Origin of the sequence: Bacillus sp. GC_Bacil_1 (assembly GCF_026540675.1) — a bacterium.
GTDB lineage: Bacteria > Bacillota > Bacilli > Bacillales > Bacillaceae_G > Bacillus_A > Bacillus_A cereus.
In genome coordinates, this window is record NZ_JALNUG010000008.1 from 115343 (window position 1) to 173013 (window position 57671).

Genomic DNA, 57671 nt, shown 5'->3' on the forward strand with positions numbered 1-57671 from the left:
ATTTAATTGTCTATATGTCAAAGATTCCGTTACAGTCGCTATAGCAATCCGTTCGGGTTGTCTATCTACTTGCATATAGAATTGCTCCTGTATATTTTGAAAATAAGGATATGGTCTTTCTGTATGATTTACCTTTTTATATAAAGATTCTTCTTCCTGTGATAGGAATGAAAGATTTTCATATGTTACTGTTCGTTGATGAATAAAGGCGTCCAGTATATTAAGTAAGTTTTGAGTAAACCTGTTAATTGACTCTTCCTTGAAAAGATTAATATCATACTCAAATGAAATCCCTACATAATCCAATCCTTCTTCAACAGCTAAAGAAATGTCAAACTTACTAATATCTTGTTTATTAGGTAACAACTGAAGCTTATACGCATCATGTTGCTGCAGAATATCTTTCTGATAACTAAACATAGTAGAAAAGATCGGGTTATTCCCAAAGCTTCTATCAGGATTTATTTGCTCAATTACTTTATCAAATGGGTACGATTGGTTTTGGAATGAATTCAAACATTTCTCTCTCACTACTTGTAATAGCTGTGTTAAATTTTTCACATCATTCAATTGTGTTCTGATCGCTAAGGTATTTACAAAAAATCCTTGTATTTTTTCAAATTCTTGATGATTCCTTCCAACAACCGGTGTACCTACAATAATATCTTTTTGATCCGTTAGATAATGTAACAATTGAATATACGCTGCTAAAAATAGCATATACATAGAAATATTCTCTTGTTCACATACTTGTTTCAAAGACTCTTTCATTTCATTATCTAACTTCATTTCAAATACTGTACCTTTATTTGTACTTTGACGATTCCTACTAAAATCTAAAGGAAGATTTAATATAGGAAGAGGTGCTGCAAGTTCGGCCATCCAATAAGATTTTTCTGTATCCCATCGACCTAAATTTAACTGCACCTGTTCCCACTCTGCATAATCTACATATCGATTAGAAATAGTTGGCAACTCAGGATTCCTACGTTTAGCAAAGGCACTATATACCTTCATTAATTCATCTAATAAATTCCTTACACTCCACTCATCTGTAATAATGTGATGTAAATTAATATATAAATAAGACTTTTTCTTATTCAGATTAAAAATTCTAATCCTAAAAACAGGGCCCTTTTCTAAATCAAATGGTGTATGATCCGTTTGATTTATTGTTGTACGTATATATTCTTGTTGTTCTTTTTTAGACATATGTTCAATCTCATCGTGAATCAGGTCAATCGCTATTGAGTTTAAAATGACTTGTCTAGGCTCTCCATTTCTTTCAATAAACACTGTTCGTAGCATCTCGTGTCGTTCAACTAAAAATCTTATGGAGTCTTGTAAAATATCCTTATTTAAACTCGGCTCAATATATATGTGTAGTGGTGTATCATATACTCTATTAATGGCGTTATACTTATTTAAAAACCAGATTCTTTTTTGAGCACTTGATAACTGATAACTTTCCTTATCTTCAACTTTTAATACTTGCATCTCCTGTTCTTCCCTATCATGATTTACTGCCATTAATTTATCGATGTAAGCAGATAGACTAGCAATCGTTGTATGCTCAAAAATATCTCTAATTTCAATTTTTAGATGAAACTCTTTTTGAATTTGATTTAACACTTGCACAGCAATCAATGAATGTCCCCCAAGTTTAAAAAAGTCATCATCTCTGCCGATTCTATATTTCCCTAAATTTAAAATCTCTGCCCATGTTTTTGCCAATCTTTTTTCTGTTTCACTTATCGGTGGAACATATTGCTTCTGCATGTTTTCAAGTAAAGATGGGATTTGTAATTCTAATTTTTTTCTATCTAGTTTCCCGCTTGGTGATACAGGAAAACTTTCAAGGTGAAATATATAATTTGGCATCATAAAATCTGGTAAACTTTCACTTAAGAATGTTTTTAATGCCTCTTGTTTTAATTCTGTATTGTCTTTAGATAAATAAAAACAAACGATTTTGTCGTTTTGATAAGTGACTACTACAGCATCCCTCACTTCTGGATGTTTAAATAATGTTCCTTCGATTTCATCAGGCTCAATTCGGTACCCACGTATTTTTACTTGGTTATCTTTCCTTCCGATAAATTCTAAATTTCCATTTGCTAAAAGACGGACTAAATCCCCAGTACAATACATCTTTTTATAACGATTATAGGATTTATCGAGAGAAATAAACGCCCCTTCTGTTTTTTCCTTTTGATTTAAATATCCGTTTGCAACTCCATCACCGCCAATAAATAACTCACCTACTACACCTGACGGACATAATGTATTGAACGGACTAACCACGAAAACTTCACTATTAGCAATTGGCTTACCTATTGGGATATTAGAAATTTCTTTTTGTATCTCACCATTTACTTCATACATGGTTGCACATACAGTAGTTTCAGTAGGACCATATGCATTAAGAACTGGAATCTTTAACCCTAATTTACTTTGCCATTTACGAACTGATTCAGCAGGTAAGGTTTCCCCTCCCACAAATAAACGCTTTACAGAATTTAATTTAAGTAACATTTCTTTTGGCATATCAGCTATTAATTTAAAAAACGCAGTTGGTAAAACCACATTTGTAATACCATACTTTTGACTTACATTTATAAATTCCTCTGCTGAACGTTTTTCGATTTCAGAAATTAAATGCATTCTTCCTCCACATAGCAAAATCGGAAATATTTCCATAATGGAGGCGTCAAAAATGATCGTTGCAAATTGTAAAAACACATCTTCTTTTCCTAAATGAAATGTATTGATTACTGAATATGATAAATTAACTACACCTTTATGTGGTACAACGACTCCTTTTGGCAAACCTGTTGAACCTGACGTGTAGATAATATAAGCTGCATCTTCTATGGTATGTGTAGACGCAATATTTTCTATAGAATTAGCGTAATGAAAATCTTCTAGATAAATTGTATGAATCGAAAACCGTTCAACCAATCCCCTATATTCTTTCTTCGTAATAATCATTTGACTTTCGCTATCTTTTAAGATGTATTCTATTCTTTTTTCAGGAAACTTTGGATCAATTGGTACATAAACTCCACCTGATTTTAAGATGCCTAGAATCCATACAATGGTATCAATCTCTCTCTCCATTGTAATACTTACACGTTGTCCTTTTTTCAAATCATTTTCACGTAAATAATTCACAATTTGATTGGACCTTTGCTGTAATTCATAATAGGTAATGGATTTGTCACCCATTGAAATCGCTATTTGATTTGGCGATTTTAATGCTTGTAGATCGATTAATTGATCTAATGTTTTTAAATTAGGATATGTAAGAGCATTTGAGTTCATCTCTTTGTATAGACAATGATCTTTTTCTAAAAGCAAATCCAATGAATGAATAGGTTCATTCACATTCTTCATTAATTTTTGTAACAAATATATATACCTTTCGACTAAATCACTAATACTCTCTGGTTTATATAATGCTGAGTTATAGTCAACCTCAATTTTATTCTCTGTTTCCCCTTCATATCGCATTATTCTCCAAGTCATATTAAAAGGATTTACTCTTTTACAATCTGTTAAAACTGTTGACTCAATATCAGGAATTTTTAATTCCGGTATCTTCATCGTATTAAATGATGTGGAATATACCATATTATGATTTGTATTTAGATTTAAATCTTTTACTATATGTGAGTAAGAATTATGTTTATACGTAATAGCTAGATGAATAGATTTATTAACTTTATTAAGTATCCCCTTAAATGTCTCTCCCTTTTCTATTGTTATACGTATAGGTAATGTATTAACAAAGTAACCAAAAGTATTTCGTTCTTCTGTATATGGTCTAGTATTAATTGGAATACCAACGATTATCTCTTCAGCATTTGTCATTTGATGAAGTAAGGTACAATAAGTACTTAACATTACTCGATAAATACTTATATTATTTTTTTTAGCAAAACATTGTATTTGATAAAATAAATCCGAATTAATATTCTTACTTATATTTTTATCTGTATATCTTTTTTCATTCATTTTATCAAAATCAATAGGAAACTCTGTAGGAGTTAATTCACCTTGTAAATAATCTTTCCAATACGATGATCCCTCTTTATATATTGCACTATCAATAAAACTCTCCTCATGCTTTACGAGGTTCTTATAAGGAGATTCAAATTCTACATTCGACTTCCCTTGAAGTAATTCACCATACGTATTGGATAATTGTCGGATGAAAACTCCTAAACTCCATCCATCGTAAATAATGTGATGAAACATTAAATATAAAATAAATGTATCTTCACTGAGTTTAATTATGTGGAATTTAAACAAAGGCCCCTCTTCTAAACTAAATTTCTCATTCACTATAGATTCTAAGAAATTTTTTAAAATAGATTTTTGTTCTGTGTTTTTAAAAGCTGTTAAATCCTTAATTGGTATATCAAATTCTACATTCTTTTGAATTAATTGTTTTATTTTTTCATCCCTCTTCTTAAATATTGTACGTAGCGCAGGATGTGATTGCACTATCGTAGTAAGCGTTTTCTTTAAAACCTCTATTTGAAGATTTCCTTTTAACTTTATTATAATCGGTTCATTGTTCATTCCTTTTTCTATTTCCATTTGATGAGCTATCCATAATGCTTCTTGGCCTACTGTTACATCCAATTCCTCTACAATTTCATATTTCTTTTGTATTTCTTTCATATGAATTTCTCCTTTTATAAATATTTAAAAACGGATAATATTTACAGTTACAACTATATGTACATATTCTGCAATTTGTAAATCTATATTTTACGACTAAATTCAACATTTATTTCACTTATTGCATAGTTATTAAAATTATGAATAAAACTCATATTTATACTGTATCAATTCATACTTTTATTCAATTTAAGCATAAAAAACCATTTCACTAATAATTCTAATTTCTTTTTATACAGTATTCTTGCATATATTTATTAAAGTAAATTGCCTAATTTATTCTCCGAAAACAAATTCAAGAATATTCCAACTGGTCACTATATATACTTCTAATAACATAAACTGTAAAGGAGGAGTCCGTACATAATGGAATATAGATTATTAGGTAACACGGGATTAATAGTTTCAGAGATAGGATTCGGTTCTTGGGCAATTGGTGGAGATGAATGGGGTGCAGTAAAAGATAATGAATCCATTGATGCAATTGAGAAAGCAATTGACCTAGGGGTCAATTTTATTGACACTGCTGATGTTTATGGATTAGGTCATAGTGAAACACTAGTTGCAAAAGCTATAAATAATCGCAGACAGGATATCATTCTTTCTACAAAAGGTGGATTAATTGGTCATCATTATGACCCAAATCAACCAGCTGTTTATGGAGATCCTCAAAAGATCATTGATGCATTTGAGGCTAGTTTACTACGGCTAAAAACGGATTATATAGATGTTTACTTTTGTCATATTTGGTGGGATAAACCTGAAGAAACAGAAGCCTTTCTACAAGCTTTCCAAACCTTAAAAAAATCTGGAAAAGTGAGAGCCGTTGGTGTTTCTACTAATGATTTAGATTATATCAAACATTTTAATCAAGATAATGATTTAGATGTTGTGCAATTTGATTATAGTATTTTAAATAAAGAACCTGAAAAAGACATCCTTCCTTATATTGAAAAACATAATTTAGGTGCTGTGATAAGAGGTCCACTTAAGATGGGAATTTTAACTGGGAAATTTAATCATGAAACTCAATTTCCAGACGATGATTTAAGAAAAGATTGGCCAAAAGAACAGTGGTTTAAAGATAGCTTAAACAAAGTAGAGAAATTATGTTCACTTGTACGATCAAATCGAAGTTTAGCGCAAGTTGCTTTACGTTATGTTTTAAGTCACCCTGCTGTTTCAGTTGCTATTCCTGGTGCAAAAAATTCTACTCAGGTTGAAGAAAACTCTTCCCACTTAACTCGTCCATTATTATTAGATAATGAAATTGAATTCATTAAAAAGCTTTGATCAGCTCGTTATTCTCCCATAAAAATCAAACTGATTTAGCTACCAAATCCATACCATTACTTCTTCTCCACTAGAACATATCTTTAACACTTACACCTTATTTTTGGTTCTGGTGCAAATAAAGGATACATTCCAAAAAACATTGATGAATGAATTGTTTTTGATTTTGAACAGACTGATCCCGTAAATCAATCTGTTCTTTTTGTATCATATGCATGGCTTCTATTCCTGCAAGAATAAATGTAACTGTGCGAAAAGATTTAAGTCCTAACATAGAGCGTATACGTTTTTTAATGAAACGATGGTCTTGCTCTACGATGTTATTTAGATATTTTATCTGCCTGATTTGAATGCCTAACGGCATTTTTTTCTCTTTCTTCAACCCGCTGATAGCAATGGGATAGGCGGGATTTTTATCAACTGTAATTGCACGAGGTTTTGAAACATGAAAAGACCGCAAAGCCTTCTTGAAGAATCGCTTTGCAGCCTTATGATTTCTAGATTTACTGAGATAAAAATCAATCGTGTTCCCTTCAGAATCAACGGCACGATATAGGTACATCCATTGTCCTTTTACTTTTATGTACGTTTCATCTACTCTCCAGGAGTCATTCGTTTGTTTGAGATGACGTCGAATTCGCTTATCTAACTCCGGCCCATATTGATGGACCCACCGCATAATCGTTGTATGAGCCAAGGATAGTCCTCTTTCCTCCATCATTTCTACCAAATCACGAAAACTAAGATTGTACCGTAGGTACCAACGTACAGTTAATAGAATAATATCTGGCTGATAGTGCTTCCATTTAAACAAAGTTTCCTTTTTCATACTGATCACACACCCTTTTGTAGAGTAATAGTATCAGTATGTCCAAGATTTACAGATTCATTGCACAAGTGTTATATTTTTTGCACCAGAACCCTTGATAGCGATGTGGCTGTACCCCTTGTATAAGAGTTTGTTTTTAAACAAACTCTGTCTCAATAGTATCCTGACATTACAAAAAAGAACTAAGATGTTTCATCCTAGCTCTTTTTTAGCAATATCAACTTATTATATACATTCATCAATCGTTATTTTACTTCATTGGCAACAAAGAAATGCTCACATACACTTGAAATACGTTTTAAATCCACATTGCCACCTGAAATAACCGCTACTACTTTTTTACCCTGTACATATTTATCAACTTTGCCTGCAAGAAGAGCGGCTGTTGCTAATGCTCCCGCACCTTCTACGACAGCCTTTCCGCGTTGCAATAAGTCTTTCATCGCTACTTCTAATTCTTCTTCCGATACAGTTACAATTTCATCTACTAGGTTTTTTACAATTTCAAAGGTTAAATTTCCAGGTATTTTAACTGCACAACCATCCGCTATTGTTGGAGCTTTATAATGTGATACAATTTCTCCAGCATCATAAGAAGCTTTCATACCGTGTACGTTTTCAGCTTGAACTCCAATAATATTAATGGAGGGATTAAATGATTTCAGTGCTACAGCAATCCCTGAAATAATTCCTCCTCCACCAATCGGAACAATAACAGTATCAACATCCCACATATCATCCAGAATATCTAACCCAATTGTCCCTTGGCCAGCCATTACTTCTACATCATCATATGGATGTAGGTATGTTTCGCCTGTTTCTTTTATAATTTCTTCACATTTCGCTTTTGCATCATCAAATGTATCACCGTATAAAATAACTTCAGAACCATATCCTCTCGTCGCATCCACTTTAGCTTGCGGTGCAGAGGTTGGCATCACAATTTTGCTTTGAATTTTAAGTAAATGAGAAGATAATGCAACACCCTGTGCATGATTTCCAGCTGAACAAGCGATTACACCACGTTCTTTTTCTTCATTTGTTAGTTGGGAAATTTTATTAAATGCACCACGAAACTTGAATGAACCCGTTAACTGCATATTTTCTAACTTCAAATAAATTTCTCCACCGGTTTTACTGGTTAAATAGAAAGATTTAACCAAAGGCGTTTTTCTAGCATTTCCATCTAAAATTTTTTGTGCCTTTTTTATATTCCCAATGTTGAGTGGTAAAATCTCATTACTCATATTAACACTTCTTTCAATGGCTTATAATCTAACTCTAGTGTTGCACCTAAATTCTCATAAGTTATAGTACCCTTGTAAATATTTATCCCCGTCGCTAAAGCCGGTTTATTTTGGATTGCATTCTCTAATCCATTTTTAGCTATTTCTAGTAAATACTCAATATTTCCATTTGCCAACGCCATAGTTGAAGTACGTGGAGTAGCACCAGGCATATTTGGTACTGCATAATGGACTACATCATGTTTAATAAATATAGGATTATCATGAGTTGTATAATGATCGACTGTCTCTACCGTACCACCTTGATCTATTGCAATATCCACAATGACACTTCCTGGCTTCATAGATTGAACCATATACTCTTTAACAATTTTAGGAGGGCGAGATCCTGGTATTAAAATTGTTGAAATAAATAAATCTGCTTCTTTAATCGTTCGCTCTAGATTTTCAGTATTAGATTCAATTATATTTACTTCTTCTGTTACGTATTGCTTTCTTAAATATGCAATTCTTTCTTGATTAACCTCTAGGATTGTAACACTACATCCAATTCCAATTGCCATATCACAGGCATTAGTTGCAGCATTTCCTCCACCTAAAATAACTACATTTCCGGCAGGAATTCCCTCAATACCTGATAATAAAATCCCTTCTCCTTGATGTTGTTTTTCTAAATAATATGCTCCCATGAATACAGCACGACGCCCAGCAATTGCACTCATTGGCTTTAATAATGTCAAAACACCATCTTCGCTAATTGTTTCTCCTGCAATTGCAGTAGTACCAGCATTTATCAGTGCTTCGACACACTCTTTCGACGCAGCCAGATGTAAAAAACCCCAGATTATAAGATCTTTTTTAAAGTAACGATATTCTTCAGGTAATGGTTCTTTTACTTTAACTACCATATCGACTTCCCAAGCTTCTCCTTGTGCTACTAAATTTGCACCTGCGCCTGTATATTCATCATTTGTATATCCTGATCCAATACCTGCATCTTTTTCTACTAAGATTTGATGCCCTTCTTCAACTAACTTCCGAACATTTTCAGGGGTCATTCCTACACGTGCTTCTCCCTTTTTTATCTCTTTAACTACTCCAATTCTCACTTCTAACACATCCTTTTATAAGCAATATAATACCTAGGATTAAAAAAGTAATACATGAATTTACCAAACTTATTATGTCCATTCATGTTATTTTTATCGCCTAACTAGCTTTTAAGGTAGAAAACATCCAATATCAATTATTGTTATAAGGATATGTAAACATTTTTCGAAATCCCAGGTAATATTCCTTCTACCAAAAGTATGTGGAATTGATTCGGTAACTAAAGAGACGATGCGCTGAAAGTAACTATGTTCCCGGAAGGTTAACAAACACTACTTAAGAACGCCTAATCAAACGATTGTATCAAATAAAAGATACTGATTAATATCAATTATCATATGTTATTGATGAGAGACGAATCGTTAAGAAATAGATTCCGAAAAATACTTCTATTACTACAAAAGATTTTTAACCATTTAGTGTTATAGAAATACCACTAAGGAGTGTATATACTGAAATTGTTGCGATAACAGCATTGCTACTTGTATTAATAACAGAAACTGTATTAGAATTCACATTGGCAAAATAATATATGAACTAATTCAGTCAATGATGACCTAATAAACGTAGATGTAAATTAAGAAACCTCTTTAGAGAGAAAAACCTAATTAGGGACTGTTACTGTGCTTTTACAGCAAGGCTATTCAAGAAATTACTAATTGAAGAAGCTTGAAAAATACGTAGGCTAAAAGAGCTGATATTATAATACTTTTCAGTAATTATAAGTATTGATGGAAAGAATTTAGATTCTTTTGGCTGCCAAGATTCGTTATGCCATTCCTGACTGTGGAAGTATAATTCATACCTATTTATTTTATCTTGCATAACTTTTTTGCTGTAAACTGACTTCTGGACTTCAATGAAAAATGGAGATCTACGCCAAATTGTAAATGCATCAGGTTCCATGAATTCTTTACCGTACTTTGGCTCCACTTTAAACAGTTTAGGTTTTTCATAATAGATAAGCTGTTTATACACATCTAATATGCCTAGAAAGTGGGGAATCTTTTGGCTAGTTTTGCGAAGTGTGCTGGATTGAGGGAAGTAAATGTATGGCTGTTGCGAGATATTGGCATTCACATGACCATCTCTTCTTAATCGCTTCATCACCGTATTACAGCATGTAACCGCGTTCTTTAATCCTTGAAAATGCAAATCAATAATGTCATCACGAGACATACATCTAAAACGCTTCAAATTGTTTAGTATGGCTTTGTCTCTATTCCTCATAATCTAACACCCCGAATAATTGATTTTCTTCTTGTGGTAGGTTTTGCAACTTTATATTCTCTTTCGGAACGCGATAAGGTTCAACTATCTTCTTGGCTTTACTTAATTCTAAATAAGGAGATTGTACTTTCTTTAATCCATTTAACTTTAATATCATTTGGCCAGATTGCTCCAAGCGTTCTGAACCAGGAGTACCCATAATATTACTATTAATTGTACTATCACATTTAAAGCCCATTCTAACCGTCATATTGAGCTTTAGCTTACCATCCAACACTTTTGCATCAGGTCGTTGCATACTTAGCATTAAAAAAACTCCAAGTGCCCTTCCGACTGCCGATATTTTTTCAACTATAGACATACATTCCTTTTCATCTTGCAACATAACCACTTCGTCGATAGCAAGTAAGATATATGGTTTCTGATTATCAGGATTTAATTTGTTGTATTCGTCAATATGATCTACTTCATACTCTTCCATCAATTTTCTACGTTCGCGTATTTCCTTCCACACTTTCTGCAGCATAATCTTCATTTCTATTTCTTCCATGCAAACCTCTTTTACGTGTTTCACCCTTCGCAAGAAATGAAATTCGGAATTCTTCAAATCGCCCAGGTACAAATGTAATTTATCAGGAGACATATATTGAATAAGTGTAGACAGTACAACGCGTACCATACTACTTTTCCCGCTCCCCGTCTCTCCTGCAATTAGAAGATGCGGCGTGTTTGAAGCAATCATGTCATACGTAATCATATTTCCAAATTGGTCACGCCCCACAATTACAGGAAGATGATGTTGTATAAGTAATGGCTGCCACTTCTTATAACTGTAATTGTATGCTTGTAGCCCAGCATCCGAAAGAAACACATTAAGTACAAACCTTTTAATATCACCTTCAATTGCTACATTACGCCCTAATATTTGTTGAAAGCAAAACCACTTCTTTTCAATATTTTTCGGATCTAATCCGTTTGGAATGGTAAATATGTATCGAACCTTTTCTTTCGAGGAAAAAATGTCATGTATCTTCGGATAAATGGGTACTTTTCCACCTCTTATTTGATGGTCTACATATAAACCTGCCTTTGTAAATACCTCTATAAGTCGATTCTTCAAACTTTGTTTATGAAGCCAATCCTTTAAAATCCCCATGTAATTTCCTCCTTAAAACATCTCCACAATTTGAATGAATACATAACCAATGAAACAAACTCCACCTATCCTCATTCCATGATATATTCCATCACTTACAAGTTTCGCTGCTGCAACATGATCATTTTTCACAAGATGCTTTTCTAACAACGCCCCTCCAATTGTCGTTACTCCTAAAGCTCCTAAAGAGATAAATGTAGTTAACATATAAATTTCCCCTTTATAAACAGAATTTTGAATGTTGATGATACATGGGCTTACAAACTTAGAAATTTGGTAGAGTTACCTTGATAGCTAATTTGGTAGCAACCTTGATACATCTTATTGTGAATAGCTTGTACAATATGCAAATTTTTCTTTGCAATTGCGTATAGTTTTTTGCATTTTGGACAAGGATGATTAAAAAAGATTATGGAGGAGATTAGCGTGTGGGGTAGAGGTATTGGAAGACATAGAACAAAGCTAGCTAAATTTTTAGCTAGCTACGATTACTCAATTCAGGATTTTTCTAAAGCTAGTAAAGTAAACAGAAATACATTAGGCCAACTGTGTAATGACAAGGATTATGTACCATCACCAAATACAATGCAAAAAATAATGAAGATTGTTAGAAAACATGATTCTCGAAAACAAGTAACTGACTTTTGGCATATATAAAGAGAATAAACTCTTTATATATCATTCCTTATGCAAGCTTGATATTAATTTTTATAGGGATACGGTAACGATTCCTTATAGGCATTGCCTTACTGCCCTCTCGTTCTCGCACTAAGCCTTAATTAATTTTTTAGTAGTGGAAGATTGTTTTCTTTTATTAAATCATAAATGAATTTTTCTAACACACTTTCAGCTGCTTCTCGCATTTGATCCGGTGTTGAATCATTAAACACCTTTTCTATCTCCCTAAGTAGTTGTTTTAAAGAATGGGTTTCCTTGCTATTTTCCAGGAATTCCTCACCTAACCCTTGAACAAATGTACTAATAACAATTACCTTTTCCAATTTAGTTAGTTCCATCTCTATGCCTCCTAATCAGATTATCATTCTCATCAAACACGACCTCTCCCCTAATTAATAAAGAGTTACCAAAAGTCTTGGTGTTATGACAAGATATGCATAGATATTGTCGATTCTCATGATTTAAGTATTATATTTATCCTGTGGTCTAATCTTAACGATATGCTCAGAAACTTCCCTAAATCGTGTAATTTTCATAATAGACAAGTAAAAGTCTCTAAAGGTATTACTTTAAATTCAAATCACACGTTTGTTAGGATCTATAAATCCACACTAGAGATAAAAAGTGGATTTATAGACCCGTATTTTTGGACAAATTTACCGGCTGAATTAACAGAAACTTTGTGTTACTCTGAACTTATTGAATATCCCAATACATTCAACAATGCTCAAAATTGCATATTTACTATGCAACCATCCACCCAGATACCTTAGTTAATACTTCTCCCTAATTGTCGTTATTGCTAAGGTATCTTTTTAGATGCCCTGTGTACAGTTTTTTTCTCTCAGTGATAAAGCTATTTCCCATTTGATATAATCAATTTTTTCAGTACATTTTCTTAACAAAATTCAGATTTGGTATTTTTACTACCATTTACTTTATATACAGTTTTTAAGTTTTTCCCTTACAATTTTGAAATCTTCTGCTAAAATCTAAACATATTTTTGCGAACACTTAACTAATATATAAAATTTAAGTAAAAGACTTTTATATTAGTTTAAATGGTTGCCATAAAGACAAGGCAAATATCCAAGTAGGATCCCCATTTCCTTGATAGCTTTGAACCGCTTCATAAAATTTCCCTTGATACTCTACTTTATCTCCTTTTGTATATGCCTTTTTAGGATCCCATTTTTCATACATTACATTTTGACTCTTTGTTGTTACTGTAAGGATGTTGCTTTGAACCGAGATATTTCCAGCCGTATCTACAGCCTTTACAGTATATTTATATTCTTTATTAACTGTAAGGTTTTGATCAGTAAACTTTGTTTCTTGTACTGTTTGAATTAATTGTCCATCACGTAACACTTGATATTCTTTTACACCCACATTGTCTGTAGAAGGATTCCATTTTAGCTCTACACTGTCTGATGCAACATTGCTTGCATATAATCCTTGTGGCTGTGTTGGAGCTTCTGTGTCCGGTTTCGGATTAACAATTTGATTTACTTTCTTCAGGCCATCCTTTGTAACTTCATATATTACTTTTTTATCAAAGCTTTCGCATTTATTATTATCCAGATTTGTTAATGTCGCTCTCTCTCCACCTTCTAGGTGTGTAAGCTCAATAAAATTGCCTACTTTTACTGGGACTGTTTTTGATTCAGCATTTTGTTTGTTATTCCCATAAATCTCTTTGTTATATACCACTTTACCTGATGTATCCTGTACTTTAATACTTGCATACGTGCTATCAAAATAATTGTGTGGTGTACCTGCTATTAAACTAACTTGCAATTCTTCTGTTGATTTATTTAAATCAAGTTTTGCAAATTCAAAATCTCCTATACCCTTCATCGACCATGCAAACCGATCCCCTTCTAAAATGTTTGGAGATTCATTTTTGATTTTCACCTTTTTTTCCACAGTTTGATCAAATATATCTGTTAATACAATTTTTGCATAAGTATTTGTTGGTAATGATATAGATTGACTGATTCCATTTTGGTAAGATTTAATATCATTAATTACGTTAATCGGTTGGCCCGTCATATTTTCATTATTATAAATTTCAATTTTCCCCTTAAATTGAGGTGTACTACTATCTTTTAATTGCCAAGTTATATTTAATTTTTCATTTTCATAATACATAGACTTTACATCATAATCTAGTTTTCCTATTTCAGGTTGGCTAGGTTGATTTAACGTAAATGTTTTTCCTGTTCCAATAGTTGATCGAGAGTCTCCCCCAGCCTTAAACCAAAGATATTCTGAAGTAGCTCCCCCATCCCAATTATTATTCAATGGCTCTTGCCCCTCTATTGATTGAGTATTCCAAGATGTCCATTTTTTATCTGAGATATTTCTTCCATATCCATTTTTTACACGTGCCTCTCTTACATCTTGTCCATTACCAAGCCAGTCTTCTTGAAACAGCGTTTGTCCATAGTTAAATGTAACGTTAGGAACTGGAAAGTCCATAATCCCAATAAGCTTCCATTGGTTTTTTGAAACATCTTTTAACCACTGTCCAAATTTTGTGTGTCCATTCTCTTGCCAAGAACGCATTGTCATGCGATACCAATTATAATTCTTCCAATCATATGTCGTCTGAATTTTAAGACCTGTTCCTTCTCCACCAAAATTACTTGCAACTGATGTAGGGGATACATATTCTGCTTTTATTGCTTCCTTAGAAGAAATAGGATCCCAAACTGCAAAGTGCAAAGTACGCTTTCCATTTTCATCAAAACCGCTTTGTTGTTGGAATCCAGCATACCCACCAGCTTCTCCCCCCTGGTTCCAGTTATGTACAGCCCAATATGTATAAGGTGCTGTTTGAACAGGAGACCAGTCTATACTAATAATATCTGAAGAAACACTATTTTTAGGTGTAACATAAACTCCTGGAGCAGACGCCGCCTCTATGATAGAAATTGATGATCCAAACATCGAAAACACCGTACTAGCTGCTGTAATTGCTAGGATTTTTTTGACGCCATTTCTTGTTCTTTGATTGAACATAATTTTCCCTCTCCTCTTTCGTTATTAATAACTATTTAAAATAATATCTCTCTATATACAATTGAACAAATTCCCTATGAATGTAGTACTATTTTAATAAAATGGATATATTTGATGTTATTTTCACTGTTATTCAATAAGCATTTATAGTATTTCGTTATAAATTTAAGTTATATATCGCTGAATTTATCCTATTAACAATAGAAAAATTCATAAAAATAAAAATATTTTAGAATTTTTTAAGCACTTATTAATTAAAAACCCCCATTTTTATACAAATGAGGGCGTAATGCGTTGAAAATCTTATAGTTTACTTTCTACATCTTACTTGTCTAAAAAATATTGAATTCATTTTTAAGTATTTGATGATATTGTTTCTCTGTTATTTCTTTTTTAATTTTCTTTCCATGCCGGGTTTCTGTAAAACTTTGCTTAGTAAGTGCAATATGCCCGTGTTCAATTAATTTACAAATAATATTCGCCTTATTTACTGGTGATTCTGGATGCTCTATAACCATGTTTTGTATAGCATTCACTTTCTTTTCATTAATTGCATTTAAATAAAAAGCATAACCGATAGACCAGGTATCACTAAGATCCGAATCAAAAAAATGTGAAGTTTCTCCATTTTTTCCTTTTTTCATTTCTAATACATGGGTTCCTTTCTCCGTATTTTGTTTACGAACACGATATTCACCCGTTACAGAAGTCACGCTGTCACCGTGAAAAGGAACAGGATGTAAAGGGAGATAGGATGCAAAACCGGCGTCTATAATATAGTTTTCATATTTGTGTTGTAAAACGATTAGTGCATGGCCATCATCAGGGTTCCACTTTCTTGTTTTTGAATCATATAGAGTTCCAGCTATTCGATACACATTAAATCCACAATCACACAAAAAATAATATAATAAAGAATTAATTTCATAGCATAATCCACCACGATTCTTTAAAAGCAGCTTTTCTTCAATATTTTCTCTAGAAAATTCTTTCGTATTTCCTTCCATGATGTCTAAGTTTTCATAAGGTAATAAGTGCCCCATCTGCAAAAGAATTCTATGTAAATCTTCAAATTTCACATTTTCTCTTGGGGGAATTTTTAATTTTGAGAAAAACTTTTTTTGTAATTCAGTTAACATTATATATCTCCTCCATTTGCAGAAATCATATATATTTACCTATATATTAAGACTATTAATTATATATGGTGTACAGCTTGATTAATACATTTCATAAGAGTGTGTAGCACTAACCATATTAGCGACAATTAAGGAGCAAGTGCTCAAAAATTCCTTAATATTTATTCAAATGTATGTTTTTGATATTTTGATATCTTTGCTAATTCCCCAAAACTGAGTTGATAAGAATTTAAATGTAACGTCTAAAAGTGTACTTTATGAAAAATTAAAAATAGAGAATCTAAGATGCAGTTATTATTCAGATACATAACTATATAACCTTTAATCCTTCTACTTATACATATAATACTCTTTATATCGTTCAAACTTAGATTTTTTTGTTTTTGCTGGTATTATGGGTGACCTTAATGTTTTAGAGGGTGCCGCTTGCTTTGGCATTTCTAATACTCCACGTTTCTTGAGCTCTCTATACAAACTACTCACTTTGCACCCTACTATTTTCGCAATGTCTGGATATTCGGTCCCTTGATTAAATAATTGAACTGCTTGTTTGCATCTTTCATCCCATTTTTCTTCTGTCGTTCGATTTTTAACTGATTTTTTTTCTAGCTTGATATACTCTCTTTCTATATTACACTTCTCCGCATTATACTGTTCTGCGTCCGCTTGAAGATTACAAAACTCCTCCCCCTCTAAGGGTATCACTTGTGCTTTTTTCGTAATTACTTTCATGTTTCATTCACCTCATTTTATTTGATAAATTCTCGCATCCTACTACGTTATCTACAATTCTTGCTAGTTTCTCAGATAATACTTATAATAAGGCCATTAATACTTCTATCCTTATCACTTCTATTACAACTTTTAATTAATTATTTACAAGCCACATTGATTTTGCTGTTTACGTAAACTACTTATTTGACATTCAAATTGATGTACATTTCTTATACATATCCATTCCTTCTTAACACCAGCGCTTGCTAGCAAATGTAATCCCACTTCAATTTTATTTTTCTTTTAGCGGCCTTTTCATCAAAAATCAATTCCGTTCCTATTTGACATGCTGCTTTTCCAATTTTTCAATCATCAATACAATATTTATGTACACAACTAGTATGATGATCTTGCAAATCTAAAATACAAATTCTCATTTCTCTATTATTCATAATTCCAATCTCTGCGGTATAATAGTTGCCAATATTACACCACTAATGACAACGCTTTCTAATTCTAATAGATTTGATTCATCCCATTTGAACAAGTCTATTCATTTTTGAACCCAACTCCAAACAATCCTACAATTCCATTCATAACAACGGGTGTTTTAGTCTGAATTTTTAAATTATTTTTCTATACAAATTTTGATGATGTGGTAAAATTATAAATGAAAAAGAGTATGGATTTAAAAGAAGCCAATGAATATAAAAATTGGCTTTTTTCTTGATGGAAAATGAAACAAAAACTTCTTTAAATCTTTATTAGTGATAAGTTTTAAAGAAAATCCATCCTGGTTATAGTTTTACATAATTGTAAACTATAGTAAATTGATATTATTAATATTGAATATTCTTAACATTAATCCCACCTATACACATCAACAAACAAAACATTACTATTAATTTCTACTAATTTTTTGTAAACATACTAAATTATCACCTTTTAATGGATTTATTTACCTTAAAATTATCTTTAAATTTATATATTCTATTTTTGTAGTTTTAATACCTCTTTGTATTTAATATTTCTTTTACAAATACAGGTAATCTATCAAATATAGTGAATCCGAATTAGGGATATGAAGTCTATACATCTTCTTTAATTTCTAAAATTACTAATTCAGGAAATTTATAAGTAACCTACTATTTATCAATGTGTAGCATAACAATTGCCCTCGAATCTTCAAGTAACCCACCAAAATTAATTTGTCTTTCAATAATTCCCTTTAGGTGTCCACCTACTTTTTCAAAAAGCTTCTTTATCTTGAATAAACCCTTTTTACGTTCAAATAAATATTTTTTCAAACTTGTGCGTGCCCTAAAAAAATACAAGTGATTTTATTCTAGTCACCTTGAATTTCTTGCACACCTAGTGAAAAGAATCCGTTTTTTACTAACGGGTTCTTTTCTTTATTCGTCATACTATAACTAGATTGTTACATTTTTTCACAGCTCACCTTTACTTGCATAAATATTCCGTTCTTATAAATCCGTAAATCCTCTTTCCTTTAATGCTTTTATGTTATTTGAGTCTATTCATGTAAATTCATTATTTCTCCCTTATTCAATAGCCTCTGAACCTGTAGGTATAAGGTTTATCTAGAAATATAGTCTAGGACACATAGGATTTTTGTGTACGAAAGAAAGAATCGTAATTTCAACCAAAAACCATTTATTTACCTATTTTAAGTTTCTAAATTTGTATTGATAATTCTTGGCTTTAGAAGTATCCTATACATATTCAAACATTTGAAGATGTATAGGATACTTCTGAAATGTTAAATGTAAATATATACTTGAGGTGTTTTAATGGGAACCGAAATGCAACAATTTAAAGCAGATTTCTTTAAAGCTTTATCGCATCCTTTACGAATAGGTATTTTGGAACTTCTATCAGAAGGTGAAAAAAGTGTAAATGAAATTCAAAGCATTCTTAAAAAAGAAGGTTCTGCAGTTTCTCAACAATTAAGTGTATTACGCGCGAAAAATATTGTTGTTGGCACTAAAGATGGAAAACGAGTATTATACTCCCTTCGAGATCCTATGATTATGAATTTATTAGTGGTTGCGCGGAAAATTTTTAACAATCATTTAATTGATACAATTTCTATGTTAGAAGAGCTAGATGAAGCAGAAAACGAAATGGTAAAGGAGGAATAAATTGAGCAATGAGGCTAAAAGAGAAGATATCATCCAACATGGAATTGAGATATTTCACTCTATAGGAGCTCATCACGTTTGTAATGTTTGCATTAAAAGTGGATATTCTTGTTGCTTTTCATGTCAACATTTACAAGATGGTATTGGATGTCAAAAAAGGAATACAGCTTGTACAGCATGGTTATGCGGCATTCAGAACTTTTTGTTTGATCAAATAGGATTATTAGAAGAATGGAATCGTTTTTGGACTGAAATTCCAGGACAGATGTTTCGTAGAGATATTACTCCAGATAAAGTAAAAGTCACTACGTTTATTGATACGAAGAAGCTAGATAGTCGAGCTGGAGAACTTCTAGCGGAAAGATTACAATTCCATGTACAACAAGGTGGAGATATAGGAAAATTAGAACGTCATTTAAGCAAAACTTATAGTAAGTATTAGGATGTCGTTTTCTTTGATAAAAATTAAATCCTCCTGTATAAAACGAATGCGACACATAGTTGTAATCCGAGTTTATTAAAAAGAGAAAAGAAGGGTTTGTAATGAGAGGTTTATTTACGGGAAGGTTTGAAGGATATTCATTAGGGCATTTTCAAAAAGATCTTCTTTCAGGACTGATTGTTGGAGTTGTTGCGATTCCTCTTGCTATGTCTTTTGCCATAGCTTCTGGTGTAAAACCAGAGTATGGAATTTATACAACGTGTATTGCCGGGATACTTATTTCTCTATTTGGTGGTTCAAAGTATCAAATTGGAGGGCCTACAGGGGCTTTTGTTCCCATTCTTTTAGGGATTGTCATTACTTATGGGTATGAAAATTTACTACTCGCTGGTTTGATGGCTGGAATTATCTTATGCCTTATGGGAATTTTTAAATTAGGTTCGTTAATTAAGTTCATACCACGTCCTGTAACAATTGGTTTTACTTCAGGTATTGCTGTTATTATATTCACTGGACAAATTGCTAGTTTTTTAGGTTTAACAGGCATAAAAAAACATGAGGACTTTATAGCAAACTTGAAAGAAATATTTACTCATATCGGTACCACTAATTTTTATAATGTAGTAACTGCTTTGATTTGCTTTTTCGTTATACTCGTAACACCAAAAATTTTGCCAAAAGTACCGGGTTCATTAGTAGGTGTTTTGATTTCAACTATAATTGCAACTATATTTTTCTCAGGTCATGTACCTACTATTGGTACAGCATATGGTACGATTCCAAATACACTACCTCAGTTTGATATACCAGAGATCACAATAGAGCGTATCCAACATTTAATTGGCCCTGCGTTTGTTATTGCTATGTTGGGCGGTATTGAGTCCCTTTTATCTGCTGTCGTCGCAGATGGGATGACAAATAGTAAACATAACAGTAATAAAGAACTTATTGGTCAAGGAATTGCTAATATTGTTACCCCATTATTTGGAGGAATTCCGGCGACTGGAGCAATTGCTCGAACAGCAACGAATATTAAAAGTGGCGCTGTTTCACCCATGTCCGGTGTGATTCACGGAGTATTTGTGTTATTTACGCTTCTACTGCTAGCTCCATACGCCTCCCACATCCCACTTGCTAGTATGGCTCCTATTTTAATGGTTGTAGCGTGGAATATGAGTGAGCAACAGCATTTTGTTCATATACTTAAAATGAAGACCGGAGATTCTCTTGTATTACTAGTAACATTTTCCCTTACTGTATTTACAAGTTTGACAACAGCTGTGGAAATCGGTCTTATTTTAGCTATTATTTTGTTTACAAAACGTATGAGTAATATGCTTGTGATGTCAAAAGTGCTTCCTGATCATACAACAAAGAATGAAAAATTATTACCGCATGTGGTAAATAATGCTCATGATTGCCCTCAAATTAGTATTTACACAATAGAAGGTCCATTATTTTTTGGAGCTGCGCAAACATTTGAACAAAACATTTTAGCGACAATTCATTATAGACCCAAAATTCTAATCTTACGTATGGGCAAGGTTCCTTTTATTGACACAACAGGCGAAGCCTACTTTAGGAATATTGTCCAACATTTTAAAAAACAAGGTGGCGTACTTCTCATCTCAGGGGCTCAATCAGAGTTGAAAACAACTCTAATTAAGAATGGATTATATGCTGAGATTGGAAAAGAGAACTTTTTTTATCATACAGGAGAAGCAATTAACTGTGCTTTAAGACATTTGAATAAAGCGAAATGTGTAGGATGTAAACATTTTGCTTTTCATGAATGTGCCCAGCTCTCCCAACAATGCCAGGATATTAATACAATAAAAAATAAATCAAAAGCATTAGAATTTTAAAAAATATATTTCCTATACAAAGTTTACTTGTTTTGATTTACTCTTTTAAATATTTTGCTACAAAGCAGAAAAGGAGAATGTTTAATTTGGCGAATGCGAAGAAGATTTTTATAAAGCTTCAACAAGAAGGATTTTCATACATTCAAAAAATGCTCATTACACAACAAGAAGAGAATATATTCCTTACATTTCAATGCAAAAAAAATTGTACAACTAGTACCCTTTCAATAGATGATAAAAAGAATTACGAAAAAGCTATATCGTTTTTTTCTCATGCTTCTGGTGGTGTAATTTTATGGGGAATAGATTCAAATAAAAATAATAATGGTGTTCACATAGCTAAAAAAATTCAACCTATCTCTAATGGAAAAGAATTTTTTAGTAATCTAAATGATTTATTATTTAAAAATCCCAACAATACAAACCAGGATGTTAAAAATATATATATTCCTTTGCCTAAAGAAGTAAACCGTGGATTTGTAATCACCTATGTCCCCAGGAAAGACTATCTATTAAAACTTAATGACTACTATACAAAAACCAGGGATAACTTTGTAATGATGATGGGACAGATTCTATTAAATGATATGTTAGAAAATAGAAAATTGTTAAGGGAATCACTATAAATCATGCATATAAAGGAACCCTCTTGCTTTTACAAGAGGGTCTCACTTTACATTATTTTATTTCGGTATAAAGATAAATAAAAAACTGTCATTTGAATAAAGAAAACACTAAATACAATGTATAAGGGATATCCTGGAATATACATATTAAAAATAGGAGAAAGCACTAAAAATCCAATTGCGATGATTAACACATACCACAGTGAAACAAATGCTGTACGACAAGCTCTTTCAGTAATTAACTTTTCACGTTCGTCTTCTAGGGGAAACAATAGTGGATACATCAGATATGAAAGAGCGTTATATTTCTTCCTCTGTATTTTATAAAAAATTGTTATTACAATACCTATAACTAATAAGAATAAGACTGGTGTAATATTTAATGATACTTCAAAGGCTACTTTCTTAGCTTTAATAATATTGGCAAGTTCTATAATGCCGTAATAAAGTTCAATGAATACCCAACATGCTAATGCCATAATAAGTACATTAATCACATAAGAAATCATCAATCTATTCATCCTCTTCTTCCTCCTTATTTAATACAAACACTTCTTCCATCTTCAAATCAAACACATCACAAATTGACAATGCTAGTAATAATGAAGGGATGTAATCCCCTTTTTCAATTGCTGCGATCGTTTGCCTCGTCACTCCAACTTTTTCAGCTAATACACTTTGTGTGAAATTAAAACGAGCTCTAATTTCCTTTACTTTGTTAAAAATAGTCAAGTTCGCCACCTCTTACCTCAATGTATACCATAATTAACAAAATGTAAAGTTAACTTAACATTTATTCCGCTTAAAAGCCAATTTTATAAAAAGCGGTACCACCACATATTCATTAATTTAAAAATTGTATAGTGGCCCTAAAACAAAACGCTGGTTGCGTGCTCTAGGCTGAATTATTTGATATAGCAGTAAACTTCAAATACTCCTCACCTTCCAATAGAATCAATTAATAACGTGGAAAAATCAAGTGAACTCTTGCTATTCAAGTCGTTGAAGTACCCGAAGCTCACAAGAAAAAGAAGGACCATATTTAAGTCTTAGGAAAGAGATAAACATTAGAAAAACTGTCATTAAAAATTCAAGTAGACTCTCTAAAAAAGTTTTACAATCAAAGCAGAGAGACTTTGAAACAGGAGGCGCCAATTTATGAATCGAATTGAACGTGAAGAGAAAACAATTAGCATTATGATTGATATGTATTGTAAAAACGAACATCAACAAAATACTCTATGTGAAGAATGTCAAAAATTAAAAGATTATGCTTATTTTCGTTTATCCAAATGTCCATTTCAAGAAAAGAAACCAGCATGTCAAAATTGCAAAATTCATTGTTATAAACCAGATATGAAAGGTTTAGTTAAGGAAGTTATGAAAAAGAGCGGACCGAAAATGATTTTAAAACATCCATATTTCACGCTCATGCATGCTGTTGACACAATGAAGAAGTTTCCTGACTTACCAAAAAGAAAAAAGTGTAAAAAGAAAAAGCGGTTTGTCTAACAAACTAGTTTTTTATTCCTTTTCGACTAAAGAATTATATGTGAGTTTTAAATCCTAATTGCTTCTGGATCATCTTTAAAATAAAAGTATTTTGAAAATGTTATGCAGAGATCCCTTTCCTCAAATTTGCCCGCTTTATCTCCAAACTAATCATTTTTTTGAATAGAGATTCCCGTGAGAAATCTTGGTACATCTTCATCATAACTCCAAAGATAGATTCCGAACCTAAAGTGTCAAAAAACAAAGAGTGAATTATCGCTGTGATATATTGGGTCACTAGTTCAGGAATAGATAATGTATAGTTCTAAAAATGCAAATGTTTCATTCGTAAAGCAACAAGCTCATTTAGAGATAATCTGTAGTCTATATGTTAGAAGTTTTTTGAGGAGGGGTTTCCTATAGTAGTATAGGTTAGCTTTTATTTGCTACTTTCTCCTCGACAACTTTATCAATAAAATCATCAATAACTTCCGTGCATCTTATAATAAAATCAGCATCCTCACGAGTAGTATCACTATTGCTAATACGTTCAATAACTTCTGTTCCATATTCCCTATCTTCATCTGTTTTTGCTAAATACCTTTTGTAAGCCCTTACAACTAGTATTGCTTCTTTTTGATCCATATCAATTTGGCGTAGCTCATCATCAAATCCTTCCAATGAAATCCCTCCTGTTTGTATATAACGAATTCTATTCAATTATATTACAATATAAAAATTTATTGTTGTATTATTTTTGTGAACTTGTGTAAAAGTGTAAATGTCCACGTTTATACTTTTACACATTAAGAACGAAATTACATGGAAGAATATGAAGTTGGATATGAAAAGCGATATTCATTTGACTCTAGTGAAGAAGGATTTATAAAAGGTGACTATAACAGTGACTTTTAGATTAAACAATATTTATTATATATCTAGTCGATACTATAACTCGATGCTGCTGAAAACGGGATATAATATTTAAATCAAAGGAGTGGGGAAATGAGTACACAATATAAATTAAGGAAACTAAAATATCTAATGGATTTCAAAAATAGTATAGGTAATGTATATAAAAAAATCACTTGTCTTGGAAACAAGTGATCTTCTCATTAGATAAATTGCTACTTGCCAACAGCAGGTAGTTGTTATCCTATTCATATGTTCAATAGATATTATATCACATTTTTTGGTTATATAGCCGTAAGTGTTTCTAATGAAATGAAACCAATAATATTTCAAAAGGTACCATTAATTATTTAGCACTTTAAAAATGCAATTTTGAACCTTTCGAAGCACTAATTTAGCTAGATTTTAATAAACTTCAAAAGGTGTACCTTTTGGAGCATTAGAATACTCCTGAAGAAATAAATAATTCTAATCATAAAGGGTAGTTAATATTAATTTGTTTTTGGCAGAGGTTTTGATAATTATAAATTCAACTTTTCTATTTTTGGGACGTTTCATTTACAGAAGATAGATAATAACATGATTTTCTCAATAAGGAATTTTCTGCTTTTAATATAATTTTTTAACAATTCATGGTATATCTGTATTAAGGGGACCTTTTCGGTTGATTAGGGAGAAAGATTATAAAAATAATATGGGAGGAACAAAAAATGTCATTGAAAAAGAAATTAGGTGTTGGAGTGGTTTCAGCCGCTCTTGGCTTATCTTTAATTGGTGGGGGAACATATGCATATTTTAGCGATCAAGTAGTGACAAATAATTCATTTGCTGCAGGTACATTGGATTTAGCTATGCAACCAACTACTTCACTTAACTTAGAAAATTTAAAACCTGGGGACAAAATATTAAAGAAATTCAATTTAAAAAATAGTGGTACATTAGATATTAAAGATATCATGATGAAAATCGACTATACTGTAAACGACTTAAAACAAAATAATACTACAGAAGATTTCGGTAAACATATTAAAGTACAATTTCTTTGGGATTGGGATCCTGCAAAAAGCCCTGTATACGAGACAACACTTGCAGAACTAAAATCACAAAGTTCAGAGATTGTCTCCAAAAAAGTATTTCATTCTAAGTGGACTGAAACAGGGGGATTAAAACCTGGGAAAATGGATTGGTTTTGGATAAAGTTTATATTTGAGGATAACGGAACAGATCAAAACGTTTTCCAAGGGGATAGTATTGCGCTAAAAATGGAGTTCCAAGCCAATCAAACAGAGGGAAAAGAAAGATAATATTACAAAAATATTGTTGTGAAAATGTAAAACTTAGCTTGTAATTTTTTATAATTTGTAAAATTGGCCATCAAATATCCATATAAAAAACCAGTTATATCAGTACATGTGTATAATATCGCTGGTTTTTTTGAGTTTAATATTTTGTATGTTTTGTAAAATTCATTTTTCTTTGTAATCTTTAAATATGTTCGAAAGGTATATCTTTCTAGATGTATTGTTACAAGTGAATTATTTTTGTACTTAAATCACTTAATCTCTAAAATCATTGCTAGATCGATTGCATAATTCGTGCGAGTTCTTTTTCTAAAGCAGCGGGCTCGTTTGCATAATTGTAAATCCCTAAAAACTTCTCTATAGCCTCTGGATGGGAACTGATTAGCTTGTTGACAGCATCCTGTTGTTCAGATATGCGTTCATTCTTCGAAATTTGGCATCCCATGTGAAACCGAACCATAAACTCATCTTCTATTGCCTTTTGATATTCTTCAGACATTTGATTTGATTGATCGGATTGTCCCTTATATTTTGATAGAATATTGGATAATATACGTGCTCCACATATAGCATCATGGATACCCTGCGCCATGCCAGGATCTTTAAAACAAACTGCATCTCCAACCAACGCCCATCCTTTTCCCATTCCTTTATACCAGTAATTATCATATCCGAGAATGCCTTTGACCGGTTCTACTAGTTCTGCATTTTTCAAGCGCGCCCCAATTGTTGTATTCGGAAAGTTATCTGTAAAGAAATTGCGTAGACAGCTTTCCGGATTTAATTTCAACCGTTCTATCAATTCCTTATTTTCTAATGGGAAAATGCCGACAATTACATATAAATCATCATTCGTTGGAAAGAGAATGGCTGTGTTATCTTTTATCTTGTATACTTCAAATTTAGGGACATTATCGTGGCGAAATCCAGAGAAATACCCGAAATAGATGCCGACTGTTGCCGGAATACTTATTTTCAGTTCACTTTTTACCAGCTTGCGAATAATAGAGGATCGGCCGTCTGCCCCGACTACCAGGCGAGCTAAAAATTCTTGTTTCTCGTTGTCGCCGTCTAAACCTTTCACGCCTATCACTGTTTCGTCATCACGGATGACATCCGTCACACGAAATCCTTCTAAAACAGTTACATTCATTTGGGATTTGGCTTGTTCAAGTAGAATATGATCGAGATAAGTTCTTCTAATACAATAACAACTTTCCTCTCCGTAAACCTCAGGAATGAGACCTTCTATCACGGTATCCTCAAATTGAAATTTAATATCCCGTACCGGCGGTGCTTTTGTTTCCAATAACTTGTCCAGGACACCGGTTTCTCGAAGAAGAGCGACAGTATTATTGAAAAAGGTATGGGTTGATAATGTGTCCCTTGGAAAATTCGCTCGGTCCACTAACAACACATGGAAACCTGCCTTAGCAAGATAAATTGCCAGGGTAGAGCCGGCACATCTAGCACCGGTAATGATGACATCATACGTCTTATTCATCGTATCACTCCATTTTCAAGTATAATTATTAACTTGCTTATCCATTAGCAGAGTTCTAAAGTTAATGCCCCTACGAGTTAAAGTAATGGGGAAAATTGATAAGAATGCACTACATACATAAAGTATGGAAGCTAAAACGAAATAAGTACAGAAAATTCTCACCTACTATACAATTAAAAAGAATTTGTGGTAAAAATCGGAATGATAATTTAAGTATTAAATAAAGGTCCGTTTACTTGTCTCGTGAAGAGTTAATAGATGTATATTCACAAAAATGGTTGTTAAAACATCGACTCCAAACTCCTTGTATAAAGTTTTGGAAATCAAGTCCATTTGTTATGTTAAATGCGCTATAATTTTGGGGTAGTCGTCCTTATCATATGTTGAATGAATTATATCCAAATCGTTTTAAAGAGTGGGAATTAAAAAAAACGCCTACAGGATTCTGGACAAAAGAGAAGGGACTCCATTTAGCAGATGAGTTCAACATAAAATTCAATGTAGACTATTGATTATGTATCTTGTTTTTTATTAAATATTACGGTACGTGAAATTTTAAATATCTTTACTAAAAAAGCCCTTTGAAAGGAGCACTTATTTTACAAGATACTGTTCTATTTCTTTTATTAATAGTTCTGCACCTTCTGGACTTAATGTGATCTTACCATTTGCTAATGCCTTGTTACGATTTGACACTTCTCCTGTTAATGCACAAACACCACCAGGCTGATACTTCTGTAAAATAATATCTTCCCCTTCTACAAAAATCTCTAATGGTGATTTTTCTTTAATACCAAGTGTATTTCTAAGTTCCTTTGGAAGTACTACACGTCCTAATTCATCTACTTTTCTAGTCATTCCGGTTGCTTTCATCTATTATCTTTCCCCATTTCATTATTAATTTGTACCCAAGTTATTCTTGACTATTGTAACAGGCTTTCACCATACATGAGAAACATAATGAACCAAAAATAGACAATCATAATAAGAAACTCTTTAAACCCTTGCTGAAAGGAAATACGCCCTTCTTCCATTCTACATCCCCCTTTTCTCTACAACTTTTAATATGTTAAAATATAGAGGAAAGAAATCTGCCAATTTCTTTCCTCGACGGTCACTCATGACTTTGCTCTTTGTTTGCTTTTTGCAAATGAAGAGCTTTTATTTTGCATACTTATACTTGCTTTCTAACATCGCATAACGCAATAGCTTTAACTTTGTCTCTTTTTTCAACGCTTTCCACTCAGATACAGCAATCTTCATTCTTCATTCCTCCATTACTTTGTTATTTATTTAGACTTATAAGTTCCATTTGTAAATTTTTTAATTTCTTTATCACTAAACCCTTTATGGATAGCGAAAATTTCTGGAAAATCCGAGAGACACAAATCAATAATTGGTTGTTTTTTCCCATCCCCCGAAAAGAAGGTATAATACATAAAATACCAATTTATAAACAATCAACGTAACAAAAAGGTAGAAGTTTTATATTGTGACAAACGTTAACTTAGCATAAAGAGGCACTTACAGCAAAATGAATAATTGATTAAAAGAAGGGATACCTTTGTATTTTAAAGAATTTTATACTTTATTAAATATTTGATAAGTAAGGGGCTTACTGCCAGTTAATATAAGTTATGCTACTAAAAAAGGAGGTAAATTAGATTCGATAATGAAGAAAGAAACAAACTTTAACTCATCGTTGAAACCGAATGCACAAAGCAGAAATCTAGTTTCAAAAACTACACATTTTCCTAGTACCTACGTGATTTTTATTTTTGGTTTACTGATTTCCAGGATAGGTGATTCCCTTTATACGTTTGCTCTTCCTTGGATTGCCTATAAGTTAACTGGATCAGCAATAATTATGAGTTCACTTTTTGCTATCGGTGTGTTACCTATTGTTTTATTTGGTCCAATCGTAGGAGTAGTAGTGGATCGTTTTGATCGGCGGAAATTAATGTGGGTTGCTGATGCAGGATGTATTATTTTAGTATCCTTAATTCCTCTCCTGTATAACTTGAGCGTACTTCAACTATGGCATCTATATACTATTTCTTTTATTTTAGCTGTACTATCGATGTTATTTGACGTAGCGACTATTACAGTAATTCCACAAATTGCAGGTCCATCGTTAACACGAGCCAATTCCGCATACCAAATGGTTAATCAAATTGCTAGTTTAGCAGGGCCCACATTAGCCGGTATTATAATTGCTTTAATGGGTGGGATTAATGCCCTCTGGATAAATGCTATCTCTTTTATGGCTACTCTAGTTGCTGTATTACTATTGCCAAAATTAGAAAAGAAGAAACCTACAGATAGAGCAAAAAAGCCATTGCAAACTATAAGGAATGATATGAGAGAAGGGCTAAAATGGTTAATGAATGATCGCCTTAACCTTGCTTTATCTCTTCAAGCAATGGTGGGAAACTTTGGCGCTAGCGCTGTATTAGGTGGGCTTATGTATTATTTACTTTCTACATTAAATCTATCTGCTGAAGAAAGTGGGATTAATTATACTTTAATTGGGGTAGGTGGTCTTTTAGGAAGTATCATTGTTATTCCACTTGAACAACGCTTTCGAAGGGGAATCCTTATTCCAACCCTTCTTGCTGTGGGAGCAATTGGATTGACCTATGCAATATGGAGTGAATATTGGCTTGCGCCGGGCATTTCATTTGGTCTTGCTATGATTTGTAATATAGCCTGGAATACTATTGTAGCATCCGTCCGACAGGAAACAGTCCCCACCAATATGCAGGGAAGAGTTTTAGGATTTTCACGTGTGCTTACTCGTTTGGCTATGCCATTAGGAGCACTAGTAGGTGGATTAATTTCCGATTTTAATCCGGTTGCAATATTTATTTTGGCATCAACTACAAAGGTCATTGAAGTTATTATCTCTCTTACTAGTCCTATTCGTAAATTATGAGCAAAAAGCCAATTTCCCTCACATGCAGGAAATTGGCTTTTTGTTTATCGTGATGTAAGCATTTTCACTTGAAAAACTACTGAAGAAACTATAATCCGTTTTTACACGTATCTCGGCTGAATCCCAATCTATCCAGTGTTCAATTGGTATATTTTGTATTATTCTCCTTTTTCGGGGGATGGGCAAAAACACCCTAATTGTATTATCAGTTGTACTTATATAGTAATATTGAACAGCTCCCTGATAATCTGAATATAAATAGTACTTATGAATCTTATAATCTAATCCATTTTTCTCTAATACCTCATAAAGCTTATTTTTAGTTTCATCCATTACGTCAAAAATCGTTAACTGCTCCATTATTAACAGCCCCTCATTGTGTAAATTTACTAAACTAACTCTAAGAACAAGGTTGTTTCATTATGTTCATTGGTATGCACATTAAACCTTTTCCGATAGCTTCTAATGCACTAAAAAGCATTCTTTTATATCCTTGATCTATAAAATCTACACTGATTTGACCATGATTCATAATAAATTGAAGATCAGCCATCATCTTTTTAACTTTCCGTTCCATGTAATAACCTCCTCAATAAAGTTATATAACTTATAATATTTTTTATAGAGGAGGTTGCTATATGGCTGTTAATAAAGACAAGTACACTCAAATTTTAGTTACTTTTACAAAAGAACAAGTAGAATAAATAGAAAATTACTGGCATGAAAATAAGCTGAAGAATCGAAATGAAGCAATTCGTCAGGTCGTAGACAAAGGGTTAAGTCGTAAATAATGGCTACCCTTTTTATTTTTCTTTAAAAACCTAAAAACGCATTTAAATCCTCTCTCTCCCTTTACATGCGTTTTTATAACAAACACGACTTATTGCATTGATAAACATATCAAAACCTCATACAACTAAATTTGAAGGTTCATTTTTTAGTTAAACTGATTTTTTTCATGCATTCTTTAAACAAATAAAAAAAGAGCCGGATTTTCATCACAGCTCATGTATGAATTGGTTCTGTATGTGTACATGTTGGATAGTAAGAACAACCAAGAAACTTATTTCCTGTTTTATTTGAATTCCAAAAGTCTGCTACTCTGCCTATTGATAAAGAAAATGAGTTGTAAACTCACTTTCTTTCTTTTTTTGTTTGAAATCGATAACTTTTACCCCACTTGGACTAACATTATAAGTTATTGTTACAACATGAGTAGGTGGATTGTGAGCGTTAGTATACGTTCTATATTTAGCTACTACAATAAAGGTGAAGGTATATTTTTGAGAACGCTCAATTTTTATAATCTTTGTATCCGTTAAACTATACTGGTGTTCTGGTCCAAGTTTACTTCGGATAATCTCACTTGCGTAAGGAGCTAATAAAGTATTATAAGAATCATAAAAATCTTTATTAGATATATTTTCTGCCTTTCCTTCTATTGGAGATGTAAATAAAACCATCATTATAACTCCGCAAAATGTCATTAACAGTTTCCATTTAAACATATAATTAACTCCAAACTTACTGCATAATATGGATTAGATTGCGTAAATAATAGAGGATTATTCATTTGCAGTATTTTTAACAGCGCCTAAATAAAAAGAAAAAGAGCTGGATTTTCATCACAGCTCATGTATTGATTGGTTCTGTATGTGTACATGTCGGATATTGTGAACAGCCAAAAAACGTATTTCCTGTTTGATTTGAATTACGAACGACTAAACCATGTTTACATGTTGGACATTTCCGTGCTGCAGGTGTTACCCCTTGATACACATCTTCAGCCGAATATTCGGGATTGATTTTATTAATCAATTTCTGAAGTTCTACACGATCTATTAGTTTTACATTACAAGCTTCCGCTAATTCTTTCGCCTGCCTTGTATACACACTGTTCGTTACAACCCAGCCCTCTTGTGCCTTGTAATAGGCTTGTGCTGCATATATCTCCTGTACGGCACTGATGCCTACTCTATTTTTCATTCCGTAGCGTTTCGCCTGGATTACAATACGATTTTTTCCCTTCAATACCAGATCTGCTCCGAAATCATTTGACTGCTTTGTGACTGTTGGAGAATAACCCAACTCTCGAAAGAGAGCTTTTAGATATACTTCAAATTGATGTCCGTCCATTTTATCTATATAACGAATACCGGACTTAGCCATTCGCTTTAATATTCTTCGCTCCTGGAACTTCCGGTACATAAATTTACAAATATGAAAAAGAACATAAAGGATAAAACCATACATCAAAATTTGTAATATGTTTGGCATTTCTGGTAGATTAGACACTTCGCTCCACCTCTTTAATTGGTTTCATTTTCTTTGGTTGGGCTGTTTCTTTTGCCTGTTTTTCACTCACTTGTTTCTTCCGGACATCGTTCCAATCCTTTTCATTCGTTGGAATATCCTCTTTAAGATCTACAAAGCATTTCATTGTCTGAATGAAGTCTTTCCCAGCTTTATCATTATCAACTGCCATAATGACTTCTTTAATATCGTGCCCTTCTTTTTTCGCATCCATTAAAGATTGAATTACTGTTTTTGACTTCAATCCATGCATAGAAACCAGGCGAGCGTTTTGTATCTTATTTTGTTTGATACTCCAATGAGATAACATGTCGATAGGATCTTCATAAAAATAAATCTTATCCGGTTTACCTACATCAACCGTAAAACCGGCATTGATTTTTTCATAATTCGGGACAATTTGCTTAAAGCTTCCTCTTTTATTCTCCATTTTGACCGTACCTTGACGGTTCATACCAATGACTTGCCCTTTGCCCCCTTCTTCTCTCCATTTGAACACCACGTTATTTTTCTTATCCTGGGCGATGAGATCCTTTTTAATCAGCCAATTCACCAAGCGAGGATCTATTTTTCGTTCATGAATTAGATATTCTTTTATCTCTGTTTTCTTATTTACTTCCAGGTGTTTGGGATAACTAAATGGCTGCTGCTCTTTTTTGCGCTCCTCTTCAGCTTTTGAACAATCAAACTCTTTGTAGTCTCCCTTCTGAATGTCCATCACGGCTTGTAGAAATGTCATGTCATAGTACATCATGGCAAAGCTAATCGCCCCATACCCTTTTTCCGCTCGGCTATTCCAGGCGTACTGATTTTCTTTAATGATGAGACTATCATGCTCCGTATGACGATAATAATTTCCTTCTTTCTTAAACGTTTCTCCTTTTGCTTCCAGATATGAAATCAAGTCAACTTTTCTTGCTTTCATCGCATCCTCCGCACTGACATATGCCATTACGGAATCCCCCCTTTACTCTATAAAATGAAATAAAAAAGAGGACTATTCCGTTTCCTAGTCCTCTTTTGCTACTTATTGTCTTGATATAAAAAAAGAGCTTTACTAACAAAATACTTAAACACCGCATTTTTGAATCAGTAAAATTCTTTTTTGTTTTTTACTTTATAACTACCTTCGTCCTCAAATTTAAATTTTTCATAAGGTTTTACAATACTATAAAAGGAAATGAATTTTTAATATTAATACCTTTGCTTCCCTACCATTGTCTCTATAAAATCATTAATAAAGTATTTTTGATTTAATTTTAAACCAATGCGAACTCCTGTAGATTCTGCATCTGAACGAAAATCAGCAACGGTTTGTCCTCTAAAAGATTTTAAATCAACTTCTACTTTACGATACATATATTGAAAAAAACTAGGGTTAGCTATTGCGCTCATTGCAACTACATCATGTAAAGGAGCGCCTTTAATACTTTTATTCAATTTTTTATAGGCACCGTAATAATAATCATAGATTGGTTTGATTAATGATTTGAATGGACTATTTGTATGTTCCACAATATAATTCACTTCGTTTGGGAGTAATACAGCTGAATTTGTTACATTTAAAGGAATCATTGTTAAATTTTTCGACTGGTTAATTACAAACTGTGTTGAAACAGGATCACCATATGCATTTGCCTCTGCTACAGATGTGACATTTCCGGGTTGTAAGAACACTCCAGACATGATATATACTTCCTTTACACTTTGCATTAGTTCTTTCCAAATATTTAATACCATCGCAAGGGACGTAGATCTTCCTACATCTATAATTGTTAACTCTCCCTTGTACTTTTCAATAATTTTAGGAATTAAACTAAAATCATGAACAGGACTAGTTGTTACACTTTCAGGAGGCCGAATAAGACCAAGTCCCTCTGCACCATGAATTTCTGGATAATAAGTAGTAAATCCATTGAAAAATGGTAAAGTTGCACCACTTATAACAGGGATATCTTGTCTTCCAGCCAATTGCAAAAGATACAAGGCATTTCGAGTTGTTTGTTCTTTGGTAACATTACCGTAACTCGTAACAATTCCAACAATTTCAATCTTAGGATTTAGTAGACCATATATGATAGCTAAAGAATCATCAATACCTGGATCGCCAAATAACAATACTTTCTTCAAGGTATATCTCCTTTCTTGCAAAAACTAATTTTATAAGACAAGCCTTATACCATTTATATGTAAGAAATTAGTGTATTTATGACGCATGTTTTGAGATACTCCCTCTATAAGTAATTTTCTACTTAACCTCACATAATACGGCTTGCTCCCTAGATACCTCTGTAAGTTTCTAAATCTAGGTGATTTTAATAATTCAACAGCTACATTCGGCTTTTCAGCAATAAGTAATGTTTTCCCAATACGTAATGCCTCCTATTAATCTTTAATTTCAGTTTCACGCTTCCATTTCTTATTTCTTCGCTTTTTCACTATTATCTGACCAAATAATAGCAACATATTCAAAAAGACTGCTACAAGGAACATACAGCCCGCAAACAGCCATACATTCACGGCATTCTCTCCTTTCTTTCTATAAATAAGAAAGAGGGCTTTTCCTTTCACCCTCTTTCATTTTTAGATATAAAAAAATCACTTTTCGTTTTCTCAATTGAGTAACAAAAAATGATTTAATCTGGTGTTCCTGCTATACAATTTTTCATCGTTCCATTTCCATTGTTTCTACTCGATTTCTTTGTAGACTTCGACTGATCTACATTACCTGGCTCTGGCTCTTTGTCTTTTTCTTTATGATTCGTTTGTTTTCCGTTCAATGGCTGAAATTTTTTATCCATATCCATTACCTTTGAGGTTGTAGACTGATTCACTGTTATTCCTTCTTTCCCAAGCTTCTCATCCACCTGATTTTCTAATTTTACTACGTGTTCCTGGCTTACCAGCTCATTATCAATCGAAACATATTTCGTTGTATAATACCGCTCTTCAGCTTTTACACGAGTGACAATACTATCAATATTATCTGGTGTTTCTTCATATTGTGAACGTCTGTATGCTTCGAATTTTCGGCTTAAGTCATTATCTAGTGTAGTTGATTCTTTTTCTTTTGAAAGTTGAATTTGTTGATCTAAAGAGACAATAGGTGCATATCCTTCCTTTTTCATTTCTTTATATAATTCCACTTCTTTTTCATTAAATGAGTAATCTTTTTGTGCCTCCGCTTTATCAACTAAGTTTCCATACCGTTCATCCTTTACCAATTCATCTAGACTCATATTTGCATCCTTTTCATAAACAACAAATGACAAATTTCCTCTCCCATCAAAGATAGAACTTTGAACCTTTTCATATAAATCTGGTTTCAAAATGTTATCTAAGGGGTAATCTTCTCGTTTCCCGTTCTTTTCCATTAGGAAAACAGATAAATCTTCCCGATTTGTTGAATCTTGATTCCATACAGATAAATAATCAATATCTTTTGTAACAGCATCCATCATGTGGATTTTTGCAACTTCTTCTTCATCGTGTATACCGTTTGCCAATACTTCAATTGTTACTAAGTGGTTGGGTGTCTCTTTTGATTTTTCTAATGGATTTTCTTGTACTTTTTCCATCGGTATTTCTTTGTTATTTCTATGATTCACTACCTCATCTCGTAACGCTTGTTTTACTTCATCCGATAAATGCCTTTTCTCGTTTAATACTTGTTCATACGGTGTCTTGTAGTCCCCATCCCCCATATTCATACGATCCATACTCACAAGCTCCATTCTTCCAAACTCCCTATCGACTTCTTTTGGAATGGCAATATGATAACGAGCTTGATCGTAAGGGATGGTTTCACCTCTTTCTCTAGCTTCTTCCCTTGCTTTTTCAATACTTGAAATAACTTCAGCCATTTTTTCATTGGCTTCTCCAAATGGGATCAGTTGATTATTCTTAAAAGTTTCGTTGTCGCTCCATTGAACTAGCATAGTTGGACGATTAATTTCGTCCTGATTTAATGCTGCATACTTTTCTTGATTCGCCTCATTAAATGCTTCAATAAATTCTTTATCACTCAATTTCTCTGCACCTTCTACAGGTTCAAACGCACGGTTCCTATCTGCTTGTTCCCTTAACTCTGTAACGGAAACAAGCTCTTGCGTCGTATTACTTAAGCTCATGTATTCCACTAGTAAAATATTTTTTTCACTTTCATTCTGTTCTCTATTTTCATTCTGTCTTTCATTTTCTTTTATTTTAGCCGCTTCATATTTTTCTGTATTAAATAAAATAGCGTATCGATCATCTTGTTCTAACTCAATTAAAGGAATAAGCATATCTTCTTCACGTACAGTAAATGATTGACTTTCGTTTCTATCAAGGAGAGTATCTTTTACTTTTTCATAAACATCTCCTTTAAAAATATCTTCAATATTAGAAACATCCCTTTCGCCATTATAAAATTCATCACGGTCTAATACGCCCGGATCATAAATTGCCATATGATATACTTCTTTGGTTTCTGCATCCACCATGTGTAATTTTGCAATCTCACCGTCTTTGATATCCTTATCCAATATTTCAACTGTTACTACATGCTCTTTTCCATTATCAGACACTTGTTTTGACATATTATCTACTCCTTTTTCATTCGTTTTTTCTTTTTCCTTTTCTAACGTATTTTCAATTGTTTCAATAAATTCAATCGAAGTTTCATGTACTTCTTTCAGCAACTTCGTTTTATCTTTCATTTCTTTTCCTTGTGTCCAGCTCACTAAATATCCTAACGAATATTCGCTTGTATCAATCCCAAAATAAGAAGAAACGGCATAAGCGGTCATTTCTGCTTGAAACTCTTTTTCTGGTGCTGTGTAATGCATATGTGTCTCTGCTGTATGAAGTTTGGCATGTGCTAATTCGTGAAGAAGTGTTTTTACATTTTGTAATTCACTGTTTCGTGGATTCAAAGCAACTTCTTTTGTTAAGGTGTAACTAACCCCCTTTGCAACCCCAAGTTCTTGCTTCGGCTCAATAATTTTCACACCGTTTTTTTCCGCAATGGCTTCCATTCCCTTGTACAAACTCTTGTAATCTGTTACGCTCCCGTCTAGCCAACGATTCGGAAAAATACGAGGAAGATCTTCCGCTTTTGCGTGTGTTTGGGACACATCAAACACATGACCGACAGCAAAATATAAGCGACCTGGTTTCACTTCTACGCTTTTAGATTCAATTTGTTTTTTCTCTTGCTCACTCGCCTTTGTAACGGATTTCCATGTCCCATCTTTGTCTTTAAATCTTACTACAGTTCGGTTTGGAACAAGAATTTTGATTCCTTTCTCACCCTTCTTAACCGGAAATCCTTTTTCTTTCCAAAAAGAAAAGGAACCAACTGCACTGGCTCCCTGGAATTGACTCTGTATTAATAAAATATTAGATGGTGAATAGTGATAAAACTTTGCCATAAACGTTAGATACTCTTTTAAATCTCCCGGTGTACGAAAATAACCTTCAACGCTTTTTTTCCATCTTTTTTGTTAAAGCTTGCACCGCTTCTTTCTTTTCTTCTGGTGATTTTGTTTGATACTTTTTCTTATAACTTTTACTCATGATCTTCTCCTACTCTTTCACTCGCTTTTTGTAATTCCTCCATTTCTTCTTCATTCCATCTCTCAGCTGTATCAAAGAAAAGCTCATGAGTTTTTACATTAACCGGAACTAACATATTTTCCTGATTCATGACATGAACTGCAAGTTCTTCCTCTTGTTCTCGGGTAATTTTGATTGTTAGTTCTTCCTCTTTTACAAGTAAAACAAGTTCACCTTCTCCAACCTCTTTAATGATTCCTAATGCGATATCTTCACGAAATAATAACATCCTAATGACCTCCTGTTTTTTTATAAAAAGAAACAATGTAGCTTACGTTACATTGTTCTTTGCTGCTTCATGATCTATACGTTTTTGTCTTGCGTTACTAATGCGCTCCGCTACGACTTCTTTGGCTATCTTCACACTTCCCATCTCTTGTTTATCAGTCGTAATAAGGCTATCTACGCCCTCTAAAAAGAAATAACCATTTAATAACTCAATTAAAATTTGCGTATTTCTATCCGCACTATTTGCACCAAGACGAATTTTTGTTAGTTCACTTTTTAACACATCGTGTAAATTCTTTGATACAATTTCGGAAATATAATTCAATGACCATTCTGAACTTTTTGATGCTTGATGCTCCATACAAATTTTCGATATAGCATCTCCTGGATGTGTAATATTATTTTCATCCATGTAGTCTTGAATGTATTGATGGACATTTTCATTTAATGATAACTTCATTCGTATTTTTTTATTCTCCATGATCTAACCCCTTTCATTTTCATATGCATTTTCCCTTTGCATACGCTCATAATACTTTTGATTTTTCCAACTTTCATATTCACTTTTAAAAGCGCCTTCCACTTTTCTCATAGAATACTGAATAGATACATTCTGCTGAAATTTTCGAAATGACTTTGATTTTTTCATGTGATGGATTCTTTTTTGTTCTTTATCATATGCCTTCATTTCTTGTAAAAAGGCGTTACCCATTCTTTTATATAGGTCATTAATTTTATTCGTTTTATAATTTTCATATTGCTTCTTATCATACTTTCCTTCCCCATAAGCTTCTTTAAAAACTTGCACCTCTTTATCTAACTTTTTGAGAAACTGATCGTAATCTTTTTTATGATGATGTTGAATATACCGACTGCTTAATTCATCAATTTGCGGCTTTAATGGTTGAATCGTATTGTAGCTATATTGCCACTGTCTTTTATCACTTGGTAACTGTTTATAGATTTGTAAAAACAATGGTTTCAAATGTTGATTACGCCAATCAAAAACGGAATCTTCTTTTTTCCTTCCCACCATATTGTTTCGAATCAGATCATTAATTTGTTTTTGTTCCTGCTTACGATCTAACAAATTATTTACGACTTTCCCCTTCATCGCATCTAATGTTTTTGGTTTTCTTTTACCACGTTCTCTCGTTGGAAATGGTTCAACAGTTGCGACATGAATATGAATATTATCCGTATTAAAGTGAATGGCTGCCGACCAGATAGAGCCTTTTTCCAACCCCTCTCTTTTTTGCATTTCCTTCATCGCAAGCCGTGTTACATCCATTAACTTTTTTTCATCCAATGTTTTTGTTTTCTCATCATAAATTCCTTGTTTCTCTAACCAGGGATTATGAAAAGAAATGACATCTTGCCACATGATACTTCCATTCTCATGAGCGGTTTTAAACATTTCCTTTAAGGACTTTTTTTCACTTTCTGTTAAACGATTTGCATGTTCCGTAAATAGTGCCGATTTCTTTTCTGAATTTCCCATATAGTCTTGATACGTTTCGAACATTTTCGGATTCAGCTTCACTTCACTTTTCGCTTCCTCCCGATTTACATAATCAATATAGTTTTGAAACGCATCGGAACTTGGTAACACAAATTTCGTTTTTAAAACAACACCCGGTGTGACGGAAGACTGAACAGGAACCGCATTACTCATTTTCAACATCCTGCATCATCATTTGAATAAACTCATTCATTTTTTCCATTACGCTATAACAATCACTCATCATATGGATGTTCTTTTCAATGAGATTTTCCAATTCCATTTCCCTTTTATTTTGTTGCTGAAAAAAAGCCAGCATTTCAATTTGAGCTTTCAAAAATTTTTGCCGGGATATTCCCTTTCTCTTTGCCATTTCATCTATTTTCTTTAAGGCAACTGGATCTATATCTCTTATTTTTAGATTCACAATTTCCGCTCCTTTCTGCAATTCTGGGTAGAGATCAAAAAATAGTGAGAAGAGCATAAGGGGTTTCTGCCCCCACCGAGGGTGTGGGGCTAGGCGGCGCCTAGCGAAACGATGGGGGCAAGAAAAGAAGTTGAATGTCCCCATTACGTCCCTACCTTTTTTATTAATGTCTCCACCATGTCCCGTTATTTTCTCTTAATGTCCCTTTCATGTCCCCTTATTTCACCTCAATGTCTCCATCGTGTCCCCATATCTTTTTTCACTTTTTATTAATTTCTTGTGCCTTTTGCCCTAATTTTTTGATCTTATCTCGTGCAATTTTTTGTTCTCCTTTAAACAATTCCACGTTCTTTTCTGATGATTTTATTTTAGATTCTAAGGATGCTATTTTTGATTGCGTTTCTGTTTTTTCTGCTTCCGTTTGATACTTCATTTCATCTTGTAATTCTTTTACTTTTTCATAAACTGTCTTCGCATTTTCTTCTTCCATTTTGATTGCTTTCCCATAATTTTTTATCTTTGTTTCGATATCCTTTTTGTCTCTTTCTATAAAATCTAGCTCATATGTTTCCTTATCTTCAGCTAACAATTCGTCATTTGCTTTTGTTTTTCTTTGATTGGTAAAAATCGTTTGAACTAATTTGTTTGGACTTTTTGTTGCTGTATTTTCTTCTTCATATTCGTTCACATCTTGTGTAAATTTACGAATATCCATTTGTTCTTTCTCACCATTTTTATTGTAAATATCGAAAGCTAACGCTCCCCAATTCGTAGATAAGTCTTTTACTTCTACTACGTATTTTCCGTTCTCCTCATACAATACTTTGACAGGCAATTGAACACCTGGATTTGCTTTTTGCTGTGCCTTAAATGTATATCCTGTTTCCTCATATCCTTCTAATCGAAAGTAAATTTGTATAAAGTTTTTGTGTGGATTGTATTCCCTTTTTTCTACAATCAATTTCCCCATACCCGACAACTTAATTACTTTATTTGTCTCTGTATGGAATAGTTTTTCATCGTTTGGCATGTAAATTTTAGATGTTAAGAAAGCGAAAAAACCTAAAAATAGAAAGCTGATAATTGTTAAGTAGATCCACGACTTATTTTTTCTTAGATTGATTCTTTCACTCTTCTTACCACTTGCACCTATCACACTCTCACCCCACCTTTTTTGTTATAAAACTTTCATATTTAACTCTTCCACACTTGTAACTCGCCATGTTTCCTTTTCTTTTTTCATGATGATTCGTAACACATTATTTACCTTTTCTTCTCGGTTTTGCGTTGAATCTGTCGTGACATTTATAAATTCAGCTAACACATTTATCTCCTCTTTATCGGGTTCATTTTCTTGTAAATAAAACTTCATTTCTATTGGTTTCGTTTTATACGTATCTCCTAATTCGTATTTATCAGTTGGATAAAATTGTTGTAAAAGTTCTTCACTCATAATGGATTTTGCCTTCTCCTTTCGCTCGCTGTATCCTTCTTTTTCTCTGTGAAATGATAATTGTATAAACGTTTCCGCTGTCGATAAATACGCCCTTCTCTGTTGTTCTTGTGCGGAAGGAAGCACCTTATCCAGTCGTTTTTTTAAGTCTTCATTTTGCTTTGTTAGTAATTCATTTGAAAGTTTTAACTGTTTTTCTTTACCATCACTCATTGATTTTTTACTCAAATAGATATTAAAAGCTGTTACACCTACAACTAAAATGACAAACACAATAAACAAAGATTTTCGTTTATCTTTCATTCTTTTAGTCTCCTATTCTTTCGGTTTTTAGAACCTTCTTACATGACCAGAAAAGACCTTTTTCCAATACGGATTATTTAGATTTTCAATAGAAACACCTTTATTCGTTTGGCAACCAATGAAAGTATTTTTATCAATTACAATGCCCACATGTCCGTCATGCTTGTAGGTATCAAAGAAAATAACGTCACCTGGTTTCATATCATTTGCTGATACTTTTGTACCAATTTTATTTAATGTTTCCGTACTTACAGCGCCAATCGGACTGGTATACATCCCTACTTGTTCGAATGCCCAGCGTACAAAACTTGAACAATCAAATATCCCTCTTGCAATGTCATTTGTGTTACGTCCTCCACCAAATACATAGGTAGAACGTCCTATCCATTGGCGACCTACATCGGCAACTTTCGAACCGCTACTTCCTCCACTTCCTGGATTTCCTCCGCCACCAGAAACGACAGAACCTGGCTGATAATATTTTAAAACTGCGTCAACGTACAAAATATCGCCGTAGCACGCTTGATATGGTACGGCTTCTGGTCTAAGGCAATGGTATATTCCTGTATGTTTCACTTTTTGATATTGTTGTTGTGAAAATTTGATTGCTAATTCTTTTGTGTACTTGCCACCATTTGCGCCAACAAAATCAAAAAATCCTGTCCCGAAATTGTAGGCTTGAAGGGCTGTTTTAATGTGATCCATGTCCCCAGGACTCGTTACTCCGGCTCTTTCTATCGCATGTTTAAACTCCTGTACACCAGCCCAAATACTGTAATCTGGATCTGTAATACAGTTCGGTGATTTACAATATTTCGTATTAAATGCACCTTCAGAACTCTGCATTGGATCACTACCACGTCCTCCGCTCTCTTGCATCATTTGAGCAAGCATTAAAGCGACAAACGGTTCCACACCAAACTCTTTCGCATGCTTCCGAATCGTTGGCTCCCATTTTAAAACTTCGGGTGAAACATTCATGACTTGCCCTTCACCTGTATAGGTAATATCACCCGTGTCTGTTCCACTATCACTCCCCATTGCCGCAATAAAAATGCTTACTACTCCAAGTAAAAGAAAAGAAAAAAGACCCATCACAAGTAGTGCTAAAGTGATGAGCCATTTCTTTGGTATAATCTTTAAAACTAGATGCATAGTATTAAGCACCTCCCCCGAATAACATCAATTCTTCGTCTGTTACTTCTACATGAAAGTGAATATTTTTTACAGCCCCAATACTTAAAATCACATCCCCTGTTGGCAAATGTGGAATCGCTGCAATCTCACTTTCACTTAACTGTCCTGCAAATACTTTTCGTAACATATCTAAACTGTTATTATCTTGCTGCATAATAAATTTGTACTGTGTAAGTTCAAATAACTTTTTAATTTCATCAATCATTTCTTGTGAAGATCCTTCCGGTACAAAATCTCGAATCGTGTGACTTGCATATAGAAGCCCTGCAAAGTATTTTCGATCTTCTCGGCTAAGTTTCGTTAAAAATTGTAGGGCATGAGCGCTTTCTTTTTTCGTGTTGATGATATGATGCGCCTCGTCAATAATAATGAAATAACGAGTTACATCTTCAAAAGCAAGTTGCTTTTTGTTAAAGGCTTTTAATTGAGGCGCACCATTTGAAATCATTTCATCCCAAAGGAGATTTAACACATTAAAGATCTGTGCCTGGAATACTTCTGGTTTAAAGCTGGATATATTCCGTAAGGAAAAGGATACAACTTGTTCTTTCTTGAAATCTTCAATTGTAGTATGGCCATCAAATAATTCTGCATATGCTTCTACTAAATTTGTAAGATTTAATTCAATTAATTCTAAACGATGAATTCTACTGTCTCCTAAATTATCATGATGCTTTCTAGCTTCTACATCTTGATATAATTCTTTACGAACAAACATTAAAAAGTCAGAGAAAATCGGATATTCTTTTGATTTTCTTGTTGTAATTTCATTTTTCGCTCCTTTTTCGTCATTCCATAATCCCATACGAATATATAATTTACGAAGCAAATTTTCATATTCTTTAATTTCATCATCTTTTGCTTCTGGCGCAATGAATCGATAAAAAATTGTCAATTTAGATAAATGTTGAGTGAAACTAACTTCTTCAAGTTCTGCTGTTTTGTACACTTGAAGTGGGTTAATTTGACCTTGAGAACCGTCTAATGAGATGGTCTTTCCTCCTAGTTCTTTCACTGTATCTGTAAACTCTTCTACAACATCAAATATCCGAACAAAATGACCCTTACTTGCATAATCCACACTTTTCTTTTTTAACAATGTTGATTTCCCCGCACCAGACTTCCCAATCATTACACCGTTATAACTCTTTCTTTGATTGTCTTTATGGAAGATATCAAAAATAACATTTCCTTTTGTTTTCGTTGTTCCATAATACGTACCGTATGGATCATGCAAATAAGAATAATGAAACGGACACCCACCAGCCAAACTGACTGCCGGAATTTCTTTCCCTTTTCTTCGGTTCACATAATTTTTTTGTGTATCAAAGCTCGTTACGAGTGCATCCCATTCATACTCTTGTTCATTTAAAAAAACAGCTCCTCGAAAGTTATAAGATTCTAATGTTTCCAGGATTTCTTTTACTTGTTTTTCTAGCTCATCTATTGTTCTAGCGGAAACATAAATACGAATGTGAATACGTTTCATGACCTCACCTTGTTTCAAATCCGTATAGAGAGCTTCCAGCTCTAAAAATTCATTTTTCGCATCGATCCGATCTATATTATCCTTCGCTGTATCATGCCGAACACTTTGTTCACTCATGGATTTATTAATCGATTCAACAACTTCATTTCGATTATCACTCATGACATCTAATGTTGTGATCACATTCGGCATATTCATAATTTGCTCTAACCAAAAATCATTTACCTCTGTTGGATAATCATAGACATGAATGCAAGTACCTAATCCATCACCTGTTTGAAAATAACTTTCTTTAAAACTAATTCCCCCTTGTGGCTGAACTCTAGCCACTAAAAAGGGGTTGTAACCTTTCTTCTTTTTTAGTTCCTCTTGTTTTTCTTTTTTAGATTTTTTACTCTTGAACGCAAACATATTGTTGCCTCCTTACTACCATATATTTTTCGTTCCTAATTTTGCATTTTGATTAAACAATTTAAACATAAGCTCTAACTTTTTCTCTTCATCCACCTCTAATAGTTCAGTAGAGCGTTTGATATATCGCTTTGCTGCATCTACACGTTCTTTTACGATTAATTCCGTCTCTCCATAAATAAATAAGAAGGCTTCACGATTGGTTCTGCCCCATTCTAAAAACTGAAGTTCTTTTAACTTTTGATTTAAAATTCGTTCATACAAAAGACTGGTACATTCTTTAATTTTCTTCTCTATATAACGTTGTTGTTCGGTTGTTTGACATGGAAAGTTTAAAAAAACGAGTTTAATGGACTGTTTGTAGGCTTGATAAAAATACGCATGTGAGAAAATGACAAATGCTTGCTCGTCGCTATTCTTAGAGAACATATCATCACCTTCCACTTGAAGAATTTCTAAAAACTCCTCATTTTTCAGTTCAAATATGCCATCCTCTGTCATGTCTACAATTTGCATAATTTCCGCAATACTTTTCTTTACCTTTGGTGGTGCTTCTTTCTTTTTTCTAGATAAAAAACCTAACAGTTTTGGATTTTTCTTTTTCGAATCGTCTTTCTTTGGCTTTTCTTTCTTCTGTTTTTTTACTTTTGGTTCTACCTTTGGTTTTTCTTCTTTCTTTTTGTCGGGTACCACCTTCACAATTTCTTTTGGTTCAAAAATTGATTCTTTTATATTTTTTTCGTTAAATCGAAATGCATTTTTCTTCGGTCTTTCTAGTTGTTTTGGCTTTTCTTTCTCTATATCTTTTTCGCTGAATAACGCCATATGTGATCCCTCCCTTATTGATCGTTATCAATGGCGCAATATGCACCTTTCCTTCTTAGCAATGTAATAATCAATACTTCATACATTCGTTTTTGTGGATTCGTACTTGGTCGCCAAATCATGATAATTGCAATAGCTACCATGAAAAGAATAAATGGTAACTGAAAGGACTCATGTACGAAGTTCCTAAGAATCATTGTTACAACTAATAAACCAATTAATAAAAAGAAATCTATTAAATAAAGCACTTTATTAATCCGTAATTCTGTACTGATTTCCTTCGGAATCCGATAGCTTCTCATCGGGATTCCCTCCTTTTCGACAATAAAAAATAAGCGTACGATTACGCTTATTTTTTATCCGTATTCTTTTTATTTTTGCTCACGATATCTCTCCAACTTTTACCCGTATTTTGACCCATTTGATAAAAACGTTTTGTATTTTGTACCGTTTCAGAAGTATTAATTCGTTCCTGCACTCCTCTTACCTTCTGTTTCACCGATGATGTAGTATGTTTAACTTTATCGGTTGTATATTGTCCTAATGTCCGTGTTTCTTGACTTCTACTTGCTGCCACTTCTTTATCACTTTCATAAGGAATAATTGGGCTACTATGTGTCACTGTTACGATGTCGGCTGATACCGGGCTACTTCCGCTTGGTACTGATTTTGGCGCTTCCATTGGTGCCGGGCTTCCTCCACTTGGTACTGATCTTGGGGTTTCCACTGGTGCCGGGCTACTTCCACTTGGTACTGATCTTGGGGTTTCCACTGGTGCCGAGCTACTTCCACTTGGTACTGATCTTGGGGTTTCCACTGGTGCCGAGCTACTTCCACTTGGTACTGATCTTGGTGCTTCCACTGGTGCCGGGCTTCCTCCGCTTGATGATGGTCTTGGTGCTTCCACTGGTGCCGGGCTTCCTCCGCTTGATGATGGTCTTGATGTTTGACTTCCTTCATTTGCTCCTTGTCTTACTGTTCCTGGTGTTTGACTTCCTTCACTTGCTCCTTGTCTCACTGTTCCTGGTGTTTGATTTCCTTCACTTGCTCCTTGTCTTACGCCTCCTGGTGTTTGATTTCCTTCATTTGTTCCTTGTCTTACTGTTCCTGCTGTTGGATTTCCTTCAATCGCTCCATTTGATTTTCCAGCTTCTTTCATTTCATCTTGAAGACTTGTTGTTCCCGATTCTTGCCCATTCGCTCCCCCTGGGTTTTCGTTCCCTCCTTTTTTCATGTCTTCTTGAATAGATGGCATACCACCATTCTTTTTATCTTCTTCCTTATTTAAGTTCCCTTTTTCTTTTTCTTTTTTTGCTAAATCATTACCATTTGCTTTTTTCTGATTCACTTTTTTCATTTGATCTTGCAAGGACTCTTTATTTTCAGACTCATTCCCTTTTTTCAAACCGCTTATAAGCCCTGCCACGCCACCTGTTGCCATCGCTGCCGCACTTGCTGTTTTAGCTGCTGCAACACCCGTTCCTTCTGCTGCACCTTTCGCTCCTTTTCCAATCATATTTCCGAGACTCTTCATAGGTTTTGAATTTGCGAGACTGCCAATTCCTTTACCAAGTGCGAAACCACCTACTAACATGCCCCAACTGCTCTTTAATCCAATATCTATTCCAAATAACCTTTCTACGACTGCTGGACCATCTAGAACTGCCATACTAAATGCCGCTAATGCAATCAGATACGGTACACCATTTAATTTGTCATGGGCAAATCCCGTCCCAATTAGATATAGCTTCAAAGATAGGAATATCATAATCGTTGCTATAAATATATTGAGAATATTGGATAACACAGCTTTTAACTTTTGACCATTCGCAACATCCGCTGGTGCTAATAGGTTCGCCAACAAGTAGTTAAATGCTAACTCATAAAATAATCTAGCTAATTTAATACTTGCTAATAACAAAGTTAATCCTGTTATCAGTAAAGTAAAGAATATATTCCAGAAATTCCAATGCCAGCGATAATACTTTTCTGGAAAGAAATCAAACCATCCATCTTTTAATTCTGCTAAAGATGCAACTCCTAACGCATCCATTACTCTTTTATTCTGCAAAATTTTCTGACCATCATCCGATAAATTTTTATCCTTTGTGAACGCAAAATCTTTATCTATTTTTTCAGTAATATCTATCTGTCTAATATTTTTTTCAGGAATATTGTTTTTCGGATTCATATCCTCTTTCTTTTTCCATCCGTTTTGATCTATTACTGCAACATCCGTTATATTCTTCTTAATAATTTCATCACTTAAAGAACCCTTTTGTTCAGATTTCACAAACGCTATGGCATCATCGGTGAACTTATCGACCTTTGTCATACCAGTACTTAATAAACAAAGTACACTCAATGTTATGAAAATATTGATGATAATTTGAGAACGATTCATTTGTTTGTTCATAATAAACATGTAGCCAATATATAAAAACGAAATGGCTAAAAGAACGACAAACAATGGATATAACATATCAACAAAATTTTGTATTTCCGGTGAATTAAAGAATCCTTTTATCCCCAGAATTGCATCTGTCACACCTTCTAAAGCATCTACAACTAAAGATAAGCCTACAATTAGGAACCATCCTAGCCAACGCAATACATAATTCACAATGTCTCCTACTTGAAGATAATCCGAGAACGATTCTAAAACCTTTAAAATCTCTTCATCTTTCATTATTTACCCTCCTCTCATGCTTGCTATTGTCCCAATACTTCTTTTGCTGTCCAACTCACCCTTTCATTTAGTCTGTCGATACGAATAATCAATTTTCCTTTTTGTTCCCGATCTACTGAAAGGAAAAGAACCGCATCTTCTAGACCAAGAATGACCTCATTTTCTTCTGTTACAAATGGCGAGTAACTATCTAAAATCAATTGCATTTTATCCGTTATTGTCGGTACACACATTCCCTCTTCCTCCTTTATGTTTGGAATCAAATAAGCACTCAATTATTTGAGTGCTTTCTAACTTGTTACTTGTTCTTTTTCTTCTAAATCACGCAAGATTCGATTAATCTTGTTTTCGACTGCTTGATAGACACTTTTATCGATGTGGTCATTGTGAGCTAACATTTGAAATTCACTGTAAAACTCGCCCATTTCTTGATTTTCAACTTCATCTATTGATTTACCTAATTGCGCTAAAAAGAACTTATCAACCAGTTTCAAAACTGCTAAATCAGATTCAAAAAATTCATTAACCGTTTTTTCCTTCCAATTTTCAATGGAGAGAGAATCAAACGGGCTATCTTCCCGCTGAAACGCCTCTTCGGGAATCTCTTCATCAATTCCCATCATGGTTGGTTCTTCTATTGGCTGCATTGTCTCTACTGGTGGTACATCTTCCTGTTTCGGCTCTGATGGTTTTTCCTTTCTTTCTCCTAAAAAATCTACAATGAGTGAATTTGGATTTACGTCATCATGTAGGGAATCAATATCTATATCTAATATAGATTTATCTGTGTCGAATTCTACGCCTAAGTACTCCCATCTGTATTTTAAGGCTGTTTCTCCCGTATTATAAATTGGGCGAGGTCTGATCCGTTTTCTGTTATTATCCTGACGTTTTATAACACGAATAACGGCACTTTCACCTTCTTTAAAATTCATAAGTTCATTTGCTGTTAACAGTGGGCGTTGATCTAGACCTTCCGTTTTATTTTTATCAGTAGAAAGACCTTTTCCGCTTCGAGAAGGTAGGTTAATCGTCTGATTCCCTAGTTTTTTGGACACTTTTTCGACGGTTTCTTGATCGTTAGTTAGAATGTAAATGGTATTCCCACAGTTTCCATCAATCGTATCTGCATCCTCACCATACTTATTTTTTAATTGTGAATATGCTTGAATGATAAGATTAAAGCGAACATTTCTACCGAGACAAACCGTGATAATATTCGCCATCCCTTCAATACTTGGCATATTACCAAACTCATCCAGGTAAAAAACGACCTCACGGTGACATTTCCCTCCACGAGCGAGGGATGCACCCTTTGCCAATATAAAATAAAGCTGCCTTACAAAAATAGAAGCAATCACATGGTTCGAAGAATCAAAGTCTGGTGTAATCATAAAAATAGCGACTGGCTTATCGAAATAATCCACTTTTGTTATTTTCATATCTTCATTTTCTTCTACCACTTTAAATTCTGTATGACCCGTTTTTTCATCTATTTTTGTAATAGTAATAGATGTTTTTGTTTGAGAGTTTTCTTTTTCGTTACATTGAATGGTATCTCCAACTTGTATTACTTGTTTGAAATCTAATGCAAAACGTCCTGTAATATCTGCCTTGATAGACTCCTTTGAGCCATCTGGAAATACAATGTCTACTCGTTTTCTAGGTTTCACTTTTCCTTTTATCGTTTTTCCAAAACCGACACGTTTTAAGTCCACACTATTTTTTGCTGTCATTTTAGCGATTTCATCAAATGTAAAAATAGAAAGTCCGTTCATTGTTTGAGTGAAAATCCCACCTCGTGTCGTTCCTTTTGAAAAGTTTGAGGTTGCATATTGCATCTTCGCAACGCTATCCGCTGGTAAGCCTTCAAAGTATAAATCTAATGCATTTTGTGGATCTGCTTCCGGATCTACGATTACCTCTTTTGAACCAAGTTCTGATAACATATTTGCAACTGCATACATTGTGATCTTTTCTTCTGTGCCTTCCGCAATGCATTTATCTGTAACGGCTAATATCATGGCGTTACACAAGCTCATAGCGCACTGTTGCCAAAAAGGATCTTTTACAGTTGGGTTGTAATACAAAGTGTGTGAGAGTGTTTTACATAATGCCTGTGCGGTTGAATAATCTCCATCTTTATAGGCATCTTTGACAAGCTGCAATAAGTTATAACTCATAGAATCAAGTGGGGTTAATAAATTCAAAACTTCAATGTGATACCCTCGTTCTTCCAACGTTTCTTTCGATGCACTGAAGAGCTCACCCTTTGGATCGTTAAAAATTAAAGATGGTTTATGTTCCGCTCTAGAATAGACATCAATTGTAGGAAATACATAGGTTTCCCCTTTACCAGAGCGTGTTGTACCAATGATTAAATTATTTACCGGACTATCATCAATAAATACCTTGTCACCTAATCGTGAGATAACAACACCACCGCCACCTTTAAATGATTCCTCTCGATCTGGTACAGCTCGGTATTGCTTTTTCAACTCTTCAACTGTTGTAAAACGACTAGAACCTTTCTGATGATTATTTAAGTTTTTAAAGGAAGATTTCAATTTGTACACTGTTCTCGCTATAGTTCCAATCACTACAAGGAAAACAAGCAAGTAGTAAACTGGATGTTCTGCAATGGGCATCTGAAAAAGAAATCCTACCTCCATATGAAATGGTTTTGGGTGTAATAAATCACTAAATGTTGTTTCTATCAGCTCTAAAGATAAGTTGAGTAAAAAATTAGCAATTAAAAACATTCCAACAAACAAAAAAGCACTCAATGGAATGAGTACTTCTTTTTCAGCTAATTTATATTTGATTGATATTTTTTCACTATACATATCAAAGTATCACCTCTGTTCAATCTAGCTTCAAATTAAAAAGGTACTCTTTTTATGAGTACCCTTTTTGACAATATCAGTTGGTTTTTCTTTATTTACTCGCTACCATCTTTTCATTTTGTTTCAGAACTGGCTTTTCTGGATTTGTTGGTTTTTCCGGTTCTGTTGGTTTCTCTGGTTCTGTTGGTTTTTCCGGTTCTGTCGGCTTCTCTGGTTCTGTTGGTTTTTCCGGTTCTGCCGGCTTCTCTGGTTCTGTTGGTTTCTCTGGTTCTGTTGGTTTACCTGGATCTGTTGGTTTTTCTGGATCTGTTGGCTTCTCTGGTTCTGTTGGTTTCTCTGGTTCTGTTGGTTTCTCTGGTTCTGTTGGTTTACCTGAATCTGTTGGTTTTTCTGGATCTGTTGGCTTCTCTGGTTCTGTTGGTTTACCTGGATCTGTTGGCTTCTCTGGTTCTATTGGTTTACCTGGATCTGTTGGTTTTTCTGGTTCTGTTGGTTTACCTGGATTTGTTGGTTTACCTGGATCTGTTGGTTTTTCCGGTTCTGTCGGTTTCTCTGGATTTGTTGGTTTTTCTGTCCCTGCATTTTCCGTATTACTATTCTCACCCTCCGTTATAATTGGTGGGTTCACAACTACATCTGGTTTCTTCTCTGGTGGAAGAATATCCCCTATACTTGCTACTGAAGAATCAATAGTTTGATCGCCGAATGCAAAATGATCTCCATTTACGGTGACTTGTGGCTTATTATCTGTAATAGCTGCAATCACATTATCTTTTGTTGTATCTTGAAGTGTTTTATCTGTGGTTTCTTTATCAAAGAGTGCTAGAACACGGGAAGTGGTTTCATCCCCATTTTGAAGATTACTTACAATAGATTTTTCTTTAAAATTAATTTTCGATTTATCAAGCTCTTCGAGAACATAAGCAACTTCATTATCTTTACTTTGAATTGCATTCTCTGTAATTGCTGCGAAATCTTGTTTGTTCAGATTCTCTTTCTTTTCATCCAGCTTATTCTTATCTACTTTTTTTGTAATAGCTGTTTTACTTTTTGATGATTCCTTACTTCCAAACCAACTGCAACCTGTCGTACTTAATATCAATGAACCACCAAGAAAAACAATTCCCATTTTTTTGTACAGATTCTCATAATTTAAAGGCATGTTATTCTCTCCCCCTTAGATATTCTGTAAATCTTTATCAATTTTTTCAATCTTAGCTTTCTTTTCCTCTTCACTTATCGTAGATTGTTGAATATCTCGTTTCTCTAATTCTTTGACCTCTTTCATTATGTTTTTATGTCCTTGCGTTTTGGCAAAAGAATAACAATCTTCATATTTTTTTAGATTTACAAAAGCTTCAACAATGAGTTTTTCACGTCTACCGTCCATATTGACTTTCCCTTTAAGCTTAATTACTTCCTCATATTTCTTATTCAGTGCTGCCTTTTCAAAGTCGATTACATCATTTTTGACATCAATTTCATTGATTTTATTCATGTTGTCTATCCCAATAAAATAAGCAACCACGCTTTCTGCAAATTTCGGTTCATATTGTAATGCCTTATTTGCCTTTCCATTTAATAAATAAGTAAATAGAACTGCCTTCTGACTATCTTTATCTAATTCTGTGTAATTGACCTTATCGAAGTATTTAACGGCTTCTCCATACTGTTGAATGGCTGCCTGTTGTAATCCCTTTACTACATATTGTTCAGAACCCGCATTTGCACTCGAAACTGGTTCGGAAGAGAATAACTTAAAGGCAAATATGGCACCAGCCCCAATCAACACCATGCTCCCTATAACACTCGCAATAATCTTAAATCCTTTTCTATTTTCCTTTCCAGGCTTTACTTGTGGCTCTATTTCATTCGATGGACTAGAAGAGGTATCTTCCTTCCTTACTGATAATTCTTCTTGAAATTCATATTCTTCATGAAAAGGAGAATCATTGATTTCCCTTTCTAACGCTTCTAACAGCTCCTTTTTTTGTTCCTCTTGTTCCGGATCTAATTGCATCACATTCATTTTTTTAGAAATGTGATCAAAAATGTGATCTGCATATCTCGAACCAAGTGATAGTGTACCGTTATAAATTTCATTAGAATGACCATCTAACAAATCGAAATCAATATGTTCTTGCCGCCCTGCCTCTCTATAAACTCGTTCTAATCGCTTCGTTAAGATATAAGCTTCATGAAACGAATATTGCTTACCCGACTCAATTTCTGTTCCATTGCTACTCTTAAAAATGACAAACATGGCTTCTCCTTTCTTCCGTTTAATTTAAATTCACTTCGACTGATCTCTTGAATTACTATTTTCAGCTTTATTGGTTGCGTACTTATGATAGATACAAAAAACAGCAATCAATACCCAAATAACGATGAAGAATGTCAAAACTCTTAACAGCCCTTATGTTGTTGGTACTGTCATAATCGGTTGTATATTGCCAATAACCGAAACGCTCTCCAATACACTTGGTAATCTCATAATTAACACCCCGATTGCTTAATAAAACTAAAATTCCATGAAAAAAAGGCAACAAAAAAAGCCATACCCTTTGCATAGCTCCCTCATTGCCTTATTTATATTTGTTCACTATTTCACCCAAAGAAACGGGAACAAGATTTGACCAAATTTAACATTAGTATTTACGCTTTCCGCTAAGTATTGACATCCCATTACAATCACGAGTCCGACTGCCCCACCAATAAACCACCATACACATTTATGTCTTCCTCGTTCACCACCCCATATTAACAGGTAAGCTCCAAAACAAAAAACAATTGCTGTACTAACTAATGCCCCTCTTTGCATCCATGTAATAAATGAATTCCCCGTATTAATTAGACCATCCATCGCATCACCCAACACTAACATTTGAGATACTGTTTCCAACATTGACATATATATTCACTCCCTTTTCATTTTTAAATGCTTATACATTACTAAGCTGACTTGTATCATTCGACTTGCTGCCTTCTTTTTCTTCTGTTGGTGTTGCCTTATAAGCTTGTAAAGCTTTCATTACTAAATCTTGGTTTTTTTCGATGTATTTCTGATGATGTAAATGAAGCCAATGGTTATAATCCTGACCATTGGCTCTTAATAGGTTTGCTACCATATCTTTTTCTTTTTTTAATTCCCTTTGTGAAATCGCCACTATATCACCACCTTTCAATGATTATGTGATTACTTCTGATATTGTTCTTTGCAATTTTGGACAAAATAGGTAACTTCTTTTTCAAGTTCGGACTCTTTAAACTTAGAAAAATCAATATCTTTTTTCAGTTTTCCTTTTTCATAATAAGCGAGAGAGTCCCTTCGTTGTGATAAGCCCCAATCATGAGGATTACTTGAACCTGGAATGTCCTCGCGATTTTCATTCAATCCTCTTACTTGAATCTTTTCCTTTTCAGCTATATTCTTTACAAGAAAAATCCAATCATTACTATGTCTCATATTAGAATTTAACATAACAAAACCTGTGCCATCCTCACTCATGAACTTCTTCATTTCTAACGGACTAAGTTCCATTACTTCCCCTTTTCCCGAACTAAAGACAAATGTTGAACCAATACCAATTGCAATTAACAGTCCAACAACAGCGGAAATGATCCACCCTTTACGACCCATATGTGTTCCTCCCTATGTCATATTTTTATAAGCGATTTTGAAGTGTGATGAGACACTTTTAAACTCCAACATCTGTCTTTATTTTATAACATTTAAAGAAAAGTGAGATAGAAAATGGAAATATCATTTATGGCTGGAATGATGAACCCTGTATTGGCATGCGTATAGAGACTAATCCCGACCTAGCTTCTATATGCCCAATACCGCACTACGTATTTTGGCGTGAACGTAGAACCTTATGTATCTACTGTTGTGATGTTCCTCGCTTCTTCAGAATGTCAAAATGGGATATTCCTCACGAGTACTGACACAAACAGGTCTTTGATACACTGCATTTCCCAGTGGTCACAGATGAGTTTTACGATCTTACTCACCCAACGATAATCGTATACCTAACCCCTCTAGTGACCTTTCGAAGGGAGGCACGCATATATATTGTATATTTCACCTTTCTACATCATTACTGAAAGGAAGAGATACACAATATATATCTAAATTGTCAAAGAACAACTTACTTTGTGCTATGTTCTCAGCACACTTCAAAATCGCTTTTTTTATTTACATTTTTGTTTGACAGCTACTAATTCCGCATGTTTATTTTTTCGTTTAGCAATTAAGTTTTGATGTTCATCTCTAACCGAGCGCACTTGATAATAAATTTGAGCCACCTTTTCAATGCTTCCTGTGCTATTTTCAATTGCGATGGTACCTTTCAGTTCGTATGTTTTTCCATCAAAAGTTTTAACACTATGAGCTTGTGATGCCGCAATATCATAAAATGTGAGTCTTTTTTCTTTTCCCATATGAACGCCTCCTATTTTTGATAAAGAAGGGAGAAAGTCGCTTCTCCCTTGTCTAGTTTTCTAGCCATCTAGATAGGATGAAATAGTGAATGAGTGCTTCATATCATGCTAGGATTGTTGTGTTATACGAGGTTATGATGCGTTGTGCTGCCTCTTTTCCGTATATGTGTTGTAATGCGGATTGAGATTCAACTACGATTGAATGCTGAATGTGGTATGTTGCGCTTTCTTTCAAAAACTGCTCCATATGAGGGATTGGGTACAAATCATATTGATGAAATACCAGGTGAATCGGTCTTATATTCTTGCACTCTGTTAGATATTGAAGAAAATTTGATAATGCTTCCCCTCTCTCTTGATACGTACTCGTTTCCGTTTCTACACTGATGTACACAACGGATTTTTGTTTTAGATCCATTTGTAGCATTTCATAACCAGTTAATAAATCATGTTTGATGATGTGATACCCCTGTTTTCGTTTTTCGTGATGGGTGTCTTCATAAAAGATACCTTTTGGATCAAAAATGAAAATAAAATCGTTGGCGTTTTCTTTTACACCTTCTATGACCGTTTTATAAGCTCCAAAACGAGCTTTTATGACACCTGCAACCTTTTCCCCTTCATTCAGTTCTTTCAACGCTCTAATCACCTTTGTATACTTCTTGGATACGCCTAACATGCGTTGCACTCCTTCCTACTTCATTTTCCTCTTATGATTACTACTGAAACCAAAAATACTCTCTCTCTGGATTTAATTTTTCACGCTGATATTTTTCTAGATTGTATAGCAATGTAACAATTATCGTATCCCTTGTTTCTTCTGAATAAAAACCTAACTCATGGAAGATACAATAAGCTGGATGCTCCTTCTCAAGCGAATTTACTACTTCTACCAAGTTTGCCTCACTTTCATATAATTTTTCTGTGAACTCAATAGCTTTTTTCACATCTAAGTAATACAAATTTTTATGTCGTTGATTCAGATACAAAATACTTCCCGCCAATAATTTTGTAGCGTGTTCTATACAATAATCATGCTTTTTTATTGGTTTTATTACAGTTTGAGCGATAGAAATTGCTTGCATCAATTCTTCAGACAACCAAGCACTCTTGCGCTGCATATCGTCTTCCCCAAGTTTCCCTATTTTTTTCATTTTACCGACGTAGATTTCTGACATCTCATATCATCTCCCTCTCGGTTTCTTATATCTTGCTCCCTATCCAAAAAACAACGATCCAAATGGGAATAACGAGTATATATGCATTTCGACATCCAATAGCAAAGCCTAACGGATTTTCATCAATTTCGCTAAAATGAGCTTCATATTCTTTCATATTAAGATTGAGCTTTCTTACGGTTTCTTACTGCAAATACAGCTCCAATTAAGCCCAGTACGACACATGCAAGACCAATCCATTTTATGTATGGATTTTCGGCTTTACCGCCTGTTGTCGGAAGATACGTTTCAATTTTCTTTGGCGTTTGTTCTAGTTGTGGTTTCATAACAATCTGTTGTGGTTTCTCTAGTTGTGGAATGACAGGTTTTTCGGTTACTTTTGGTTGTTCCGGTACCTGTGGTTGCGGTGCTTCTGCTTGC

53 protein-coding genes and 7 pseudogenes (2 of these 60 running past the window's edge) are annotated in these 57671 nt (G+C 33.7%); 10 read left to right on the forward strand and 50 right to left on the reverse strand.

The features are described 5' to 3' along the window. A protein-coding gene (locus tag OXT04_RS14230) for a non-ribosomal peptide synthetase (RefSeq protein WP_267415420.1) crosses the window boundary here: on the reverse strand, positions 1–4689 show its 5' portion. The gene continues 2904 nt to the left of window position 1, outside the view; only the first 4689 of its 7593 coding nucleotides appear in the window; the start codon lies at positions 4687–4689; its stop codon lies off the left edge, out of view. A 366-nt stretch (positions 4690–5055) separates the two neighbouring features. On the opposite strand from OXT04_RS14230, the gene OXT04_RS14235 reads away from it, so the two are divergent. Beyond that, positions 5056–5982, forward strand: coding sequence for an aldo/keto reductase (locus OXT04_RS14235; protein WP_098854594.1), 927 nt, complete (start codon positions 5056–5058; stop codon positions 5980–5982). Positions 5983–6079: 97 nt separating this feature from the next. Here the strand turns inward: OXT04_RS14235 and OXT04_RS14240 are convergent, their stop codons facing one another. The 7 genes from OXT04_RS14240 to OXT04_RS14270 form a co-directional block, all read right to left on the reverse strand. Beyond that, complete coding sequence (locus tag OXT04_RS14240) at positions 6080–6811, reverse strand: IS6-like element IS240C family transposase (protein ID WP_142338304.1); 732 nt, start codon at positions 6809–6811, stop codon at positions 6080–6082. 245 nt (positions 6812–7056) lie between these two features. Continuing rightward, positions 7057–8058 (reverse strand): bifunctional threonine ammonia-lyase/L-serine ammonia-lyase TdcB, encoded by a 1002-nt coding sequence (gene tdcB / locus OXT04_RS14245; RefSeq protein ID WP_000064086.1) that lies wholly within the window; start codon positions 8056–8058, stop codon positions 7057–7059. After that, positions 8055–9167, reverse strand: a complete 1113-nt coding sequence (gene ald, locus OXT04_RS14250; RefSeq protein ID WP_267415427.1) for an alanine dehydrogenase — start codon at positions 9165–9167, stop codon at positions 8055–8057. Before ald ends, tdcB begins: the two co-directional genes overlap by 4 nt. A 409-nt stretch (positions 9168–9576) precedes the next feature. Further along, positions 9577–9684 (reverse strand): hypothetical protein, encoded by a 108-nt coding sequence (locus OXT04_RS14255; RefSeq protein ID WP_276307927.1) that lies wholly within the window; start codon positions 9682–9684, stop codon positions 9577–9579. Between the two features lie 102 nt (positions 9685–9786). Beyond that, entirely contained in the window at positions 9787–10398 is a 612-nt protein-coding gene (locus tag OXT04_RS14260; protein ID WP_016513387.1) for a replication-relaxation family protein, read from the reverse strand. Continuing rightward, positions 10388–11554, reverse strand: a complete 1167-nt coding sequence (locus tag OXT04_RS14265; RefSeq protein ID WP_098251484.1) for an FtsK/SpoIIIE domain-containing protein — start codon at positions 11552–11554, stop codon at positions 10388–10390. The genes OXT04_RS14260 and OXT04_RS14265 overlap by 11 nt, the downstream gene beginning before the upstream one ends. A 12-nt stretch (positions 11555–11566) precedes the next feature. Further along, positions 11567–11761, reverse strand: coding sequence for a hypothetical protein (locus OXT04_RS14270; protein ID WP_097925370.1), 195 nt, complete (start codon positions 11759–11761; stop codon positions 11567–11569). A gap of 219 nt (positions 11762–11980) precedes the next feature. Here OXT04_RS14270 and OXT04_RS14275 point away from each other — a divergent pair, with 219 nt between their 5' ends. Beyond that, positions 11981–12211, forward strand: a complete 231-nt coding sequence (locus OXT04_RS14275) for a helix-turn-helix domain-containing protein (protein ID WP_000264559.1) — start codon at positions 11981–11983, stop codon at positions 12209–12211. A gap of 122 nt (positions 12212–12333) precedes the next feature. On the opposite strand, the gene OXT04_RS14280 is transcribed toward OXT04_RS14275, so the two are convergent. The 4 genes from OXT04_RS14280 to OXT04_RS14295 form a co-directional block, all read right to left on the reverse strand. After that, positions 12334–12570: a hypothetical protein gene (locus OXT04_RS14280; RefSeq protein ID WP_097925372.1), complete on the reverse strand. Its 237-nt coding sequence runs from the start codon at positions 12568–12570 to the stop codon at positions 12334–12336. Positions 12571–13279: 709 nt separating this feature from the next. Beyond that, positions 13280–15259, reverse strand: a complete 1980-nt coding sequence (locus tag OXT04_RS14285) for a DUF3472 domain-containing protein (protein WP_098854679.1) — start codon at positions 15257–15259, stop codon at positions 13280–13282. A 332-nt stretch (positions 15260–15591) separates the two neighbouring features. Continuing rightward, positions 15592–16398: an arylamine N-acetyltransferase family protein gene (locus OXT04_RS14290; protein WP_016513383.1), complete on the reverse strand. Its 807-nt coding sequence runs from the start codon at positions 16396–16398 to the stop codon at positions 15592–15594. A gap of 330 nt (positions 16399–16728) precedes the next feature. Continuing rightward, the gene (locus OXT04_RS14295) at positions 16729–17130 is read right to left on the reverse strand and encodes a hypothetical protein (RefSeq protein WP_016513382.1); all 402 of its coding nucleotides are present in this window, start codon (positions 17128–17130) and stop codon (positions 16729–16731) included. 1793 nt (positions 17131–18923) lie between these two features. Here OXT04_RS14295 and OXT04_RS14300 point away from each other — a divergent pair. From OXT04_RS14300 to OXT04_RS14315, 4 genes are all read left to right on the forward strand, one after another. After that, on the forward strand, positions 18924–19274 hold the full coding sequence (locus OXT04_RS14300) for an ArsR/SmtB family transcription factor (RefSeq protein WP_000536397.1): 351 nt from the start codon (positions 18924–18926) through the stop codon (positions 19272–19274). A 1-nt stretch (position 19275) separates the two neighbouring features. Further along, positions 19276–19716 (forward strand): hypothetical protein, encoded by a 441-nt coding sequence (locus OXT04_RS14305; protein ID WP_000064031.1) that lies wholly within the window; start codon positions 19276–19278, stop codon positions 19714–19716. Positions 19717–19817: 101 nt separating this feature from the next. Then, positions 19818–21581 carry a SulP family inorganic anion transporter gene (locus tag OXT04_RS14310; protein WP_098566844.1) on the forward strand — a complete coding sequence of 588 codons (1764 nt, stop codon included), beginning with the start codon at positions 19818–19820 and terminating at the stop codon, positions 21579–21581. Positions 21582–21667: 86 nt separating this feature from the next. Then, entirely contained in the window at positions 21668–22207 is a 540-nt protein-coding gene (locus tag OXT04_RS14315) for a hypothetical protein (RefSeq protein WP_098854680.1), read from the forward strand. A 47-nt stretch (positions 22208–22254) separates the two neighbouring features. On the opposite strand, the gene OXT04_RS14320 is transcribed toward OXT04_RS14315, so the two are convergent. Both OXT04_RS14320 and OXT04_RS14325 read right to left on the reverse strand, forming a co-directional pair. Further along, positions 22255–22728 carry a DUF2178 domain-containing protein gene (locus OXT04_RS14320; RefSeq protein ID WP_098251487.1) on the reverse strand — a complete coding sequence of 158 codons (474 nt, stop codon included), beginning with the start codon at positions 22726–22728 and terminating at the stop codon, positions 22255–22257. Further along, positions 22721–22939: a helix-turn-helix transcriptional regulator gene (locus OXT04_RS14325; protein WP_050822708.1), complete on the reverse strand. Its 219-nt coding sequence runs from the start codon at positions 22937–22939 to the stop codon at positions 22721–22723. Before OXT04_RS14325 ends, OXT04_RS14320 begins: the two co-directional genes overlap by 8 nt. Before the next feature lie 426 nt (positions 22940–23365). On the opposite strand from OXT04_RS14325, the gene OXT04_RS14330 reads away from it, so the two are divergent. Beyond that, entirely contained in the window at positions 23366–23719 is a 354-nt protein-coding gene (locus OXT04_RS14330) for a nitrous oxide-stimulated promoter family protein (protein WP_001079536.1), read from the forward strand. A 34-nt stretch (positions 23720–23753) separates the two neighbouring features. On the opposite strand, the pseudogene OXT04_RS14335 reads toward OXT04_RS14330, so the two are convergent. Both OXT04_RS14335 and OXT04_RS14340 read right to left on the reverse strand, forming a co-directional pair. Continuing rightward, a pseudogene (locus tag OXT04_RS14335) lies at positions 23754–24086 on the reverse strand (integrase); the annotation flags it as partial. Positions 24087–24130: 44 nt separating this feature from the next. Further along, positions 24131–24379: a hypothetical protein gene (locus OXT04_RS14340; RefSeq protein ID WP_151614229.1), complete on the reverse strand. Its 249-nt coding sequence runs from the start codon at positions 24377–24379 to the stop codon at positions 24131–24133. A 941-nt stretch (positions 24380–25320) separates the two neighbouring features. Here OXT04_RS14340 and OXT04_RS14345 point away from each other — a divergent pair. Continuing rightward, entirely contained in the window at positions 25321–25914 is a 594-nt protein-coding gene (locus tag OXT04_RS14345) for a TasA family protein (protein ID WP_098380209.1), read from the forward strand. 271 nt (positions 25915–26185) lie between these two features. On the opposite strand, the gene OXT04_RS14350 is transcribed toward OXT04_RS14345, so the two are convergent. Together OXT04_RS14350 and OXT04_RS14355 are read right to left on the reverse strand one after the other, a co-directional pair. Continuing rightward, a complete protein-coding gene (locus OXT04_RS14350; RefSeq protein ID WP_001044754.1) occupies positions 26186–27415 on the reverse strand; it encodes an NAD(P)/FAD-dependent oxidoreductase in 1230 nt (409 codons plus the stop codon). Positions 27416–28009: 594 nt separating this feature from the next. Next, the gene (locus tag OXT04_RS14355; RefSeq protein ID WP_061660628.1) at positions 28010–28288 is read right to left on the reverse strand and encodes an AbrB/MazE/SpoVT family DNA-binding domain-containing protein; all 279 of its coding nucleotides are present in this window, start codon (positions 28286–28288) and stop codon (positions 28010–28012) included. A 799-nt stretch (positions 28289–29087) separates the two neighbouring features. On the opposite strand from OXT04_RS14355, the gene OXT04_RS14360 reads away from it, so the two are divergent. Further along, on the forward strand, positions 29088–30350 hold the full coding sequence (locus tag OXT04_RS14360) for an MFS transporter (protein ID WP_267415471.1): 1263 nt from the start codon (positions 29088–29090) through the stop codon (positions 30348–30350). Between the two features lie 18 nt (positions 30351–30368). Here OXT04_RS14360 and OXT04_RS14365 read toward each other — a convergent pair whose 3' ends face one another. Then, positions 30369–30710: a hypothetical protein gene (locus OXT04_RS14365; protein WP_061660630.1), complete on the reverse strand. Its 342-nt coding sequence runs from the start codon at positions 30708–30710 to the stop codon at positions 30369–30371. Between the two features lie 29 nt (positions 30711–30739). Next, positions 30740–30927, reverse strand: a pseudogene (locus OXT04_RS14370) (hypothetical protein). Positions 30928–30988: 61 nt separating this feature from the next. On the opposite strand from OXT04_RS14370, the pseudogene OXT04_RS30180 reads away from it, so the two are divergent. Then, a pseudogene (locus OXT04_RS30180) lies at positions 30989–31141 on the forward strand (ribbon-helix-helix domain-containing protein). 214 nt (positions 31142–31355) lie between these two features. Here the strand turns inward: OXT04_RS30180 and OXT04_RS14375 are convergent. The 30 genes and pseudogenes from OXT04_RS14375 to OXT04_RS14515 form a co-directional block, all read right to left on the reverse strand. Next, positions 31356–31436 (reverse strand): annotated as a pseudogene (locus tag OXT04_RS14375) (restriction endonuclease); the annotation flags it as partial. 20 nt (positions 31437–31456) lie between these two features. Continuing rightward, on the reverse strand, positions 31457–31858 hold the full coding sequence (locus OXT04_RS14380) for a DUF3888 domain-containing protein (RefSeq protein WP_267415473.1): 402 nt from the start codon (positions 31856–31858) through the stop codon (positions 31457–31459). Between the two features lie 124 nt (positions 31859–31982). After that, the gene (locus OXT04_RS14385; RefSeq protein ID WP_061660632.1) at positions 31983–32645 is read right to left on the reverse strand and encodes a restriction endonuclease; all 663 of its coding nucleotides are present in this window, start codon (positions 32643–32645) and stop codon (positions 31983–31985) included. Next, positions 32638–33615 carry a DUF3991 and TOPRIM domain-containing protein gene (locus tag OXT04_RS14390; RefSeq protein ID WP_267415474.1) on the reverse strand — a complete coding sequence of 326 codons (978 nt, stop codon included), beginning with the start codon at positions 33613–33615 and terminating at the stop codon, positions 32638–32640. Before OXT04_RS14390 ends, OXT04_RS14385 begins: the two co-directional genes overlap by 8 nt. A 242-nt stretch (positions 33616–33857) precedes the next feature. Then, positions 33858–34793 carry a nucleoside hydrolase gene (locus tag OXT04_RS14395; RefSeq protein ID WP_267415475.1) on the reverse strand — a complete coding sequence of 312 codons (936 nt, stop codon included), beginning with the start codon at positions 34791–34793 and terminating at the stop codon, positions 33858–33860. Between the two features lie 132 nt (positions 34794–34925). Then, positions 34926–35033: pseudogene (locus OXT04_RS29935) on the reverse strand (DNA topoisomerase I); the annotation flags it as partial. Between the two features lie 15 nt (positions 35034–35048). Next, the gene (locus tag OXT04_RS14400) at positions 35049–35183 is read right to left on the reverse strand and encodes a hypothetical protein (protein WP_261739350.1); all 135 of its coding nucleotides are present in this window, start codon (positions 35181–35183) and stop codon (positions 35049–35051) included. Between the two features lie 116 nt (positions 35184–35299). Continuing rightward, a pseudogene (locus tag OXT04_RS14405) lies at positions 35300–38222 on the reverse strand (LPD25 domain-containing protein). Then, positions 38215–38490 carry a hypothetical protein gene (locus tag OXT04_RS14410; protein WP_071714074.1) on the reverse strand — a complete coding sequence of 92 codons (276 nt, stop codon included), beginning with the start codon at positions 38488–38490 and terminating at the stop codon, positions 38215–38217. The pseudogene OXT04_RS14405 and the gene OXT04_RS14410 overlap by 8 nt, the downstream one beginning before the upstream one ends. A gap of 42 nt (positions 38491–38532) precedes the next feature. After that, complete coding sequence (locus OXT04_RS14415) at positions 38533–38970, reverse strand: hypothetical protein (RefSeq protein WP_098641007.1); 438 nt, start codon at positions 38968–38970, stop codon at positions 38533–38535. A 3-nt stretch (positions 38971–38973) separates the two neighbouring features. Continuing rightward, entirely contained in the window at positions 38974–40164 is a 1191-nt protein-coding gene (gene mobP2 / locus OXT04_RS14420) for a MobP2 family relaxase (protein ID WP_267415478.1), read from the reverse strand. Next, entirely contained in the window at positions 40157–40417 is a 261-nt protein-coding gene (locus tag OXT04_RS14425) for a hypothetical protein (protein ID WP_071714084.1), read from the reverse strand. The genes mobP2 and OXT04_RS14425 overlap by 8 nt, the downstream gene beginning before the upstream one ends. 259 nt (positions 40418–40676) lie before the next feature. After that, positions 40677–41573, reverse strand: coding sequence for a hypothetical protein (locus OXT04_RS14430; RefSeq protein WP_098839858.1), 897 nt, complete (start codon positions 41571–41573; stop codon positions 40677–40679). 21 nt (positions 41574–41594) lie between these two features. Then, a complete protein-coding gene (locus tag OXT04_RS14435; RefSeq protein WP_097947079.1) occupies positions 41595–42173 on the reverse strand; it encodes a MerR family transcriptional regulator in 579 nt (192 codons plus the stop codon). Positions 42174–42200: 27 nt separating this feature from the next. Further along, positions 42201–43328, reverse strand: a complete 1128-nt coding sequence (locus OXT04_RS14440) for a bifunctional lytic transglycosylase/C40 family peptidase (protein ID WP_267415493.1) — start codon at positions 43326–43328, stop codon at positions 42201–42203. 4 nt (positions 43329–43332) lie between these two features. Further along, positions 43333–45270 (reverse strand): VirB4 family type IV secretion system protein, encoded by a 1938-nt coding sequence (locus OXT04_RS14445; RefSeq protein ID WP_012263720.1) that lies wholly within the window; start codon positions 45268–45270, stop codon positions 43333–43335. Between the two features lie 15 nt (positions 45271–45285). After that, complete coding sequence (locus tag OXT04_RS14450; protein WP_267415497.1) at positions 45286–46095, reverse strand: hypothetical protein; 810 nt, start codon at positions 46093–46095, stop codon at positions 45286–45288. A 14-nt stretch (positions 46096–46109) separates the two neighbouring features. Then, a complete protein-coding gene (locus OXT04_RS14455) occupies positions 46110–46397 on the reverse strand; it encodes a DUF5592 family protein (RefSeq protein ID WP_001258281.1) in 288 nt (95 codons plus the stop codon). A gap of 47 nt (positions 46398–46444) precedes the next feature. Next, the gene (locus OXT04_RS14460) at positions 46445–48784 is read right to left on the reverse strand and encodes a pLS20_p028 family conjugation system transmembrane protein (RefSeq protein ID WP_267415503.1); all 2340 of its coding nucleotides are present in this window, start codon (positions 48782–48784) and stop codon (positions 46445–46447) included. Between the two features lie 23 nt (positions 48785–48807). Then, positions 48808–49017 carry a hypothetical protein gene (locus OXT04_RS14465; RefSeq protein WP_016128119.1) on the reverse strand — a complete coding sequence of 70 codons (210 nt, stop codon included), beginning with the start codon at positions 49015–49017 and terminating at the stop codon, positions 48808–48810. A gap of 57 nt (positions 49018–49074) precedes the next feature. After that, on the reverse strand, positions 49075–51630 hold the full coding sequence (locus OXT04_RS14470) for a VirD4-like conjugal transfer protein, CD1115 family (RefSeq protein ID WP_098840083.1): 2556 nt from the start codon (positions 51628–51630) through the stop codon (positions 49075–49077). A 91-nt stretch (positions 51631–51721) separates the two neighbouring features. Further along, complete coding sequence (locus OXT04_RS14475; RefSeq protein WP_267415509.1) at positions 51722–52792, reverse strand: hypothetical protein; 1071 nt, start codon at positions 52790–52792, stop codon at positions 51722–51724. A gap of 15 nt (positions 52793–52807) precedes the next feature. Next, positions 52808–53893, reverse strand: coding sequence for a hypothetical protein (locus tag OXT04_RS14480; protein ID WP_098840064.1), 1086 nt, complete (start codon positions 53891–53893; stop codon positions 52808–52810). 339 nt (positions 53894–54232) lie between these two features. Further along, complete coding sequence (locus OXT04_RS14485) at positions 54233–54541, reverse strand: hypothetical protein (protein ID WP_098014275.1); 309 nt, start codon at positions 54539–54541, stop codon at positions 54233–54235. 31 nt (positions 54542–54572) lie between these two features. Beyond that, positions 54573–54797 carry a hypothetical protein gene (locus tag OXT04_RS14490; RefSeq protein WP_267415515.1) on the reverse strand — a complete coding sequence of 75 codons (225 nt, stop codon included), beginning with the start codon at positions 54795–54797 and terminating at the stop codon, positions 54573–54575. A 29-nt stretch (positions 54798–54826) separates the two neighbouring features. Then, on the reverse strand, positions 54827–55270 hold the full coding sequence (locus tag OXT04_RS14495; protein ID WP_098014278.1) for a hypothetical protein: 444 nt from the start codon (positions 55268–55270) through the stop codon (positions 54827–54829). Between the two features lie 554 nt (positions 55271–55824). After that, positions 55825–56073: a hypothetical protein gene (locus OXT04_RS14500; RefSeq protein ID WP_000514061.1), complete on the reverse strand. Its 249-nt coding sequence runs from the start codon at positions 56071–56073 to the stop codon at positions 55825–55827. A 103-nt stretch (positions 56074–56176) separates the two neighbouring features. Continuing rightward, on the reverse strand, positions 56177–56752 hold the full coding sequence (locus OXT04_RS14505) for a TraM recognition domain-containing protein (protein WP_081144116.1): 576 nt from the start codon (positions 56750–56752) through the stop codon (positions 56177–56179). A 40-nt stretch (positions 56753–56792) separates the two neighbouring features. Continuing rightward, complete coding sequence (locus OXT04_RS14510) at positions 56793–57251, reverse strand: TRAG family protein (protein ID WP_081144117.1); 459 nt, start codon at positions 57249–57251, stop codon at positions 56793–56795. Between the two features lie 158 nt (positions 57252–57409). Continuing rightward, positions 57410–57671, reverse strand: a pseudogene (locus tag OXT04_RS14515) (LPXTG cell wall anchor domain-containing protein); its annotated part runs 62 nt beyond the window's last position; the annotation flags it as partial.

Coding starts and splice junctions, on each gene's coding strand:
- OXT04_RS14235 (WP_098854594.1), top strand. CDS start 5,056: ATGGAATATAGATTATTAGGTAACACGGGATTAATAGTTTCAGAGATA.
- OXT04_RS14240 (WP_142338304.1), bottom strand. CDS start 6,811: ATGAAAAAGGAAACTTTGTTTAAATGGAAGCACTATCAGCCAGATATT.
- tdcB (WP_000064086.1), bottom strand. CDS start 8,058: ATGAGTAATGAGATTTTACCACTCAACATTGGGAATATAAAAAAGGCA.
- OXT04_RS14260 (WP_016513387.1), bottom strand. CDS start 10,398: ATGAGGAATAGAGACAAAGCCATACTAAACAATTTGAAGCGTTTTAGA.
- OXT04_RS14265 (WP_098251484.1), bottom strand. CDS start 11,554: ATGGGGATTTTAAAGGATTGGCTTCATAAACAAAGTTTGAAGAATCGA.
- OXT04_RS14270 (WP_097925370.1), bottom strand. CDS start 11,761: ATGTTAACTACATTTATCTCTTTAGGAGCTTTAGGAGTAACGACAATT.
- OXT04_RS14280 (WP_097925372.1), bottom strand. CDS start 12,570: ATGGAACTAACTAAATTGGAAAAGGTAATTGTTATTAGTACATTTGTT.
- OXT04_RS14285 (WP_098854679.1), bottom strand. CDS start 15,259: ATGTTCAATCAAAGAACAAGAAATGGCGTCAAAAAAATCCTAGCAATT.
- OXT04_RS14290 (WP_016513383.1), bottom strand. CDS start 16,398: ATGTTAACTGAATTACAAAAAAAGTTTTTCTCAAAATTAAAAATTCCC.
- OXT04_RS14295 (WP_016513382.1), bottom strand. CDS start 17,130: ATGAAAGTAATTACGAAAAAAGCACAAGTGATACCCTTAGAGGGGGAG.
- OXT04_RS14300 (WP_000536397.1), top strand. CDS start 18,924: ATGGGAACCGAAATGCAACAATTTAAAGCAGATTTCTTTAAAGCTTTA.
- OXT04_RS14310 (WP_098566844.1), top strand. CDS start 19,818: ATGAGAGGTTTATTTACGGGAAGGTTTGAAGGATATTCATTAGGGCAT.
- OXT04_RS14320 (WP_098251487.1), bottom strand. CDS start 22,728: ATGAATAGATTGATGATTTCTTATGTGATTAATGTACTTATTATGGCA.
- OXT04_RS14330 (WP_001079536.1), top strand. CDS start 23,366: ATGAATCGAATTGAACGTGAAGAGAAAACAATTAGCATTATGATTGAT.
- OXT04_RS14345 (WP_098380209.1), top strand. CDS start 25,321: ATGTCATTGAAAAAGAAATTAGGTGTTGGAGTGGTTTCAGCCGCTCTT.
- OXT04_RS14350 (WP_001044754.1), bottom strand. CDS start 27,415: ATGAATAAGACGTATGATGTCATCATTACCGGTGCTAGATGTGCCGGC.
- OXT04_RS14355 (WP_061660628.1), bottom strand. CDS start 28,288: ATGAAAGCAACCGGAATGACTAGAAAAGTAGATGAATTAGGACGTGTA.
- OXT04_RS14360 (WP_267415471.1), top strand. CDS start 29,088: ATGAAGAAAGAAACAAACTTTAACTCATCGTTGAAACCGAATGCACAA.
- OXT04_RS14365 (WP_061660630.1), bottom strand. CDS start 30,710: ATGGAGCAGTTAACGATTTTTGACGTAATGGATGAAACTAAAAATAAG.
- OXT04_RS14380 (WP_267415473.1), bottom strand. CDS start 31,858: ATGTTTAAATGGAAACTGTTAATGACATTTTGCGGAGTTATAATGATG.
- OXT04_RS14390 (WP_267415474.1), bottom strand. CDS start 33,615: ATGGCATATGTCAGTGCGGAGGATGCGATGAAAGCAAGAAAAGTTGAC.
- OXT04_RS14410 (WP_071714074.1), bottom strand. CDS start 38,490: ATGTTATTATTTCGTGAAGATATCGCATTAGGAATCATTAAAGAGGTT.
- OXT04_RS14415 (WP_098641007.1), bottom strand. CDS start 38,970: ATGGAGAATAAAAAAATACGAATGAAGTTATCATTAAATGAAAATGTC.
- mobP2 (WP_267415478.1), bottom strand. CDS start 40,164: ATGAGTAATGCGGTTCCTGTTCAGTCTTCCGTCACACCGGGTGTTGTT.
- OXT04_RS14435 (WP_097947079.1), bottom strand. CDS start 42,173: ATGAAAGATAAACGAAAATCTTTGTTTATTGTGTTTGTCATTTTAGTT.
- OXT04_RS14440 (WP_267415493.1), bottom strand. CDS start 43,328: ATGCATCTAGTTTTAAAGATTATACCAAAGAAATGGCTCATCACTTTA.
- OXT04_RS14445 (WP_012263720.1), bottom strand. CDS start 45,270: ATGTTTGCGTTCAAGAGTAAAAAATCTAAAAAAGAAAAACAAGAGGAA.
- OXT04_RS14450 (WP_267415497.1), bottom strand. CDS start 46,095: ATGGCGTTATTCAGCGAAAAAGATATAGAGAAAGAAAAGCCAAAACAA.
- OXT04_RS14455 (WP_001258281.1), bottom strand. CDS start 46,397: ATGAGAAGCTATCGGATTCCGAAGGAAATCAGTACAGAATTACGGATT.
- OXT04_RS14460 (WP_267415503.1), bottom strand. CDS start 48,784: ATGAAAGATGAAGAGATTTTAAAGGTTTTAGAATCGTTCTCGGATTAT.
- OXT04_RS14465 (WP_016128119.1), bottom strand. CDS start 49,017: ATGTGTGTACCGACAATAACGGATAAAATGCAATTGATTTTAGATAGT.
- OXT04_RS14470 (WP_098840083.1), bottom strand. CDS start 51,630: ATGTATAGTGAAAAAATATCAATCAAATATAAATTAGCTGAAAAAGAA.
- OXT04_RS14475 (WP_267415509.1), bottom strand. CDS start 52,792: ATGCCTTTAAATTATGAGAATCTGTACAAAAAAATGGGAATTGTTTTT.
- OXT04_RS14480 (WP_098840064.1), bottom strand. CDS start 53,893: ATGTTTGTCATTTTTAAGAGTAGCAATGGAACAGAAATTGAGTCGGGT.
- OXT04_RS14485 (WP_098014275.1), bottom strand. CDS start 54,541: ATGTCAATGTTGGAAACAGTATCTCAAATGTTAGTGTTGGGTGATGCG.
- OXT04_RS14495 (WP_098014278.1), bottom strand. CDS start 55,270: ATGGGTCGTAAAGGGTGGATCATTTCCGCTGTTGTTGGACTGTTAATT.
- OXT04_RS14500 (WP_000514061.1), bottom strand. CDS start 56,073: ATGGGAAAAGAAAAAAGACTCACATTTTATGATATTGCGGCATCACAA.
- OXT04_RS14505 (WP_081144116.1), bottom strand. CDS start 56,752: ATGTTAGGCGTATCCAAGAAGTATACAAAGGTGATTAGAGCGTTGAAA.
- OXT04_RS14510 (WP_081144117.1), bottom strand. CDS start 57,251: ATGTCAGAAATCTACGTCGGTAAAATGAAAAAAATAGGGAAACTTGGG.